This is a genomic window from Acinetobacter sp. SwsAc5 (assembly GCF_013391485.1).
GTDB classification, from domain to species: domain Bacteria; phylum Pseudomonadota; class Gammaproteobacteria; order Pseudomonadales; family Moraxellaceae; genus Acinetobacter; species Acinetobacter towneri.
Genome location: NZ_JACAXD010000001.1, coordinates 1 through 57,549, shown reverse-complemented (window position 1 = coordinate 57,549; position 57,549 = coordinate 1). Strand labels below are relative to the sequence as shown.

Annotated in this window: 56 protein-coding genes, 4 tRNA genes and 4 pseudogenes; 45 read left to right on the top strand and 19 right to left on the bottom strand. The window is 41.7% G+C overall.

Annotated features, from left to right (window positions below):
* Positions 1–57 precede the first annotated feature (57 nt).
* Positions 58–435: a hypothetical protein gene (locus HYG89_RS00320; RefSeq protein ID WP_004971490.1), complete on the bottom strand. Its 378-nt coding sequence runs from the start codon at positions 433–435 to the stop codon at positions 58–60.
* Between the two features lie 380 nt (positions 436–815).
* Here HYG89_RS00320 and HYG89_RS00315 point away from each other — a divergent pair, with 380 nt between their 5' ends.
* The 14 genes from HYG89_RS00315 to HYG89_RS00250 all read left to right on the top strand — a co-directional run bounded on the left by HYG89_RS00315 (position 816) and on the right by HYG89_RS00250 (position 14,261).
* Entirely contained in the window at positions 816–1,391 is a 576-nt protein-coding gene (locus HYG89_RS00315) for a nitroreductase (RefSeq protein ID WP_104851808.1), read from the top strand.
* A 26-nt stretch (positions 1,392–1,417) separates the two neighbouring features.
* Positions 1,418–2,491, top strand: a complete 1,074-nt coding sequence (locus HYG89_RS00310) for an NAD(P)H-dependent glycerol-3-phosphate dehydrogenase (protein ID WP_004971486.1) — start codon at positions 1,418–1,420, stop codon at positions 2,489–2,491.
* A 154-nt stretch (positions 2,492–2,645) separates the two neighbouring features.
* Positions 2,646–3,101 (top strand): histidine phosphatase family protein, encoded by a 456-nt coding sequence (locus tag HYG89_RS00305; RefSeq protein ID WP_178865536.1) that lies wholly within the window; start codon positions 2,646–2,648, stop codon positions 3,099–3,101.
* A 46-nt stretch (positions 3,102–3,147) separates the two neighbouring features.
* Entirely contained in the window at positions 3,148–4,287 is a 1,140-nt protein-coding gene (gene gspL / locus HYG89_RS00300) for a type II secretion system protein GspL (RefSeq protein ID WP_178865534.1), read from the top strand.
* Positions 4,287–4,766 carry a type II secretion system protein GspM gene (gene gspM / locus HYG89_RS00295; RefSeq protein ID WP_178865531.1) on the top strand — a complete coding sequence of 160 codons (480 nt, stop codon included), beginning with the start codon at positions 4,287–4,289 and terminating at the stop codon, positions 4,764–4,766. Before gspL ends, gspM begins: the two co-directional genes overlap by 1 nt.
* A gap of 111 nt (positions 4,767–4,877) precedes the next feature.
* A complete protein-coding gene (locus tag HYG89_RS00290; protein ID WP_004971477.1) occupies positions 4,878–5,879 on the top strand; it encodes a quinone-dependent dihydroorotate dehydrogenase in 1,002 nt (333 codons plus the stop codon).
* Between the two features lie 3 nt (positions 5,880–5,882).
* Complete coding sequence (locus HYG89_RS00285) at positions 5,883–6,464, top strand: CvpA family protein (protein WP_178865528.1); 582 nt, start codon at positions 5,883–5,885, stop codon at positions 6,462–6,464.
* A gap of 25 nt (positions 6,465–6,489) precedes the next feature.
* On the top strand, positions 6,490–8,028 hold the full coding sequence (gene purF, locus HYG89_RS00280; RefSeq protein WP_096902526.1) for an amidophosphoribosyltransferase: 1,539 nt from the start codon (positions 6,490–6,492) through the stop codon (positions 8,026–8,028).
* 95 nt (positions 8,029–8,123) lie between these two features.
* Positions 8,124–10,013 carry a M48 family metalloprotease gene (locus HYG89_RS00275; RefSeq protein WP_004971472.1) on the top strand — a complete coding sequence of 630 codons (1,890 nt, stop codon included), beginning with the start codon at positions 8,124–8,126 and terminating at the stop codon, positions 10,011–10,013.
* Positions 10,014–10,184: 171 nt separating this feature from the next.
* Positions 10,185–10,835: a hypothetical protein gene (locus HYG89_RS00270; RefSeq protein WP_004971470.1), complete on the top strand. Its 651-nt coding sequence runs from the start codon at positions 10,185–10,187 to the stop codon at positions 10,833–10,835.
* Between the two features lie 63 nt (positions 10,836–10,898).
* Complete coding sequence (locus HYG89_RS00265) at positions 10,899–11,873, top strand: D-glycerate dehydrogenase (RefSeq protein ID WP_178865526.1); 975 nt, start codon at positions 10,899–10,901, stop codon at positions 11,871–11,873.
* A gap of 105 nt (positions 11,874–11,978) precedes the next feature.
* Entirely contained in the window at positions 11,979–13,415 is a 1,437-nt protein-coding gene (locus tag HYG89_RS00260; protein ID WP_178865523.1) for a M48 family metalloprotease, read from the top strand.
* Between the two features lie 48 nt (positions 13,416–13,463).
* A complete protein-coding gene (locus HYG89_RS00255; RefSeq protein ID WP_096902524.1) occupies positions 13,464–13,838 on the top strand; it encodes a GFA family protein in 375 nt (124 codons plus the stop codon).
* Between the two features lie 60 nt (positions 13,839–13,898).
* Positions 13,899–14,261, top strand: coding sequence for a hypothetical protein (locus HYG89_RS00250; RefSeq protein WP_004971462.1), 363 nt, complete (start codon positions 13,899–13,901; stop codon positions 14,259–14,261).
* Positions 14,262–14,414: 153 nt separating this feature from the next.
* Here HYG89_RS00250 and HYG89_RS00245 read toward each other — a convergent pair whose 3' ends face one another.
* Positions 14,415–14,861 carry a GatB/YqeY domain-containing protein gene (locus HYG89_RS00245; protein WP_154321276.1) on the bottom strand — a complete coding sequence of 149 codons (447 nt, stop codon included), beginning with the start codon at positions 14,859–14,861 and terminating at the stop codon, positions 14,415–14,417.
* Between the two features lie 31 nt (positions 14,862–14,892).
* Positions 14,893–15,108 (bottom strand): 30S ribosomal protein S21, encoded by a 216-nt coding sequence (gene rpsU, locus HYG89_RS00240; protein ID WP_001136722.1) that lies wholly within the window; start codon positions 15,106–15,108, stop codon positions 14,893–14,895.
* Between the two features lie 146 nt (positions 15,109–15,254).
* On the opposite strand from rpsU, the gene tsaD reads away from it, so the two are divergent.
* The gene (tsaD, locus tag HYG89_RS00235; protein WP_004971458.1) at positions 15,255–16,271 is read left to right on the top strand and encodes a tRNA (adenosine(37)-N6)-threonylcarbamoyltransferase complex transferase subunit TsaD; all 1,017 of its coding nucleotides are present in this window, start codon (positions 15,255–15,257) and stop codon (positions 16,269–16,271) included.
* 95 nt (positions 16,272–16,366) lie between these two features.
* On the opposite strand, the gene HYG89_RS00230 is transcribed toward tsaD, so the two are convergent.
* Together HYG89_RS00230 and HYG89_RS00225 are read right to left on the bottom strand one after the other, a co-directional pair.
* On the bottom strand, positions 16,367–16,624 hold the full coding sequence (locus HYG89_RS00230) for an EexN family lipoprotein (protein WP_178865521.1): 258 nt from the start codon (positions 16,622–16,624) through the stop codon (positions 16,367–16,369).
* Between the two features lie 195 nt (positions 16,625–16,819).
* Positions 16,820–17,634: pseudogene (locus tag HYG89_RS00225) on the bottom strand (IS5 family transposase).
* Between the two features lie 215 nt (positions 17,635–17,849).
* Between HYG89_RS00225 and HYG89_RS00220 the strand changes: the two are divergent.
* Positions 17,850–18,167 (top strand): hypothetical protein, encoded by a 318-nt coding sequence (locus HYG89_RS00220; RefSeq protein ID WP_178865520.1) that lies wholly within the window; start codon positions 17,850–17,852, stop codon positions 18,165–18,167.
* 56 nt (positions 18,168–18,223) lie between these two features.
* Here the strand turns inward: HYG89_RS00220 and HYG89_RS00215 are convergent, their stop codons facing one another.
* On the bottom strand, positions 18,224–19,096 hold the full coding sequence (locus HYG89_RS00215; RefSeq protein WP_178865519.1) for an ATP-binding protein: 873 nt from the start codon (positions 19,094–19,096) through the stop codon (positions 18,224–18,226).
* Between the two features lie 185 nt (positions 19,097–19,281).
* On the opposite strand from HYG89_RS00215, the gene HYG89_RS00210 reads away from it, so the two are divergent.
* The 5 genes from HYG89_RS00210 to HYG89_RS00190 all read left to right on the top strand — a co-directional run bounded on the left by HYG89_RS00210 (position 19,282) and on the right by HYG89_RS00190 (position 22,082).
* Entirely contained in the window at positions 19,282–20,811 is a 1,530-nt protein-coding gene (locus HYG89_RS00210; protein ID WP_131261332.1) for a DUF3336 domain-containing protein, read from the top strand.
* Positions 20,801–21,652: a protein kinase gene (locus HYG89_RS00205; RefSeq protein WP_004971453.1), complete on the top strand. Its 852-nt coding sequence runs from the start codon at positions 20,801–20,803 to the stop codon at positions 21,650–21,652. The genes HYG89_RS00210 and HYG89_RS00205 overlap by 11 nt, the downstream gene beginning before the upstream one ends.
* Positions 21,653–21,769: 117 nt before the next feature.
* A tRNA-Leu gene (locus HYG89_RS00200) sits at positions 21,770–21,854 on the top strand.
* Positions 21,855–21,887: 33 nt separating this feature from the next.
* Positions 21,888–21,961 (top strand) — tRNA-Trp (locus HYG89_RS00195).
* Between the two features lie 36 nt (positions 21,962–21,997).
* Positions 21,998–22,082 (top strand) — tRNA-Leu (locus HYG89_RS00190).
* A 244-nt stretch (positions 22,083–22,326) separates the two neighbouring features.
* Here the strand turns inward: HYG89_RS00190 and HYG89_RS00185 are convergent.
* Positions 22,327–22,530, bottom strand: a complete 204-nt coding sequence (locus HYG89_RS00185) for a hypothetical protein (protein WP_004971452.1) — start codon at positions 22,528–22,530, stop codon at positions 22,327–22,329.
* Positions 22,531–23,073: 543 nt separating this feature from the next.
* Here HYG89_RS00185 and HYG89_RS00180 point away from each other — a divergent pair.
* Positions 23,074–23,346: a hypothetical protein gene (locus tag HYG89_RS00180; RefSeq protein ID WP_104851819.1), complete on the top strand. Its 273-nt coding sequence runs from the start codon at positions 23,074–23,076 to the stop codon at positions 23,344–23,346.
* 41 nt (positions 23,347–23,387) lie between these two features.
* Here the strand turns inward: HYG89_RS00180 and gloB are convergent, their stop codons facing one another.
* Positions 23,388–24,119 (bottom strand): hydroxyacylglutathione hydrolase, encoded by a 732-nt coding sequence (gloB, locus tag HYG89_RS00175; protein ID WP_178865518.1) that lies wholly within the window; start codon positions 24,117–24,119, stop codon positions 23,388–23,390.
* Positions 24,120–24,327: 208 nt separating this feature from the next.
* A complete protein-coding gene (locus HYG89_RS00170) occupies positions 24,328–25,563 on the bottom strand; it encodes a pyridoxal phosphate-dependent aminotransferase (RefSeq protein ID WP_004971448.1) in 1,236 nt (411 codons plus the stop codon).
* 153 nt (positions 25,564–25,716) lie between these two features.
* Here HYG89_RS00170 and msrB point away from each other — a divergent pair, with 153 nt between their 5' ends.
* Both msrB and HYG89_RS00160 read left to right on the top strand, forming a co-directional pair.
* Positions 25,717–26,136, top strand: a complete 420-nt coding sequence (gene msrB, locus HYG89_RS00165) for a peptide-methionine (R)-S-oxide reductase MsrB (RefSeq protein ID WP_154321275.1) — start codon at positions 25,717–25,719, stop codon at positions 26,134–26,136.
* On the top strand, positions 26,133–26,612 hold the full coding sequence (locus HYG89_RS00160) for a glutathione peroxidase (protein WP_096902294.1): 480 nt from the start codon (positions 26,133–26,135) through the stop codon (positions 26,610–26,612). The genes msrB and HYG89_RS00160 overlap by 4 nt, the downstream gene beginning before the upstream one ends.
* A 73-nt stretch (positions 26,613–26,685) precedes the next feature.
* Here the strand turns inward: HYG89_RS00160 and dapC are convergent, their stop codons facing one another.
* The 5 genes from dapC to HYG89_RS00135 form a co-directional block, all read right to left on the bottom strand.
* Positions 26,686–27,855 (bottom strand): succinyldiaminopimelate transaminase, encoded by a 1,170-nt coding sequence (gene dapC / locus HYG89_RS00155; protein WP_178865517.1) that lies wholly within the window; start codon positions 27,853–27,855, stop codon positions 26,686–26,688.
* A gap of 20 nt (positions 27,856–27,875) precedes the next feature.
* The gene (glnD, locus tag HYG89_RS00150; RefSeq protein WP_178865516.1) at positions 27,876–30,542 is read right to left on the bottom strand and encodes a [protein-PII] uridylyltransferase; all 2,667 of its coding nucleotides are present in this window, start codon (positions 30,540–30,542) and stop codon (positions 27,876–27,878) included.
* A gap of 27 nt (positions 30,543–30,569) precedes the next feature.
* Positions 30,570–31,787, bottom strand: coding sequence for a formate-dependent phosphoribosylglycinamide formyltransferase (gene purT / locus HYG89_RS00145; protein WP_104851823.1), 1,218 nt, complete (start codon positions 31,785–31,787; stop codon positions 30,570–30,572).
* Between the two features lie 181 nt (positions 31,788–31,968).
* A complete protein-coding gene (gene ygaH / locus HYG89_RS00140; RefSeq protein ID WP_004971441.1) occupies positions 31,969–32,316 on the bottom strand; it encodes an L-valine transporter subunit YgaH in 348 nt (115 codons plus the stop codon).
* Positions 32,313–33,050, bottom strand: a complete 738-nt coding sequence (locus tag HYG89_RS00135; RefSeq protein WP_171062558.1) for an AzlC family ABC transporter permease — start codon at positions 33,048–33,050, stop codon at positions 32,313–32,315. Before HYG89_RS00135 ends, ygaH begins: the two co-directional genes overlap by 4 nt.
* 119 nt (positions 33,051–33,169) lie before the next feature.
* Between HYG89_RS00135 and HYG89_RS00130 the strand changes: the two genes are divergently transcribed.
* Positions 33,170–33,661: a hypothetical protein gene (locus HYG89_RS00130; protein ID WP_026438320.1), complete on the top strand. Its 492-nt coding sequence runs from the start codon at positions 33,170–33,172 to the stop codon at positions 33,659–33,661.
* Positions 33,662–33,788: 127 nt separating this feature from the next.
* Here the strand turns inward: HYG89_RS00130 and ychF are convergent, their stop codons facing one another.
* A complete protein-coding gene (gene ychF, locus HYG89_RS00125; protein WP_178865515.1) occupies positions 33,789–34,880 on the bottom strand; it encodes a redox-regulated ATPase YchF in 1,092 nt (363 codons plus the stop codon).
* Between the two features lie 268 nt (positions 34,881–35,148).
* Here ychF and HYG89_RS00120 point away from each other — a divergent pair, with 268 nt between their 5' ends.
* Positions 35,149–35,913, top strand: coding sequence for a glutathione S-transferase family protein (locus tag HYG89_RS00120; protein ID WP_178865513.1), 765 nt, complete (start codon positions 35,149–35,151; stop codon positions 35,911–35,913).
* A 79-nt stretch (positions 35,914–35,992) separates the two neighbouring features.
* Here the strand turns inward: HYG89_RS00120 and HYG89_RS00115 are convergent, their stop codons facing one another.
* Positions 35,993–37,051 (bottom strand): hypothetical protein, encoded by a 1,059-nt coding sequence (locus HYG89_RS00115; RefSeq protein ID WP_256733903.1) that lies wholly within the window; start codon positions 37,049–37,051, stop codon positions 35,993–35,995.
* A gap of 488 nt (positions 37,052–37,539) precedes the next feature.
* On the opposite strand from HYG89_RS00115, the gene HYG89_RS00110 reads away from it, so the two are divergent.
* Complete coding sequence (locus HYG89_RS00110; protein ID WP_004971430.1) at positions 37,540–38,010, top strand: Lrp/AsnC family transcriptional regulator; 471 nt, start codon at positions 37,540–37,542, stop codon at positions 38,008–38,010.
* Between the two features lie 85 nt (positions 38,011–38,095).
* On the opposite strand, the gene HYG89_RS00105 is transcribed toward HYG89_RS00110, so the two are convergent.
* Positions 38,096–38,845 carry a YebC/PmpR family DNA-binding transcriptional regulator gene (locus HYG89_RS00105; RefSeq protein ID WP_070155957.1) on the bottom strand — a complete coding sequence of 250 codons (750 nt, stop codon included), beginning with the start codon at positions 38,843–38,845 and terminating at the stop codon, positions 38,096–38,098.
* A 99-nt stretch (positions 38,846–38,944) separates the two neighbouring features.
* A complete protein-coding gene (locus HYG89_RS00100) occupies positions 38,945–39,523 on the bottom strand; it encodes a 1-acyl-sn-glycerol-3-phosphate acyltransferase (RefSeq protein WP_178865510.1) in 579 nt (192 codons plus the stop codon).
* 306 nt (positions 39,524–39,829) lie between these two features.
* Between HYG89_RS00100 and HYG89_RS00095 the strand changes: the two genes are divergently transcribed.
* The 4 genes and pseudogenes from HYG89_RS00095 to HYG89_RS15970 form a co-directional block, all read left to right on the top strand.
* Positions 39,830–39,973 carry a hypothetical protein gene (locus HYG89_RS00095; RefSeq protein ID WP_154320842.1) on the top strand — a complete coding sequence of 48 codons (144 nt, stop codon included), beginning with the start codon at positions 39,830–39,832 and terminating at the stop codon, positions 39,971–39,973.
* Positions 39,974–40,111: 138 nt separating this feature from the next.
* A tRNA-Ile gene (locus tag HYG89_RS00090) sits at positions 40,112–40,188 on the top strand.
* A 188-nt stretch (positions 40,189–40,376) separates the two neighbouring features.
* Positions 40,377–40,532: pseudogene (locus HYG89_RS00085) on the top strand (IS3 family transposase); the annotation flags it as partial.
* A pseudogene (locus HYG89_RS15970) lies at positions 40,529–40,669 on the top strand (integrase core domain-containing protein); the annotation flags it as partial. The pseudogenes HYG89_RS00085 and HYG89_RS15970, both read left to right, overlap by 4 nt.
* 40 nt (positions 40,670–40,709) lie before the next feature.
* On the opposite strand, the gene pcaU reads toward HYG89_RS15970, so the two are convergent.
* Positions 40,710–41,534 carry an IclR family transcriptional regulator PcaU gene (pcaU, locus tag HYG89_RS00075; RefSeq protein WP_178865719.1) on the bottom strand — a complete coding sequence of 275 codons (825 nt, stop codon included), beginning with the start codon at positions 41,532–41,534 and terminating at the stop codon, positions 40,710–40,712.
* 279 nt (positions 41,535–41,813) lie between these two features.
* Between pcaU and HYG89_RS00070 the strand changes: the two genes are divergently transcribed.
* The 14 genes and pseudogenes from HYG89_RS00070 to HYG89_RS00005 form a co-directional block, all read left to right on the top strand.
* A complete protein-coding gene (locus HYG89_RS00070; protein WP_163142127.1) occupies positions 41,814–42,494 on the top strand; it encodes a 3-oxoacid CoA-transferase subunit A in 681 nt (226 codons plus the stop codon).
* Positions 42,495–42,507: 13 nt separating this feature from the next.
* Entirely contained in the window at positions 42,508–43,161 is a 654-nt protein-coding gene (locus tag HYG89_RS00065) for a 3-oxoacid CoA-transferase subunit B (protein WP_178865506.1), read from the top strand.
* A gap of 88 nt (positions 43,162–43,249) precedes the next feature.
* Positions 43,250–44,455, top strand: a complete 1,206-nt coding sequence (gene pcaF / locus HYG89_RS00060; RefSeq protein WP_178865505.1) for a 3-oxoadipyl-CoA thiolase — start codon at positions 43,250–43,252, stop codon at positions 44,453–44,455.
* Between the two features lie 22 nt (positions 44,456–44,477).
* A complete protein-coding gene (pcaB, locus tag HYG89_RS00055; protein WP_178865504.1) occupies positions 44,478–45,833 on the top strand; it encodes a 3-carboxy-cis,cis-muconate cycloisomerase in 1,356 nt (451 codons plus the stop codon).
* 8 nt (positions 45,834–45,841) lie between these two features.
* Positions 45,842–46,618, top strand: a complete 777-nt coding sequence (gene pcaD / locus HYG89_RS00050) for a 3-oxoadipate enol-lactonase (RefSeq protein WP_058952535.1) — start codon at positions 45,842–45,844, stop codon at positions 46,616–46,618.
* 41 nt (positions 46,619–46,659) lie between these two features.
* Complete coding sequence (locus HYG89_RS00045) at positions 46,660–48,015, top strand: MFS transporter (protein ID WP_178865503.1); 1,356 nt, start codon at positions 46,660–46,662, stop codon at positions 48,013–48,015.
* Between the two features lie 14 nt (positions 48,016–48,029).
* The gene (pcaC, locus tag HYG89_RS00040; RefSeq protein WP_058952217.1) at positions 48,030–48,464 is read left to right on the top strand and encodes a 4-carboxymuconolactone decarboxylase; all 435 of its coding nucleotides are present in this window, start codon (positions 48,030–48,032) and stop codon (positions 48,462–48,464) included.
* A gap of 26 nt (positions 48,465–48,490) precedes the next feature.
* Complete coding sequence (gene pcaH, locus HYG89_RS00035; RefSeq protein WP_058952216.1) at positions 48,491–49,216, top strand: protocatechuate 3,4-dioxygenase subunit beta; 726 nt, start codon at positions 48,491–48,493, stop codon at positions 49,214–49,216.
* A 15-nt stretch (positions 49,217–49,231) separates the two neighbouring features.
* Entirely contained in the window at positions 49,232–49,861 is a 630-nt protein-coding gene (gene pcaG / locus HYG89_RS00030) for a protocatechuate 3,4-dioxygenase subunit alpha (RefSeq protein ID WP_131273766.1), read from the top strand.
* 149 nt (positions 49,862–50,010) lie between these two features.
* Complete coding sequence (aroD, locus tag HYG89_RS00025; RefSeq protein WP_178865502.1) at positions 50,011–50,868, top strand: type I 3-dehydroquinate dehydratase; 858 nt, start codon at positions 50,011–50,013, stop codon at positions 50,866–50,868.
* A gap of 44 nt (positions 50,869–50,912) precedes the next feature.
* Positions 50,913–52,373, top strand: a complete 1,461-nt coding sequence (locus tag HYG89_RS00020) for a right-handed parallel beta-helix repeat-containing protein (protein ID WP_178865501.1) — start codon at positions 50,913–50,915, stop codon at positions 52,371–52,373.
* A gap of 60 nt (positions 52,374–52,433) precedes the next feature.
* Positions 52,434–53,753 carry a carbohydrate porin gene (locus HYG89_RS00015; RefSeq protein ID WP_178865500.1) on the top strand — a complete coding sequence of 440 codons (1,320 nt, stop codon included), beginning with the start codon at positions 52,434–52,436 and terminating at the stop codon, positions 53,751–53,753.
* Between the two features lie 108 nt (positions 53,754–53,861).
* On the top strand, positions 53,862–56,285 hold the full coding sequence (locus HYG89_RS00010; protein ID WP_178865498.1) for a glucose/quinate/shikimate family membrane-bound PQQ-dependent dehydrogenase: 2,424 nt from the start codon (positions 53,862–53,864) through the stop codon (positions 56,283–56,285).
* A gap of 93 nt (positions 56,286–56,378) precedes the next feature.
* Positions 56,379–57,422: pseudogene (locus HYG89_RS00005) on the top strand (TonB-dependent receptor plug domain-containing protein); the annotation flags it as partial.
* Positions 57,423–57,549: the final 127 nt, after the last annotated feature.

The following is a 57,549-nucleotide window of genomic DNA, read 5'->3' as shown; positions in this document are numbered from 1 at the left end:
GTCGCTCTCAGTGGAGCGACTTTTTTGTATTTGCTTCTTATGTCGTGCTGTAATAATTTACTTTGCCTGACATCTAAAGGTCAGCACAGTTTGATAATCATCATCACGGGCAATATCAGTATTACGTCCCGCAATTGTACCTAAAACAGTTGCTGCCGCCTGAATCATTTGTCCCGTTTGCTCATCGACTACACCTTTGAGTGCGCCGTTATAAGATGTTTTTTCATCAACCAAGACTGGAGCGGCACGAGTACCACAGGTTTTATTGGCAGCTGTAATTGCATTATTTTTGGCAATAATATTACTTTTACCTAAGCCTGTGACTTCATATAGGTTGTTTTCTTTTTGAATGGCAAGAGAATTATTTGGCGTGGTGGCACATGCGGTTAAAAGTGCAAAAACGGCAAGGCTAGAAAAGGCGACTATTTTTTTCATATCTACCTCGGGGCTAAAACGCTGTAGCGCGTATTGTTTGTTGATGATATTTCAATTCAAATGTGTAGAGATTGAAAATAACAATTTGATCTAGTTGAACATAATCTGGATGGTTTTAGATGTAGACACTGTATAGGCTGTGTTGATAATTCGTCATTCATTTATACACATCAAACCCAATCCATAATGTATTTTCATGCTCTTAAACTATAGATGAATGCGTCAAAGCATCATTGTTTAGATGTGCTGAGCAGGTTCATCTTAAAAGTGCAGACATATAGACCCTAATCAGAATCTTGCAAATAAGCATACGGAAATAGCGCAATTTTTTGAGTTTATGCTAATCTTAACCGAGCTTTTTGAAATAGTTATATAAGTCAATGACGGATACAGCGGTAGAAATCGTTCATCAAAATATTCATCAACGTCAGTCTACGGGGCAGTTAGTTGAACCTGCACCAAATACTGAGCAGCTAGAAATGGCTTTTCAGGCAGCTTTAACCGCGCCAGATCATCATCGTTTAAAACCTACGCGCTTTGTGGTGATTACTGCCGAGCAACGTGCAGCATTTGGTGAGTTACTTTCTCAAGCCTTGGCAGACATGGGCGAAACCGATGCGGTTCAGTTGGAGCGAGTGAAACAGCATCCATTTCGTGCGCCACTTTTAGTGTTGGCGTTAACACAATTTCAGGATCATCCAAAAGTGCCATGTTTTGAGCAGACTTTAAGTACAGGTGCTGCGGTACAGAACTTTTTATTGTCTTTGCAGGCGCAGGGTTTTGCCAGTATGTGGCGCAGTGGTGCAGTCGTTGAGTCAAACTTGCTGAAACAAGCTTTAAACTTAAATGCAGATGATTTAATTTCAGGCATTATTTATGTGGGAACAGCAGCCAAAGCCATTCCTGCCCGCACTGAGTTGAATACGCAAGCTTATGTTCGTTATTGGAACGCATAAGTCTTTATTTTTAGGATATAACAATAATGTCAGAGTTAAATTTTGCCGATTTGGTTGAACCTGTTGCAATAGATCGAAAAACTGCGTTACGCATTACAGTGCTAGGTGGTGGCAGTTTTGGTACAGCAATGGCCAATACAGCAGTGCGTAATGGCTGCGACACGATGATTTGGATTCGTGATGAAGCGACTGCCAAAGAAATTAATGAAACGCATATTAATCGACGTTATTTGCCAGATTTTCAGTTGGAGCAGGGTTTAAGAGCCGTTTCAGATTTGGAAACTGCAGTTCGTGACCGTGACATTATTTTAGTGGCTATTCCAAGTCATTCTTTCCGTGATGTGTTGCGCCAAATTAAACCTTTTATTAGCGCACAAGCAGTGGTGTCTTTAACCAAGGGTATTGAAGCCAAAACCTTTAGTTTTATGAGCGATATTATCCGTGAAGAATTGCCAGAAGTGCCGTATGGTGTATTGTCTGGCCCGAACCTTGCCAAAGAAATTGTGGCGGGGCAGCCTGCAGGTACGGTCATTGCCAGTCATTCTGAATTGGTGCGTTATGCAGTGCAGCAAGCTTTACACAGTGCATTATTCCGTGTTTTTGCCAGCGATGATGTGAATGGTGTGGAATTAGGCGGTGCGCTAAAAAATATTTATGCTGTGGCAATGGGCATGGCAGCCGCTTATAACGTGGGTGAAAATACTAAGAGTATGATTTTAACCCGCGCTTTGGCAGAAATGAGTCGTTTTGCGGTTAAGCTTGGTGCAAATCCATTGACCTTCTTAGGGTTGTCTGGTGTCGGTGACTTATTTGCAACGTGTAGCAGTCCATTGAGTCGTAACTATCAAGTGGGTTATGCATTGGGCAAAGGCAAAACTTTGGAACAAGCCACAGAAGAATTGGGGCAAACAGCCGAAGGGATTAATACCATCGTGCAAGTGCGGGCGCGCTCGAATGAATTAGATGTGTATATGCCAATCACTTGTGCGCTTTATGAAGTGATTTTTGAAGGTGCGCCGCCTATGAATATTGCACTGTCTTTAATGAAAAATGGACATCGCAGTGATGTGGAATTTGTCTTGCCGCATCATCAAGTTTAGTTTTACATCCATAAAACTGCGCCACAGTAGGTAAAAACTTGCGTGGAATATGACAGTTTGGTGAACTGAATTGTCATATTCTCAGGTTATACTGAGCGCATAATTTGAGTTAAATTGACACAACTTAATGTGTATCATCCTATAAGGAAATTCTATGCAACTGACTCTTGTTCGTCATGGTGAAGCCGCTCCTGCGATTATGGGCAATGATCATCAGCGTCCATTGACTGAGCGTGGTCATATACAAGCACAAGAAACGGCAGATTATTTAAAAAATATCATTCAGCCCGATGTGTTTGTAGTCAGTCCTTTACTGCGTGCACAAGAAACTTTGGTACATTTGCAGCAATATTTTAAAGATGTGCCTGTGGTGGTCTGCAATACCATTAAACCTGAAGATGATGCAAAAGTTGCTGTGGAATGGTTGTCACAATTGCCGTATGAGTCAATTGCAGTGGTGTGTCACATGAATGTAGTGGCGCACATGGCAGAGATTTTGACTTCAGAATCATTCCATCCCTATCATTTGGCAGAAGCACGGATTTATGAGCAGGCAGTAATTGCTGCGGGGCTTTCAACCCAAATCAAAAGTTTTATTCCAAACGCATAAAATAAATGTATAAAGTTAAATATAATTCAACGGTAGAACGATAATAATGCTGTATTTATGGATGCCAGAAGCCAATGGGGTTTGGCAATGGTCAAATGGGGAATACTGGACAGAGGCAGATAGTCTTGATGCCTTGATTCAGGCATTGCAGGCTTTTCAAGGAAAAGATGCTGTGGTGTTTTTCCCAAGCCGTGATGTGCAAATCATGCAACAAACTTTGCCTAAAGCTCAATATAAACAATTGGGTACCGATGGCGTGAAGTATTTATTAGAAGAATATACCGTATTGCCAATTGATGCGATGCAGGTGGTTCATCATTTTCAGCCACCTGAGCAAATAACCGTGCTGGGAGTTGCCAAGCATAGTATTGAAACCTATTTGCATGTATTCAGTTTGTTGCCAGTTAAAATCAGTGCATTGTTACCTGATTTTTTAATTTTGCCGCAACCTGAACCAGGGCAAACGGTGATTGGAAATATTTGCGGACGCTTGTTGGTACGTGAAAGTGAATTTTTAGGTTATTCAGTTGATGATCTGGCACTTTATCTAGATTATCAAACTGCAGAACGAAACTATAAAATCACCAACTTTAGTGCAGAACAAATGCAAAGTATTGAAGCATTTGCAACACAAGAACAATTAGAAAGCTTTCATTATGTAGTACCTGCATTAGTGAAAGCCAAACAGCATCCATTCAACATGCTGCCAAAATCCAAGCAAGACACGGGTGTTTCAGGTTATTGGAAAGCCTGTGCAGCAGTATTTCTTGGGATTTTAATTGTACAGTTTAGCTATGATGCACTGCGTTGGAGCAAACTTAAAAAAGTAGCAGATCAAACAGCGGTTCAAGCCATAGAACAATATCAATATTGGTTTGGTGCAAATAGTCGTATTACCGAACAAAATATTCAAAGCCAGTTTGAAAGTCAGGTACGCATGAGTAAAAATGCAGATACTCAAGCGCTGCAATTGCTCAGTCGTGTTGGCCCTGTGTTGATGCAAAATCAAATTGTGGCTAATCGTGTGAGTTTTGATGCCAATATGTTGAACATGGAATTGAATGCCAACTCGGCAGCGACCTTGCAAGCGCTCACTCAGCAATTGAATCAGCAGGGTTTTAAGGTCGAGCTGGGTAATATTCAGCCGAGCGCGTCAGGTGCAGTAGGATTGGTGAAAATACAATAATGAAAGCCATGGAAAAAATGTCGACTTGGTTCGATCAACGTATTGAACTGGTGCAAGATTATTTAGATCGTTTAAATACACGTGAGCGTGTTTTGGTGGTGTTTACCACAATCTTTGTGATCGTTGCTGCGGTGGGTTCTGCATTGTGGTATATGCATGCCGCAGCCGAAAAACAGCAAAAACGGGTGAATGATCTTAAAGATTTGGTGGTGGTGATGCAAAGTCATGCAGTCACAATGAAACCTGCCAATGATGCACAACTCAGTGCAGCCGATAAAATTCAGCGTGTGGCTCAGCAACAGGGTTTATCGGTTGCTTCGCAGCAAAGTGGTGACAAGATGCTACTGGTGGCGAGTCATGCCAATTATGCTGTGTTGGCAAATTTTTTAACCCAATTGGCGCAAATGGGTTTAAGTATCGAAAAAATGGAATTAATTTCTGAAGCAGGGCAGATTAAATTAACAGCGACAGTCCAGTAAAGGTTAAAAATAAAGTCCGAAACTCGGAAAATAAACCCATGTCAAGCATAGCGTTTTGACTGGGCTAAGCCTATAATATGGCGACTTAGAAAGCAGTAGACTTTTGCAGATATGTTGTATTCTCTAGCCCGCCCGTTGTTATTTTCTTTAGCACCAGAGCGTGCACATGAGCTGACACTATCACTATTGAAATCGAGCCATAAAATGGGCTTGATGCGTCAAAAGACTGTAGCGAAACCTGTGACGTGTATGGGAATTGAATTCCCTAATCCAGTAGGTTTGGCAGCAGGTCTAGACAAAAATGGTGCGTATATTGATGCCTTGGCTGGTTTAGGCTTTGGGTTTATTGAAATTGGTACCATTACGCCACGTCCTCAAGCGGGCAATCCGCATCCACGTTTATTCCGTATTCCACAGGCCAAAGCCATTATTAACCGTATGGGTTTTAATAATGATGGGGTCGATCAGCTGATTGAAAACGTCAAAGCGGCAAAATTTAAAGGTATTTTAGGGATTAATATTGGTAAAAATGCCGATACGCCAGTTGAAAATGCAGTAGATGATTATCTGATTTGTTTAGAAAAAGTCTATAACTATGCCTCTTATATCACCGTAAACATTTCATCACCGAATACCAAAAACTTGCGCAGTTTGCAAAGTGGTGATGCGCTGACTGAGTTATTGCAAACCCTCAAACAGCGTCAGTTGGAGTTAGCCGAAGAACATCAACATTATGTGCCGTTGGTATTAAAAGTTGCTCCAGATCTAGACCCTGAAGATATTCAGTTTATTGCCAAACAATTATTGCAATTCAAAATTGATGGTCTGATTGTGACCAATACCACTTTGTCGCGCGAAGGTGTAGAAAACTTGCCGCATGGCGATGAAGCAGGTGGTTTATCGGGTGCGCCTGTGTTTGAAAAAAGTACTGCATGTTTGGCAGCATTTTCAGCAGCACTGAAAGGTGAAATTCCTTTAATTGGTGTAGGTGGCATTTTGTCGGGCGAACAAGCGGTTGCCAAAAAAAATGCAGGTGCAAGCTTGGTTCAGGTGTATAGTGGTTTAATCTATGCAGGTCCTGAGCTGGTTCAAGATTGTGTGAACGCCTTATAACTTATGAATACCATTGATATCGTTATTCTGATTCTCTTGCTTATTGGAGGGTTGAACGGTTTGCGACAAGGATTTATTAAAGCCTTTGCGAACTTGGTAGGATGGATTTTTGCCCTAATTGTTGCGGCAAAATATGCAGTTGTCCTAGCACCTTCGATGACAGCACTCAGTAGCGATCCTGTGGTACAAAAAATTGCAGCCTTTGCATTTATTGTCTTGGTGATTGTGGTACTGACCTGGATTGTAACCGCTGTTTTAAATGGTGTTTTAAAGAGCTTGAAACTTGGCCCATTAAATCGTTTGGCAGGCGGTGCATTTGGTACCTTGAAAGGCTTACTCATTGTCCTTATTACCATTCAAGGCATTGGTCCTTGGGTCGAAAGCTCGCCTTATTGGAAACAGTCTAAATTTGTGCAAACTTTATTGCCGTATGCACCGTGGGCAACAGAACTCTCCAAAGACGCTGCCAATGAGGCTTTACAGCACATCAAGTCGAAAGATGCCGCGTCATCTTCCGACATCGCATCTGACGCAAAAGAAAACCGCTCTGGCGCAGATGGCTCAACGAATAATCCTTTTTATTAATCCCTAGCTGGTCTGCGAGGTTGCTATGTGTGGAGTTGTTGGTATAGCTGGTAAATCACCTGTTAACCAAATGTTGTTTGATGCATTAACGATGTTACAACATCGTGGACAGGATGCAGCTGGGATCGTAACTTGCCACAATGGACGTTTGTTCTTGCGTAAAGATAACGGTATGGTGCGTGATGTATTCCATACGCGTCACATGCGTGCGTTGCAAGGTAATTATGGTATTGGGCACGTGCGTTATCCAACTGCAGGTTCATCTAGCAGTGCCGAAGCGCAGCCATTTTATGTGAACTCGCCGTACGGGATTACTTTGGCACACAATGGTAATTTGACCAATGCCGAAGAAATTCACGAAGATCTGTTTAAAACAGATTTACGTCACATGAACACCGATTCTGACTCAGAAGTGTTATTGAACGTATTTGCACATGAATTGCAAAAACGTGGCAAATTAAACCCAACTTCAGAAGATATTTTTCATGTGATCAGCCGTGTGCATGAGCGTTGTAAGGGTGCTTATGGCGTTGTTGCTATGATTACAGGTCAAGGCTTGGTTGGCTTCCGTGATCCAAATGGTATCCGTCCATTGATTTACGGTTCACGTGAAACTGAACAGGGCATGGAATATATTATTGCATCAGAATCTGTGGCAATTACTGCACTTGGCTTTAAAGTTGAACGTGATATTGCGCCGGGTGAAGCGATCTTTATTAATGACGCAGGTGAATTATTTACCCAGCAATGTGCCGCTAAACCTGAATATCGCCCATGTATTTTTGAGTATGTATATTTTGCTCGTCCAGATGCGACCATTGATGGTATTTCAGTGTATAAAGCGCGTTTGAAAATGGGTGAAAAACTGGCGCATAAAATTACCCAAGAGTGGGGCGAGCAACACGATATTGATGTCGTTATTCCAATTCCAGATACATCACGTACATCAGCTTTAGAATTGGCAAATACTTTAGGGGTTAAATTCCGTGAAGGTTTTATGAAAAACCGCTATATCGGACGTACCTTTATTATGCCAGGTCAGCAATTGCGTAAAAAATCAGTGCGCCAAAAACTGAACCCTGTAGAGCTTGAGTTTAAAGGCAAAAATGTACTGTTGGTGGATGACTCGATTGTCCGTGGTACGACCTGTAACGAAATTATTCAAATGGCACGTGATGCTGGGGCGAAAAAAGTATTCTTTGCTTCTGCAGCGCCAATGGTGAAATATCCAAACGTGTATGGTATTGATATGCCAGCCAAAGATGAATTAATCGCGTCTAACCGTAATGTCGAAGAAATTCGTGAAATTATTGGTGCAGACCGTTTAATTTTCCAAGATTTAGAAGATTTAAAACAAGCCGTTCGTACCCATAAAGTACCGCATTTAACTGAATTCGATTGTTCAGTATTTGATGGCGTGTATGTAGCTGGCGGAATTGACGAAGCTTATCTGAATGATCTTGAGCAAAAGCGCAACGACTTGGCTAAAAAAGGCAAAGATGGTTATATTGATGTCAATATTGATGCCGCGTCAGTAGACTTAACTGGTGTAAAAGAGAGTTAATTTTTTTCTGATCAGCTCAGTGAGAAAAGCGGGAAATTCCCGCTTTTTTCATTTATGATGGTGGCTCAAATACAATGTAATTCAGGATGTTTACATTGAGGTCTGTGAGTAGTTACTTGATTAAAAACAAAAATATGATTTGGTCTGCAATTTTATGTTTGGTTGCAGTCGCTTTGACCCTGTTTATCTTAAACACAGTTTTGGGTCTGTTGGTCTATTATGTCGATTCAAGCCAATCCATCTATTGGCACAGTCTAAGCCCATACTGGATTACGGTCTTGGTGCTGATTATGACGGTATCCGTCATTTTGGAATTTTACGTTTTTCGCTCAGGTGGTCATTCTTTGGCAAAACAATTGGGTGCGCGTCGTTTAACCCAGTTCGAAAGTACCCCAGAAGAAAGTACCGCACTTAAACTGACCGAACAATTGGCCGATACCTTTCAAATCCCAGCGCCTACTGTATATGTATTGCCCGATGAAATTGGGGTAAATGCCCTCACTGCAGGCTTTAGTCATAAAGATATTGTGATTATTTTGACTTGGGGTGCTTTGCAAAACTTGGATGAGCAAGAGCTTTATGGACTACTCAGCCATGAGTTTAACCATATTTTAAGTGGTGAAACCATTGATAATACCAAGCTTAAAATCCTCTACAGTAGCCTAACCACGTTTAGTAAGTGGGGCAGTAGCATCGCCAAACTTGGCTTTGGACAACATCGTGATGCACCGCCACATAAGTTAGCGACTTTTTTTGTTGCTGTAGGTGGTGGTATCTGGTTGTTTGGTAGCTTGGGCGTGTTGATTACCCGCTTAATTAAATATATTAGTCTAAGCGGACGTACCTTTAAAAATGATTTAAAAACCAAACGTTTGATTCAAAATAATGCCAATATTCAAACTTTGCTGCGAATTTATGTGCATCATGCAGGGTCGCAAATTCATAGTGAATATTCAGAATCTATTTCCCACATGTGCTTTGCTAACTCGCTCAGTCCGCAAAGCTGGATGAATATTCATCCAAGTATTGAAGCCCGTATTTTTGAGCTTGATCCAACCTTGGTGCAAGACTTACAACTCGAAAATTTGAAGCGTTTACGCAATCAGCCTTTGTTTAGCCTATTTCGCTCGTTAGAAGAAATGAATGCTGAATATTATGCGCCGTGGAGTTCACCACAACCTTTGCCTTTGCTGCGCTTATCGCCAATTAGCTTTGCAATTAATGATGCAATTAAGCCCCTCAAGCCTGAAATTCGTAATAACATGCCGCGCCCAGAGTTGATTCAGCGTGCCTTACAAACGGCAACGGGTTCGCGTGAGGTGATTGTTGCTATTTTAATGATTCGCCAATATCGTGAATTTATTCCTGCTGAAGCAGAAGTCAGCCGTGCAATTGTAGATGCTTTATTACATTTGGATGGGCGAGTACATATCTCGATTTTCCATGAAGCGTGTAAAAATATTGGTGGTATGCCGCTGAGTATCGCACGGCAGTTTCTAACCAAATTGGCAAAAATCATTCAGGAAGATGGCGAGATTGGTTTGTTGGATGCCTTGCTGCTTGAACGTATTAAGTTTGAATTGAACTTGCTGCCTTTACATACACCTGCAGCGTTACACGAAGTTAAACCGCAAATTGTACGTTTAATCGATGCTTTATTGCATGTGCAGCAAATTAATAGTGTTAATCAGTTAGATGTACGTGAACGTATTTTAGAACGTGTTTTAACTGCAGATGAATTGATTGATTATGAAGAAATTTCAGATGAACCGATTGATTTATCAGAAATTTTAAATGATATGGCAGGTTTGCTGCTGCGTGATCGACTGATGGTGTTAGGCATTGCTGAAATTTGTTTGTGGAATGACCGTATTATCACCCAAGATGAATTGGATGTTTTGGAGTTGCTCTATTGGCGTTTAGGTTTTAAAACCGAAGAAATTGTCGAGCAAATGCAAAAACAAAACAGTTTGATGATTGTGTGACACTGATTGACTAGGTGTGTTTAAAGCAAGTTTTCTGGATCATCTAAATAGGTCAGATTGGGTGAAAGAAAGCACAGCATTGTGCAGCCTTTCTAGGTAGAATAGGTGCTATCTTGCATGTTGTTCTGTGATAAATACGTGCAGCGAAAAATTAGATGGGTGATGATAAACATGATGGGGCATCAGCGTGACATTTTAGCCAGTTTGGGAATCGATATTTGGGTTTCCAGAATGGCTGTGTCTCAAACTTTGCCACAATCATCGGTTTGGCGCGACCAAGCTGCACCTGAAATACACAGCGAAATTATTGTTCCTGCTGCAGTACCTCAACAATTAAAACAACAACAGCCGATTATTCACGAAAAGCCTAAGCAAGAACCATCTCCGCAACATACGACAGTTGAAGCGGCCGCGCCAGAAGTTGTTCCTGAAGCGCGTGTCATGCTGCAAATTGAAGCATTTAGTATTGAAGCTTTGCAGTTGCCACATTGTGTCATTTTGGTAGAAAGCACTACCTTGAGTCAGGAACAGCAACAATTGTGGCGTAATATTCAACATGCGCTACAGGCCGAATATCACGTATTGCAATGGCCTTTTGCTTTAGAAGTATTACAAGACGGCATCGGGGTAGAAAATTATGTGCAAGGTTTTGTTGATGTCTTGAGCACAGATAAAAACATGCTGATTTTAGGTCAATTACCACATTTTAAATCTGAACAATGTTTGCATTTAGCCAGCTTGCAAGAGATGTTAGATCAACCGCTGTTGAAAAAAAGTCTGTGGGATGCGATACAAATCACATCGTTACAGCCTAAAGCCTAAGTCAATTCAGATATTTAAAACTCTCCATATACAAGCAATTGTAGACACGAAACAGGGATAATCATGCGTAAAAAAGTGGTAGTGTTTAGTCAAATTGATGCAGAAATTTTAAGTAAGCTAGAGCAAGATTATCAGGTGGTGCAGGTCAGCCCGAAGTTGGGTGACGTGAATCAACAGTTGCTTGAGCATGTGCAAGATGCGGATGGCATGATTGGTGCAGGGCGCTTGCTTAATCAAAGTAACTTATATACTGCGACTAAACTCAAAGTGATTTCGAGTGTAAGTGTCGGTTACGACAACTATGATGTAGATTATTTAACCCAACAAAAGATTAGTCTTTGCCATACACCGCATGTCTTGACTGAAACCACAGCAGATTTAGCCTTTACTTTATTGATGAGTGCAGCACGACAAGTGCCATATTTAGATCGGTGGACTAAACAAGGGCAATGGAAACGTACCGTGGGTGCAGCGCAGTTTGGACAGGATATTTATGGTAAAACCATTGGTATTGTAGGTTTGGGGCATATTGGTGCGGCTATCGCACGGCGTGCATTTCATGGTTTTAATATGAATGTGGTGTACCACAATCGTCGTGAAAAAATGGAAGTGGCGAAGGCATTTAATGCAGAATATTTAAGTCTGGATGAATTGCTGCAACAGTCTGATTTTGTGGTACTGGCAGTCGATTTAAATGCAGACTCTAAAGCCTTAATTGGTCAGTGTGAACTTGATTTAATGCAGTCACATGCAATTTTGGTCAATATTTCGCGTGGTTCAGTCATTGATGAGCAGGCACTTATTCAGACCTTACAAGCAGGCAAAATTTTTGCCGCAGCTTTGGATGTCTATGACAAAGAACCACTGCAAGAATCACCATTATTTGAGTTAGATAATGTCGTGACTTTGCCGCACATTGGTTCAGCAACTGCAGCAACTCGTCGACAAATGGCAAACTTAGCCTATAAAAATTTAGTTGATGCGCTGGAAGGACGTCGCCCGCAATATGTTGTTAATCCTGCTTGTTATACGTCTTAAAGTTAAAGATGATTTGGTAAAAATTGATAACACATCATTGCAAATGCGTTCATTTTTCAATGTTATAGTGAATCATTATGCAAAATATGTATTTGAGATCATCCATTGAAACATCTATTACTGATCTGCGGTTTGAGTTTTGCCAGTATTGCGACAACCCAAAGTGCCAATCTAACCACCACACCACAATTTAATGTGCCTGAAATAGGCAGTGGTGTGGGATTAATTGATCAGCAAAAAGAACGCAGTATTGGTGAAAAAGTCTATCGGGAAGTGCAGCGTAAAATGCCTGTCACGCAAAACCCGTGGCTGGAAGATCAATTAATCAATACGTTTTCGCATCTACTCAGCCAAACTCAATTGGGGCAACCCATTGGGCTACTCATTATCAATGATCCACAAATTAATGCTTTTGCTGTGCCGGGTGGTTTATTTGCGTTAAACACAGGTCTTATTAATTCTGCCCGTAATATGGATGAAGTTGCGGGCGTGATGGCGCATGAAATTGCGCATGTGTCGCAACGTCATTACAGTCGCTCTCAAGAGGCATTTAAAGGACAGGGTTTGTTGGCACTCGCTGGGGTTGTGGTTGGGGCATTGGTTGCCTCACAAGCCGATGGTGATGCAGGCGCAGCGGTGATGATAGGTTCTCAAGCCGCTTTAATGGATCAGCAATTGACTTATAGCCGTAATCAGGAGCGTGAAGCAGACCGCATTGGCATGCAATATATGTATAGCGCGGGCTACAATCCACAAAGTATGGCAGATTTTTTTGAGGTGATGCACCGTACTACGAGTCGAGTGAGCTTCTTACCTGACTTCTGGTTTACCCATCCCTTAACCACAGAGCGGATGAGTGAGGCGCGTTTACGTGCCAATCAATTGCCACCAGTGCCAACCTCGCTGCGTGATGAAGACTTTGAGATTTTAAAGTTATATAGTTTGGTGGTTTCGCAGCAGGCGACAGAACAGCAGCTTAAAGCATTTGCAACCCGTAACCATTTTGCGGCGAATTTGGCTTTGGCTTATTTTTATAGCCAGCAAGGCGATTTTGTTTTGGCGCAACAAAGTATAGATCAGGCCAAAAGTCACAATCGTTTACATAATTTATTGACACTTATTCAAACTGACATTTATTTAGGGCAAAATAAAATTGATTTAGCGCTCAAAACAATTGGTTCACCTGCGCGAATTATGCCTGAAAATCGTGCGCTGAATTATAAATGGGCCGAGGTTTTGATTCGTCAAAATCAAACTACGCAAGCAGAAAGTATTTTGAAGGATTTCTTGCAAAAAAATCCACGTGATTTATCGGCATGGAATTTAATGCAGCAAGCGGCAAATGTAGACCGAAGCTCTGCATTACGCACGGTAAATGTGTTACGGTATCGTGCAGAAGTACAGTATTGGTCAGGTTGGGAAGAAGAGGCAATTAAATCATTACTGCACGCGCAGCGTTTAGCCAAAGACAATCAGGCGATGTCGGCAAATATAAAAAACCGTGTGACTGAAATGCAAAGAGAACGACAGTTAAAAATATAAGTCGGGCGTACATACGGTGGCATAACAATAAAGAAAAGGAGTTTAAGAATGATTGAGGGACAATGTTTATGTGGTGCGGTGTATTACCGTTACCATGCCGAAATTGAAAAAACAATATTATGTTTTTGCCAGCATTGCCGTCGTGCGCAAGGCGGTATTATGGGATGGAATAGTCCAGTGGCACGCGAACATTTTGAAGTGGTGCGTGGCTTAAAATATCTAAAAGAATATTTTCATAGTCCCAATAAAGCACGGGTATTTTGTCAGGAGTGTGGCAGCCCGATTTATTCTTATCGGCTAGATTTACCCGATATTATTCGCTTACGCTTAGGGACAGTGACTCAAGGCAAAGTTCCCGAACCATGTGAGCAAGCATTTGCGCAATACAAACCCAACTTTTTGGCAATTGAGTCGTGTGAATAGTTATTCACCGAATATACAATGCTAAAATAGAACTTGAGTTGAAACGACCCTGACTTGAAAATGAAAAAATATATTTATTTATGCCTTACTTTGGGGATGACCTTGCAAAATGTCTATGCTGCGAGTGCAGAGCAGTATGTGTTGGCTGTTGAAGAAATTAATGCGCAATATAAACAAGATACCCGACAGTTTTTACGAGGCTTAAACCCACAACAGCAGGGTTTTAATCCGCAGCAACAGCAGCAGTTTTGCGGCATTGTTAGTCGTTATGTTGATCGTTTATATCAGGCAGCAGATGAAAACCGTGCCTATTTGGATCGTCGTTATCAGAATATTAATAAACAGGACGTGATTCAGCAGGTCAGCACATCTAAAGAAATGCAATTACTGAAAAAATATCAAGTGAACTGCGATTTAAAGTAAAAAGTTAAAGCAGAAGTGTCTAAGGGTGAATAGATAATCTATCTCATCCTAGGTTTAGCATTTTACTTAATAGCATTAGATAGAAAGATTAAAGCGGGCTTAATCTGACATTTAAATCAGTGTTCGGAGAAGCACAAATTTGGGGTGAGCTAATTAGCTTAATTTGGCTTTAATTTTGGCAGATACTTGAGCAGGATCGGCGCGCCCGGCTATGAGCGGACGCAGAGAGTTCATCACCTTACCCATATCTTTCATGCTAGTAGCTTGTTGCGCTTCAATGGTTTGCGCAATCATGGAATCAAGTTCTTCCTCAGTCATAGCTTCTGGTAGAAACTGAGATAACACCTCAATTTCGGCTTGTTCCTTACTAGCTAAATCTTCTCGGCCAGCGCCTTCAAAGGCTTTAACCGATTCTTTACGTTGTTTAATTTGCTTTTCAATGACCGCAAGAACCTGAGCATCGTCAAGCTCTTTGCGCTCATCGACTTCGATTTGCTTAATTGCCGCCTGTAGACTACGAATTACCGTTAACTTATGCATTTCTTTGGCGCGCATTGTCGCTTTCAAAACGTCAGTAATTTGGTTTTTCAAAGTCGTCATCATTTAATCCAGACAGGCAATCACAAATTAATTAGTAAAGGCGAGTAGTACGTACTGATTCACGCGCCAATTTCTTTTGGTAGCGTTTAACAGCAGCAGCTTTTTTGCGCTTACGTTCTTGAGTTGGTTTTTCGTAGAATTCACGCTTACGTACGTCAGCTAAAACACCTGCTTTTTCGCAAGAACGTTTGAAACGACGGATAGCTACGTCTACTGGTTCGCCTTCTTTCAATTTAACTTGTGGCATGAAGAATCCTCATTAAGTTATGGATAAGATCTGGGCGAAATTGCCCACGATCACAAGTGAAGGTCAGTATTTTACTCATTTACATCTCATATCACAAGTCTATAATAGGTTTCGCAATAGAATTGATACAGGTTATAGGCAATTTAATGATCGTTTTAGGCTTAGAAACATCTTGTGATGAAACAGGACTTGCACTGTATGACAGCGAGTTAGGTTTGCGCGGGCAAGTACTGTATAGCCAAATTAAATTGCATGCAGAGTATGGTGGTGTGGTACCCGAACTGGCTTCACGTGACCATGTGCGCAAACTTATTCCTTTAATCAATCAATTGCTTGAGCAGAGCCAAGTCAAAAAATCTGAAATTGATGCAGTGGCTTATACCCGTGGGCCGGGGCTAATGGGCGCACTCATGACAGGCGCATTATTTGGACGAACTTTAGCTTTTGCCTTAAATAAACCTGCAATTGGGGTGCATCACATGGAAGGGCACATGCTTGCACCATTATTGTCTGCGACACCGCCAGAATTTCCGTTTGTCGCTTTATTGGTTTCGGGTGGACATACACAGCTCATGGCAGCTTATGGCATTGGCCAATATGAATTGTTAGGCGAGTCGATTGATGATGCTGCAGGCGAGGCTTTTGACAAAGTTGCCAAAATGATGGGTTTACCGTATCCGGGTGGGCCAAATATCGCCAAACTAGCTGAACAAGGCGATGCCAAAGCTTTTGAATTTCCACGTCCAATGTTGCACCAAGGCTTAGAATTTTCATTTAGCGGTTTAAAAACTGCGGTTTCAGTACAAATGAAAAAGTTAGGTGATGAAAACCGTGATGCCGATATTGCGGCAAGTTTCCAAGAAGCGATTGTTGATACTTTGGTGAAAAAATCGGTAAAAGCTTTAAAACAAACAGGTTTAAAACGCTTGGTGATCGCGGGTGGGGTGAGTGCAAATACTCGGTTACGTGAGCGTTTAGAAGCAGATTTAGCTAAAATTCGTGCAACGGTTTATTATGCAGAACCTGCATTGTGCACCGACAATGGTGCAATGATTGCTTTTGCGGGCTATCAGCGTTTAAAAGCAGGGCAGCAAGATGGTTTATCGGTTACGACTACACCACGTTGGCCGATGACGGAGCTTACCAATCCAACTGCGGGTTAAGTTGTTCGTAGCATAAAATCAATCAGAGGCAATAATCTGCCTCTGACTTTATATGCTAAATTTTTACATTAATATTAGAAACGAATACTTAAAACTTAGCGAATTGCGTCCATTAAACCTTTGGTAAGATCTTTCATCATGCCTTGCATCACAGCATTCCCCGCATTTGTACAGTTTTCTAATTTTTTACCTTCTAGTGATTTACCTTGATTGGCCATTTCTTCGCACTTCTGCAAAACTTTTTTAGCCTCATCTAAGTTCTCAGCATAATATTCTTGAGTTTTCACTTGTGTACATGCTGTAAGCGTTGTAATTAAACTTACTGTAATTAACAAATTTTTAAATTTAAACATTATTTTTAACCGTTGTTTGTTTTAAAGAGATTGCATCTTAAGCGAATAATGGGTTCATAAAATAATACAATGGACTAAAGTTGATCTTATTAAGTAAAATTAAATAATTGCAATATAAATATTTTTAATTTTTTGAAGTTTTATAGTCATATTTTATCCTAGTCTTTATTGCTGGTATTAGATCTCTTGCGAAAGTTAATTTAAGAGCATCCAATTCACCATTCCAGCAATTAAATTCATTCTTAGACCAAATCGTTTCCGTCTATTTCTATAGCGTTCTGTTAATATCCGAAAATGTTTTAAGTTTGCCGTTGATATGTTCAATTGTGATCCTACGCCGACTGATTTCTTGGTTGATCTGTTTTGCTATTTGGGGTAATGATAAATTGTTAGGTTTCTTGATTGGAATGAGTAACTTACTCTTAATCTGATGAAATCCTTTATAGGCTAAATCTGTCATGATATAAGGATAAATAATCATCTCCTTCAAATGCTTACGCGCAATGTTCAGATCGTGTTTTCTGCCATCTTCAATCTGTATACTTACAATTTGCTTTAATTGGGGGTTAAAAATGACCTGTGTTTTTAGCGTATGTTTCTTCTTTTCACCACTATAGAATTTTCTTTGTTTTTTTGGGACGCTCAATCTGTGACTCAGTAACATCAACGATTACATAATCCCCCTCATTAAACTTTTGATTCCTTTTCGGCAATGCGAAAATCCGTGATTGAATCAGAGCATTTTCAACTTTCTGAATCGTACGATTCACATTACTTTCAGCTAGGTTATAGTCGGCGGATAACTCAATTTGAGTTCTATAACAGCGTAAGTAATTTAAAGTTAACAACAATTGATCCTCTAAACACAACGAATGAGGTCTTCCAGATTTTTTCTTGGCAAGTTCAGCATGTTGTAACACTGATACCATTTTTAAGAATAATGGACGAGGAACTCCAACAAGTCGTTTAAATTCTTCATCATTAAATCTTGTTAAATTTTCATATTTCATGAGATGAGTATAAACAATTTTTTACTTTCGCAAGAGGTCTATTGGTTTTAAATCGAACTTATTTATTTTTTTCTCTGCACTCATCCTACAATTTATAGAAATCCATAAAGTTGCTGACAGCAGTGCTAAATTCTGTGAATCCTGTCCAATTGTGGTGTTTTAAATTATAAATTATGATTTTAAGTCTATGTTTAATAAAAAATTAATGAGATAAAATGCGATTTAAAAATACATTTTGCATCACTTGTGTGATGGGGGCAATGTTATTAACCGCTTGTGAACAGGCGGAGTCCATTCATCAAAATACCTCATCGGTGAGTCATTCAAATTTAGAAATGTCATCCAACACTGATAGTTGTTCAACTTCAAGTCATACGGTCATCACCCACGATTCAGGTGTATCTTCCGATATTGCTGTAACTGCCCCAGAAGAAGTCTATGTAGGTGAACAAACTGTGGAAGCTATGCAAGCGCATGGCGAAGAGTTTTATGCAGAAACTTTGGCACGTATTGCTGCTGAACAAGGTCAATAACGGTGGGTTTTAATTCAAGGGTTACTGCCTAAAGAAATGCAGCAACCCATAAATTTTTACATAGATTTTAGTTGCTGTGAACCAATCCAGTGTTTAGAAAATTGATAAGCGGCACGACCTGAACGCTGTCCACGTGCCTGACACCATCTTAATGCTTCTGCACGTACTTCGGCGGTCATTGGCATTGCTGCTTTTTGTAAATAGTGTTCTACAATTTCCAAATACAGATTTTGATCCATTGGATAAAAGGACAACCACATACCGAAACGGTCAGACAGCGAAATTTTTTCCTCAATCGCTTCTTGTGGATGCAATTCGGTATATTGCGGTACATCAACACGGGTGACAGGTGTATTTTCATGCATAAATTCAGGTAATAGATGACGTCTGTTACTGGTTGCATAAATAATAAAATTACTGGAACCTGATTGTAATGAACCATCTAAAACACTTTTTAAACTACGATAATTTTCATCTTCTGCGTTAAAAGCTAAATCATCACAGTAGACAATAAATTTTTCAGGACGATGCTGAATGATTTTTTGAATTTCTGGCAATTCAGACAAATCATCGCGTTCAATTTCAATTAAACGTAATCCTTGATTGGCATACTCGGTCAATAGGGCACGTACAATAGATGATTTTCCCGTACCGCGTGAGCCTGTAAGTAACACATCATTGGCAGGTAAGCCATTTAAAAACTGCAAGGTGTTTTGAATGACTTTTTCTTTTTGCTTTTCGATGCCTTTTAAATCATCTAAATCAATTTTTCTTGGTTGTTGAATCGCTATCAATTGTCGATCTTGCCATTTGAATGCGATGGCGGAAAAGTCGGTTTCTTGTTTTAAAGCAGGTAAGCTTTGCTGTAGTTGTTGGAGTACATGAGAAAGTGATAATAAGATGTTGTCGGGTAAATCTAGGTTTGCCATGATAATTCAGCTTAAAAAATGCAGATCAGATTGCTACACTTTAAGACTAGCGCAATTGACCTAGATTTGACAATCAAAGTGTGAATCGAGTCATTGACGCGTATTACAATTTTTTAGATATTGTTGTGTATAGTAGGCATAGGCAAGCGTAGTGCTGCGAATAAACCAACGGATTGAGGAATGCTATGTTATTTAAAGATTTCACCGAAGATGTTAATCCGCATCAAGCCTATCGCATAAAAAAACTCAAGCGCCAAATTCAAAATGCCGAATCGTATGAAGAATGGAAAAGTATTGCCATTCGTATAGATGAAGAAACTGGTGCGCAAGAATGGAAATATGACAACAGTTCGCCATATTTTGATGCGGAAATTATCTCGCATCGTTTAAATTTATTACGCCGTTATCGCACCACCGAACGCAGTCACGATTTAATTTATATTTTGCGTGAAGGTTTAACTTTTGACATCGCCAATATTGCCCATCCGATGTTGTTTACTGCAACCTATGTGGGTACTAAAAAAATTATTGAAGATTATGTGGATGAAGTCAGTAAAAGTTTGGCTTTTGTCGCTTCAGATGAATGTCAGGCTTTAACCAAAGTAGAAAAAATAGAGTTTTTTCAGCAATGCCAAACTGCATACGGACAACCTGCCTTGATGTTCTCTGGTGGGGCAACGCTAGGTTTGTTTCATACAGGTGTTTGTAAGGCCTTACTTGAACAGGATTTAATGCCTAAAGTGCTGTCGGGTTCGAGCGCGGGTGCAATAATGACTGCAATGCTAGGCATCGCAAAACCTGAAGAAGTACAGCATATTTTGGGTGGTGAGTCATTTTTCCACGAAGCATTTCAGTTTAGACAAATGCGCGAAATTCTTAAAGGCAATGGTGGAATTGCCGATGTGCATTATTTAAAAAAATTCCTGATCAAAAACTTGGGCGATACCACGTTTGAAGAAGCTTTTCAAAAATCAGGTTTGCATATTAATGTGGCGGTTGCGCCTTATGATGCATCGCAAGACTCACGCATTATGAACAGCTTCACTGCGCCAGATTTGTTGGTTTGGAGTGCGGTGTTGGCCTCGTGTGCTGTGCCAATTTTATTTCCACCAGTACGTTTAACCAACAAGCGTTATGATGGCGAACACACTCCATATATGGGTAAAACCCGTTGGGTGGATGGCAGTGTGCGTAGTGATTTCCCACAGGAAAAAATGGCACGTTTGTATAATATTAACTACACCATCGCCAGTCAGGTCAATCCGCATGTAGTGCCTTTTATGCAGGATGATATTAAGCGTTATCGTAAAGATATGCTGAGTTGGCCAGAACGGATTATTCGTCGTCAGGGCAAAGTCATTAGTCGTGGGGTAATGGATTTTGTACGTGAGCGCGCAGGAGCTGTACCGCCAGTGCGTCGTTTGCTAGATCATGGCTATGGTATTGTCGATCAACGCTATTATGGTGATGTGAATATTGTAGGAAGCTATAACCTGCGTCATTACAGCTATATGTTGCAAAACCCGAAACCACATTTATTTAAAATTTTACAGCGTGAAGGCGAGCGTGCGACTTGGCCGAAAATTTCATCAATTGAAACGCATGCACGTGTCGGTAAAACTTTGCAACATTGCTTAGAGTTATTAAATGTACCACAAATAGAGGTATCCACCGAAGTCGCAGCAGAAATGCGCACTGGCGCAAGTGTTGTTTAATGTTTTAAATTTGGATGTTCAACAGTTAGATACTGCGCAGTTCGAGCTGCGCAGTAAAGCGCAAAGTTTGCAATATGGTCGGCATATCTATCGTTTTGAACATCAAGGGCAGTTTTATTGGCTGAAAGCCCAACAACAAGGTGTTCATGCGACAGTAGAGCAGGGTTTTGCACAAGAATGGAACTTTTATAAACAGTACGCGCAATCATCATATTTATCTTTTTTATTGCCATGTGAATTGATGGATGCTGCACCCATTCATATTCAGTCGCAGGGTAATTCACATGACATTTCATCGCATTATTCACAGGTCTATTCACGTGCTTTAATTTTACCTGAAGCGCAAGCTGTTTTTGTGATGGGTAATTTACCTGAATATACAGAAGCGATTAAACACATATTTTTGCGTGTCTTTGAAGCAGTGGAAGCATTACATCAATTAGGTTGGATTCATGCTGACTTAAAAGCTGAACATATTGTGCAGTTGGATGGGCAAATCAAACTGTTAGATTTTGAGCAAGTACAGCAAATTGCAGATATTCAATGTCAGGGGATGACTGCAACGCCACGTTATATGGCACCAGAATTATTTCACGGACAGCTCAAAACTGCACAAAGTGATATTTATGCTTTAGGCATTATTTTTTATGAATGGTTAACGCAACAACGCTTGCAGGCAAATAGTTACCACGATTGGGCGTATTTACATTGTCAAAGATTGCATATCCAACTTTCTACGCATCTACAAGCATTTTTACCACTGCTGAATCACATGTTGGCAAAGTCCTATTCGCAGCGTGCAACGAGTATTGCAGAGTTGAAATTATGGCTTAGTGGCTGAATATGCTTAAGAAAAAATCAAAAAATAGTTTTTTGTTTTTTATTTAAACAGTCATTGTGCTTTTTTATAAAAAAGGCTTGTCATCAGGAAGTGATCTCTATAATATACACAGCCATCGGGGACGTGGCGAAATTGGTAGACGCACTGGATTTAGGTTCCAGCGCCGCGAGGTGTGAGAGTTCGAGTCTCTCCGTCCCCACCACTTAAATATCAAGTCAGCTTGATTTTAAGTTACAGAGGATTGGTGTAATGGTAGCATGACGGTCTCCAAAACCGTTCGTCAAGGTTCGAATCCTTGATCCTCTGCCAAATTAAAATCCAACAACTCAGTTGGTACCCGATGTTGGGGACGTGGCGAAATTGGTAGACGCACTGGATTTAGGTTCCAGCGCCGCGAGGTGTGAGAGTTCGAGTCTCTCCGTCCCCACCATACATTAAAGAGCAAGGCAATGACCTTGCTTTTTTATTGCCTGTTATTTTAGCTTTAAATCATTGCATCTCTTTGACAAGGCTTAGATGTATTTTAAGATTTAAAGTTCAGTATAAAAAAAAGCCCATAAACAGGTTATGGGCAAGATCATCTTTAAGTGTTGATGAAATACGATTTGAATTTTTATTTTTGCATCCTATCAAGTTCAACCGTTATCGCATACTTATCTATATTGTATAAGTACTTATGCTTTTAAATGGTCTTCAAATTCCTCGCCTAATTTCATTGCTAAAGCATTACCAGAAAGCTCGCAAGTGACCAAACCATATTCTTTTTGAAAGCTAAATGTGAAACCGTGACCATCCGCCAAATTTTTGACTGAATAACCTAATTTTTCTAACCAAATACGAAACGCAATTAAATTTTTTGCTTTAACAACTTTTTTCACGAGAGAACTCCTATCCATTTATTTAATTATTAATAGGGATATTTCTTGAATTTTTAAAGGGCAGAAATGTATTTCTTTGACATTTTTTTCACTGATTTTTAGAAATCTAAAGTCCTTTTAAGCAATTAGAATATTTTAAAAGAATTATTTATTTGTAAATTATTGATATTTATTATTTTAACTGAGGTGGCGTAATTAATTTTAAGGTCTTAGATATATTGCCAAAAGATGACTTGGAAATAATTTGTTAATGATTTTTGGTTTTAGACTGTATTTATTTGGGGTAAACTTCAGCATGAACTTGCATAAATATGTAAGCATCTGATTTAAATAAATTTAATTTTGGATCAAAAAATAATCAAAACTTTTAAAATCATATAGTTATGAAATCTTTGTGCAACAAAGCCCATGAACACATGAAGATTTTCCATTGTTTTCATGCAAAGCTTTAATTTAGCGCAATGCATATCAGTGTGGAGCATGTCGGCACCAAATGGACATTAGCTTATACTATGGTTGAGTTTGAAGATTTGGAAAATAAACATGACTGCACAAACAATCCAACAGCAGGCTGAGTACATAGTGAAGCAGATGCAAAATCAAGGGCTAGAGCCTTTTGCTGTGATGCTTGGGCATGAAGATTGGTTACTGTTTTCCTCGCAATCCAAAGTGGCTTATACGCCTTTTGGCAGCGCACGCCGTTATCAGCCTGCATTGTCCAATTTACTTTTGGTGCGGGTCGATGAAATGAATGCTGTGCGTGTGGTGACGCAAACTCAATTAGATGAGTTTGCTGCCAGTAATCAGATTTTATAATCCGAGAGAAATATCAGATGCTTTATGATCAAAGCATCAATTTAAAAGTTGTCTTTGAGTTCACGTAATTTCTGAAATTCTTCGACACTTTCGGCCCTTAAAAATGGATTGGTTTCCAGTTCTAGTTCGATGCTGCTTGGCAAAGTGGGTTGATTAAGCATGCGTAAACTTTCAATTTGTTGATAACGCTCTTGAATGGCAACATTGTCGGGTTCTACATGCAGTGCAAATTGTGCATTCGCCAATGTATATTCATGGGTGCAATATACTTGGGTACGCGGAGGCAGCGCTGCCAAGCGGTTTAAAGATTGATACATTTGCAAATATGTACCTTCAAAAACACGCCCACAGCCCATCGCAAATAAAGTGTCGCCACAGAACAATACATCCAACGCATCTATAAAATAAACAATATGCCCCAAGGTATGTCCCGGAACGGCAATAACATCGACCTGTAAATCATGAAAATTGATATGGTCTTGGTTTTGTAAAGGATGCGTGATAAACGGAATTTTGCTCAATTCTTCACGTGGCCCATAAACAGGTAAATTACGTTCTGCAATGAGTTCAGGCACACCGCCAATATGGTCTTGATGCCAATGTGTCAACCAAATTTGCGCGATCTCTAAACCATGATTTTGGCAAAAATCTTCAACAGGTTTGGCATCGGTTGGGTCGATCACCACCACTTGTTTGCTAGCACAATGTTCAAGCAACCAAATATAGTTTTGTGATGGTTTTTGCGCATCAATAAGATGAACTTGGTAGTGCATGCTCAGTTCCTGAAACTTAATCGCTTGTGGCTATTACAGCATGCTTTTGCGGGCGTGTAAAAGTGTATCCCCAAGTGTCTGAGTATCGCTTTGCTGTGTTACTGCTTGGTGATGAACAATAGGTGAAAGATAAAATAGAAATAAAAATCAAATCCATAAAAAATGCCGTGATCAACACGGCATTTTAAAACAGAGATTCGGTTTGATCTTAGCGGATTTTTGCCAAGAAACGGCCTAAACGTGTCATTGCTTCACGTAATTCATTTTCTGCAGGCAAGAATACTACGCGGAAATGATCAGGCGTTGGCCAGTTAAAACCTGTACCTTGAACCAATAAAACTTTTTCTGCTTTGAGTAAATCGAGCATTAACTTTTCGTCATCTTCAATTGGATAGACGTTTGGATCAAGTTTCGGGAAGCAATACATTGCACCCTCAGGTTTGACACAAGACACGCCAGGAATGTCGTTCAGCATTTCCCATGCAATGTTACGTTGTTCGTATAAACGACCACCCGGACGAATCAAGTCATTGATAGACTGATAACCACCCAATGCTGTTTGAATCGCGTACTGCGCCTGATGGTTGGCACACAAGCGCATAGACGCCAACATGTCTAAACCTTCAATGTAGTCTGCAGCGCGTGATTTATCGCCTGTAATCGCCATCCAGCCTGAACGGAAGCCCGCAATGCGATACGATTTAGACAAGCCATTAAATGAGATACAGAGTTGATCACCCGCTAAAGCTGCAACCGCAACATGCTCAATGCCGTCATAAATAATTTTGTCGTAAATCTCATCGGCAAATAAAATTAAGTCATATTTTTTTGCCAATGCTACAATTTGTTCCAACACATGACGTGGATAAACCGCACCCGTTGGGTTATTCGGGTTAATAATGACAATACCGCGCGTATTTGGCGTGATTTTGCTTTCCATATCGGCAATGTCTGGATACCAAAAGTTTTCTTCATCACATTTGTAGTGAATAGCAGTACCGCCCGATAAATTCACTGCCGCAGTCCAAAGCGGGTAGTCAGGCATTGGTACCAGCATTTCATCGCCATCGTCCAACAAGCCTTGCATCGCCATAACAATCAGTTCAGACACGCCGTTGCCAATATACACATCATTGACATGCATATCGAAAATGCCTTTTTGCTGATAGTACTGACAAATCGCTTTACGCGCAGGGAAAATCCCTTTGGAGTCGGTATAACCAATCGCATTAGGCAAATTCAATGCGACATCATTAATAATTTCCTGTGGCGCTTCAAAACCGAATGGGGCAGGGTTGCCAATATTCAGTTTAATAATTTTATGACCGGCCTCTTCCATTTCATTGGCCGCTCGTAACACAGGTCCGCGAATGTCGTAGCATACATGCTCAAGTTTTGATGATTTTTTTATTTCGCGGGGAGTCGTGTTACCTAGTACGGACATAGTTCCATCCAATGATTAGAAGATAAATAAATTATAGATTACTGAAATATCACAATCTATGCTGAAATTTAGCTAGATATTTTGCAAGGTCTAGCGTAAAAATGGAAGTACTGAAGCATGACACTGAATGTCAAAGATTTAAAGGAGTTAGTGATGGGAAAACTCAATAAAACAGACCGAGAATGGCAAAGAGAGTTATCACCAGAGGAATTTCGGATTACACGTCAAAAAGGCACGGAGCCTGCTTTTACGGGGAGATATTGGAATACTAAACAAGAGGGGATTTATACCTGTCGTTGTTGCGGTACAGCGCTATTCTCATCTGAAACAAAATATGACAGCGGTAGCGGTTGGCCAAGTTTCTATCGTCCAATCCAGCCTGGGGTGATTGAAGAACATCAGGATGGTTCGCATGGCATGCAGCGTACTGAGATTGTTTGTCATCATTGTGACGCACATTTAGGGCATGTTTTTGATGATGGTCCACAGCCAACAGGATTGCGCTATTGTGTCAATTCGGCTTCTTTAGAAATCAAAACACAAGAAAAAAATGATGAGGGAAATTATCCATGACCAACATTTATCAGTTTGAAGCTGAGTTGTTAGATGGACAAAATAAAGCCTTTAGCGATTATGAAGGGAAGGTTTTGTTGATTGTAAATACAGCCAGCAAGTGTGGTTTTACGCCTCAATTTGCGGGTTTGGAAAAGTTATACCAACAATATAAAGACCAAGGTCTGGAAGTTTTGGGCTTTCCGTGCAATCAGTTTGGTGGGCAAGATCCAGGCTCCAATGAGCAAATTGGGAGCTTCTGCCAAAAAAACTATGGTGTCAGTTTTCCAATGTTTAGCAAAATTGATGTGAAAGGTCCTGAAGCACATGCGATTTTCCGTTACCTGACCAATAACAGTAAAGGTATTTTGGGCAACGGAATTAAATGGAATTTCACCAAGTTTTTAATTGGCAAAGATGGCAAGGTGTTGAACCGTTTTGCTCCGACCACAAAACCTGAAGATTTGCAGGCGGAAATTGAAAAGGCTTTACGATAAAGGCTTGCGCTTGTGCAAGTAAGATAATTAAGGCGATCAGATGATCGCCTTAAATTTAATTGAAATCATTAACTTATAAAATCGCTTTAAGACGTTGAATTACTTGTTCACATTGCGCCAAATCTGCAACCAAAGCCAAGCGAACATGGTTTTCACCCGGGTTACCTTGTGCGGTTTCACGAGATAAATACCGACCTGGCAGCACTTTAATATGGGCTTTTTCCATCAATATTTTGGCAAAATTTTCATCATGGTCGACTTTGAGCCAGTAATAAAAACCTGCATCTGGTTTTTTTAATGGCAGTAAATACCCAAGTTCCGTTTGGAATAATTCAAACTTGGCGCGATATTGTTGACGATTATCTTCAACGTGCTGTTCATCATCCCAAGCTGCAATAGATGCCAATTGATGTTGTACAGGCATTGCCGCACCATGATAGGTACGATATTGCAAATAAGGTTTTAATAAGTTGGCATCGCCCGCAACAAAGCCTGAACGCATGCCGGGTAAGTTTGAGCGTTTAGACAAAGAATGGAATACGATGCAGTTTTTGTAGTCATCGCGTCCAAGTTCGGCACAGACTTCCAGTAAACCTGTAGGAGCTTGGTCAAACCATAATTCCGAATAACATTCATCAGATGCAATGACAAAATTATATTGATCTGACAAAGCTATTAGCTTTTTAAATTGTTCTTTTGAAAGGACAGCACCCGTTGGATTTCCTGGTGTGCAGACAAATAATAAAGCGGTTTTTTCCCAGACTTCTGCAGGTACGGCATCAAAATCACCCAAGTAATTATTGTCTTCGGTGCAATTGATGAAATAAGGTTGGGCACCTGCCAATAAAGTTGCCCCTTCATAAATTTGATAAAACGGATTGGGCATCACTACATAGGTTGCATCTTCACGTCGAATCAATGCTTGTACGAAGGAAAAAATCGCTTCACGTGTACCTGAAACGGGGAGAACTTGAGTGTCTGGGTTAACTTGTTTTAAATGAAAGCGTTGTGTCAGCCAATGGGCAATGCTGTGACGTAATTCAGGCAGACCTTTGCTGTTCGGATAAGTCGATAAATGCTGAAAATTATCAATAATGGCTTGTTTGACAAATTCAGGTGCAGGATGTTTAGGTTCGCCAATAGACAGTGGAATTAACGGCAAATTTGCAGGTTGTACGTCCTGAAATAGTTTGTTTAGCTTTTCAAAAGGGTAAGGATGTAATAAGGACAAACTTGAGTTCATGGATGTTCCGTAAATTGAAGTTAATGTTGACCACAGACCTGATTAGAGGCCTCATCTAAAGCAGCTTTGAGCTGGATGGCAAAGGTATCTGCTTCAGACTTTGTCATTGGGTTGCCATCTTTTTTGGTGACGAAGAAAATATCTTCGGCACGTTCGCCCAGGGTGGCAATTTTGGCGGAGTGAATATCTAAGCCTTGCATCATAAACAAGCCGCCAATTTTGGCGAGTAACCCGGGATGATCTAGTGTGGCAATTTCGACCATGTTTTGATTCAGCGCTGCATTGAAAGTCACTTCTACTGTATTTTCAATGTCAAAATGACGTAATTGACGCGGAATGCGGCGTTGCATCAGACCCGGATATTTATCTGACTGGCTCAAGGCATTCACTAAAGCCTCAATCACCATTTCTTCACGTTCAGGGTCTGTTAAGAGTGTGCCAAAACGGTCTAAGACCACGTAAGTATCCAAACTAAAGGCTTTGGTCGCAGTAATAATTCGTGCATCCTGAACGTCAAGGTTCATGCGGTCTAAAATAGCGACAGTTGTGGCAAATAGGTTGGGTTGGTCTTGCGTGTAAATAAAGATTTGTACTGCGTCTTGTGCTGATTTTCGGTGCGCGCGCATGAGCACTAATGGTGCAGGATTATCGCCATGCTCCAAAATCGCGCGGGTATGCCATGCAATTTCATCGGCAGATTCTTTAATAAAGTATTCATCGCCCAGTTCTTGCCAGACTTTTTCAACAGCACTGAGTTCAAAATCTTTAACCAGTAACTCGCTTGCCGCAAATTTGGTGTCTTCAATCAGCATTTGATAATCGACGGGACGCCCAAGTCCTGAGCGAATGACATCACGCGCTTGCGTATAAAGTTGGCGCATTAAGGATGCACGCCATGAGTTCCAGAGTGTTGGATTAGTCGCATTAATATCAGCAACCGTTAAGGTATAGAGATAATCTAAATGCTCCATATCTCCCATTTTTTCGGCAAATTCCTTGACCACATCGGGGTCAGAAATATCTTTTTTCTGTGCTGTGACTGACATCAACAAGTGATTTTTGACTAACCATGCCACAAGGTTACATTCACGTTCAGTAAATCCGTGTTTACGGCAAAACTCAATCGCATCTACCGCACCAAGTTCACTGTGATCACCACGACGACCTTTAGCAATATCATGGAAAATCGCAGCCAAATAAATAATGTCACGACGGGCTAAACGCTGAAATACCGAACTGACCACAGGAAAATCTTTCGCGAATTCAGGTTCTTTGAAGCGGCTTAAATTGCGGAGTAATAGTAAAATGTGCGCATCGACTGTATAAATATGGAATAAGTCGTATTGCATTAAACCTGTAATTTGACCAAAAGCGGGGATGTAATTGCCTAATACACCTAAGCGTTTCATAGTCACCAAGGTATTATACAAGCGGTGCGGTGAGCGCAAAATTGCCATAAACAGCGCTTGATGCGTTGTATCATCACGGAAACTTTGATCAATACGCTTGGCTGCAAGTGTCAGCAGGCGCAGTGTTCGTGCGCGAATTCCTTCAATTTCAGGACGATTGGCCAATAAATAGAAAATTTCTAAAATTGCGCTTGGTTTTTCTGAGAAAATTTTGTGGTGCTGCACGGCAAGTTTGCCATCGACCAGTTTAAAATTTTCATTAATTTCTTCAATGTTACGTTCATAATTAGGCAAACGCGGGGTAATGACCGACTCATTAAAATAGGCCAGCAACATTTCATTTAAAGTGGAAACTTGCTGTGCAGAGCGATAATAACGCTTCATAAATTGTTCAATCGGGTAATTTTGCGGTTTACCTTCTTCTCGAACATAGCCAAAAGTTGCTGCTATATCTCGTTGATAATCAAACAATAAACGGTTTTCATCACGTTTGGTTAAACGGTGGAGATGATGACGAATTTCCCATAAAAAGCTTTCGGCTTCTTCGAGTACACCCAATTCAAACTCTGAAATAAAACCTAAATGCACTAAGTCGTAAATACGATTGACCCGAAAATGGCGTTTGGCAATCCAGCCAATTTGGTTGATGTCACGAATACCGCCCGGAGCATTTTTAATATCGGGTTCTAAATTACTTTCGGTGTCATTGTGCTGCGCATAACGCTTGCTTTGTTCCTCCATTTTGGCATCAAAAAAAGTTTTATCTGTCCAAGTTTGCGAAACAATACGACGCGGCCATTTGGCAAGCTGCTGATTTCCCGTAATTAAACGCGCTTCAATCAAGGCAGTCGCAACAGTTAAATCACTGGTTGCCTGAATCACACAGTCCTGAATAGTCCGCACGCTGGTGGCAGGTTTGAAATTGCCAACATCCCATAAAGATGAAATAAAGGTCGAAATAAGTTGTTCTTGTTCTGCTGTAATTGCATCTTCCGATAACACCATAATATCGACATCGGAATAGGGCAGCATTTCTTTACGCCCATAGCCGCCCACTGCAAATAGGCTCAAATCGGTTTTGTCTAATTCAGCATGTTGCCATAAGAAAGTGAGCGCTTCATCAATCAGGTTAGAACGCGCCAAAATCACTTCACGAATGGATTGTCCATTTTCAAAACATTGTTGTAGCTGATTTTCGACATCGGTGCGCCATTGGTTAATGGCCTGAATGTCATGGTTGCTTTTTACATAATTCAGCAAGGGTAATGTAATGATCATGGACAATTCCGTTATGCAATGACGAGCTTAATTTTGATTTTCGTTTAAATGTACGCGAACAGTGTCCGCAGTATGCTGAGCTAGCTCACGCGCTTGCTCTGTGGTTTCTGCTCGTGCAGTGGCAACGCCCATACGACGACGCTCAAAACCTTCAGGTTTGCCAAATAAACGTAAATCTGTATCGGGATGTGCTAATGCAAGATTCAGGCCAGAAAATGAAAGATTCGTTGCATCGACACCTGCATAAATCACCGCACTGGCTGCAACGCTATGGCGTGTGGTATTGACAGGTAAGCCTAAAATCGCGCGGGCATGTAATTCAAATTCACTTTGGAATTGTGAAGCCAATGTCACCAAACCTGTGTCGTGTGGACGTGGAGATACTTCACTGAACCAGACTTTATCGCCTTTCACAAACAGCTCTACACCAAAAATACCGCAACCACCTAAGGCAGTAGTCACTTTGTGTGCAATTCGTTTGGCTTCAGTCAAGGCAGCATCACTCATGGCTTGAGGTTGCCAGCTTTCTACATAGTCGCCTGCATCTTGACGGTGACCAATTGGGTCGCAATATGAAGTTTCGATCGCACCAGTTTCTGGGTTTTTAGCACGTACGGTTAATAAGGTAATTTCAAAATCGAAGTCAATTTGTGATTCAACAATCACAGTGCCTTGATTGACACGCCCGCCAGTCTGGGCATATTCCCAAGCTGCATCAACTTCATCAAAGCAGGTGACACGCGATTGTCCCTTGCCTGAAGATGACATCACAGGCTTCACAAAGTTTGGATAACCAATGTCATCACATGCAGCGCGGAAAGATTCGAGAGAATTGGCAAAGCGATAAGCGGATGTCGGCAAACCTAATTCTTCTGCAGCCAAACGACGAATGCCTTCACGGTTCATGGTCAAATTTACCGCTTTGGCAGATGGAATCACTGTTGCAATATTTTGCGCTTCAATTTCAAGTAAAACTGATGTCGCAATGGCCTCAATTTCAGGCACAATTAAATTAGGTTTAATTTTTTCAATCAGTTGTTTTAATTCTGTGGCATCTGCCATGTTTAAAGTATAAGCATAATGTGCGACTTGCATGGCTGGCGCATGGTCGTAGCGATCGGCGGCATGTACTTCTACGCCTAAGCGTTGCAGTGAAATTACCACCTCTTTACCGAGTTCCCCTGAACCCAATAGCAAAACCTTGAAAGCAGAAGATTGAAGGGGAGTACCAATGGTCACGCTCATGTGAATCGTCCTTGCTAAAGTGGGCTTTTAGCATAGCAGAACTGTTCCATGAGTTAAGCCCTGTTTGCAATAAAATCATGATTTTGTCATCTCGTTGTATTGCATTCAGTGCTTTATAGTAATTAGGGCTGAATCCTGAAATAGCTCATTTGGGCGATCCAACCTCTAAATTTCAGCAACATTAGAACGAAAATGGCACATAGGTATAAATTAAACCATAGGTGATGGCTGCGGTAAGCGTGGCAGGGACGATTTTCTTAAACTTAAAATACAAACCTGTGAGTACTAAAAAGCCAATTAACATCGCAAAACTTTTATTGGGTGTTTCAAGCAAAGGTGGCAAGGTTGCAACCACAAGCATAGAGCTAATTGCGGCTATACCAATGCTGCCCAAAGCGATTTTAAGCCATAAAGCACCACGTTGCTGTGAGCCTTGTTGAAACTTTTGAATCACAAAAAATGGCCCAAAACGTGAGGCGAAGTTTGCGATACCGACCATAATACCGACCAAAATAATTTCTAAACTCATGATTTTGCTCCTGTATGTTCAGGGTCGGGTTGTTTTAAAACATAGTGTTTAAATAATCCCGCCAAAATACCTGAAGAAATCCCAATAAAAATTGCAGCAGATAAGTCAATAAAATAACAAGCTACGGCAGATACTAGAATGGTGATTCCCACGACAAAGGTGTGTTTCTTTTCAAATGCTGCCAATAAGAAGCTAAGGAATAAAGCGGGCAGTAAAAAGTCGAGCGCCGCTTGCAAAAACTGTGGCATTTTAGTGACTTGATCGGCAAATAATCCGCCTAACAAAGAGCCTAATGCCCAAGACAACCAACTAAATAAACTCAGTCCAAGCATCCATGATTCAGACCATTCCTGACGGCGCTGTGACAGTTTAATCATGCCTGAGGCAAAAACTTCATCGGTCAGACCCCATGACCAAATTGCAGTTTTTTTTAGGTTTAAACGATCTTGAATCAGGTTTTGTAAGGCCGGGCCGTAAAGTAAATGTCGAATATCCAAGGCGATTACCGTTAATGCGGTCATCCAGATTGAAGTTCCACTGCCCAATAAGGCAACGACTAAAAATTGACTCGCCCCTGCATACATCGAGCAAGATAAAAATAAGGCTTCCCATGCGCTAAAGCCGAATTGAGTTGCAGAAACACCAAAAGCAAAAGAAACAGGCAGATAGGTGAAAATAATCGCCTGACTATCTTTTGCACCTTGCCAAAAACTTGCTGCGGGCGCAGTTTGAATATTGTGTACGGACACGACACACCTTGTGGGAGAAAGTTGAACGATGGGTCAAATGAAGATTGTGTATTATACTTGAATTCATTAGCATGATGCCGAATTGTTTGTATGGGCGAACCGATATGTTGAAATTGAAAACACCTGTAATCCTGCTTGCTTCAATGTTATGCAGTAGCCTGTTATTGCAAGCGTGTAGCAATGACAACAACCCGCAAAAAACAGTAGAAATTAAGCCTGCGCCAAAACTCACCAATGATGCGACTGTGTATGCGCAAGCCGCGTGGGAATTAATGAATGAAGTTGAGCCGTACGTGTATCGTAAACAGCGTAACTTAATTGAAGATAAAGTCCGCAAACCTGCCCGTAAATTAAGTACCGACTGGCGTATTAATGTCAAAATGACCGACTCTGTAACGGAAGGGAAATATGCGCTGTGTCGTAAGGCTTTGACCAGTTTGGAAATTTGGGCACGTGCGACGATTGACAGTTCAAGCAGTCTTGCACAAAAACAAGCTGATTATGAACGGGATAAAAAACAATGTGCTGATGCTTTGGCGCATCCTGAATTGGGCAATACTGACCCGAAACAAAAGGGCAATGTGGTGCAGTCTTAATTGAGGTTGTTCTGCATTAATGTGATGCGGAATCGCCCATAAAAAAACCTCGATGTAAGCATCGAGGTTTTTTTATTGAATCAATGCTCGGCTGTAAGCATTGTTCTAAAACTAAACATAAAAACAATTAAACATTAAAACGGAAGTGTAAAACATCACCGTCTTGTAGGATATAAGTTTTACCTTCCAAGCGCCATTTACCTGCTTCTTTTGCACCTGCTTCGCCGTTGTATTGTACGAAATCCTCATAAGCAATACATTCTGCGCGGATAAAGCCTTTTTCAAAGTCAGTGTGAATTACGCCTGCTGCTTGTGGTGCAGTTGCACCTACTTTCACTGTCCACGCGCGGACTTCTTGTACGCCTGCAGTAAAGTAAGTTTGCAGACCTAACAGCGCATAACCTGCACGAATCACTACGTTCAGCCCTGGTTCTTCCATACCAAGAGCTTCTAGGAATTCTGCACGGTCTTCATCTTCAAGTAATGAAATTTCGGCTTCAATTTGGTTGCATAAAGGCACCACAATCGCATTTTCTTCTGCAGCAAGTTTTTTGACTGCATCTAAGTGCGGGTTATTTTCAAAGCCATCTTCTGCCACGTTCGCAATATACATGGTTGGTTTTAAGGTTAATAAACCAAAACCACGAACCAATTTGCGTTCATCGTCATCTAAATTGGCTGCACGTGCAGGCTTGCCATCATCCAGTAAAGGTTGGATTTTTTCTAAAACGGCTTTGGTCGCTACGGCTTCTTTATCGCCACCTTTGGCAGATTTTGCTAAGCGTGTAATGGCTTTACTTACCGTTTCTAAATCGGCCAAAGCAAGTTCGGTATTGATGGTTGCAATGTCATCTAATGGGTCAATTTTACCATTTACGTGAATGACGTTTTCATCTTCAAAGCAACGAACTACATGCGCAATCGCATCGGTTTCACGAATGTTGGCAAGGAATTGGTTACCTAAACCTTCACCTTTAGATGCACCTGCAACCAAACCTGCAATATCCACAAATTCCATCGTGGTGGGTAATACACGTTGCGGATTTACGATTTCCGCCAATTTGTCCAAACGTGAATCTGGCACAGGTACAATGCCTGTATTTGGCTCAATGGTACAGAACGGGAAGTTTTCCGCTGCAATTGCAGCTTTGGTTAAAGCATTAAAAAGCGTAGATTTACCAACGTTTGGCAGGCCCACAATACCACAATTAAAACCCATGAATAACTCACAACGTGTTATTTAAAAATTAGGCACGATTTTACATGAAAGGGCAGATAAAGTCAGGTCATCGGACAGATGTTTCTCCAATCTAGCGTGCTTGATGCTGTACGTTGAATTTCTTTTCGGAATTGATTTTGAATTGCTGGCTGTTTCGCCTGAATTTTGAATAAAAAGTACATTGTAATTATAAGAGGCTATGACTAAAGTATGACAAGCACAGTATTGATACTGCTTTGGATATCAAAATTTTAAATATGGAGATTTTATGCGCATCTTATACCAGTTTCCTTTGTCTCATTTTTGTGAGAAAGCTCGCTGGTTATTGGATCATAAAGAGTTAGATTATGATGCGCAAAACTTAATTCCAGGCGTGCATCGCGCTTTTGCCCAATTAAAAACAGGGCAAAATAAATTACCTATTTTACGTGATCAAGACCGCTTGATAGCAGATTCGACTCAAATTGCTTTATATCTAGATGATATTTACCCCGAACATGCCTTGTTACGCAGTGATGCCGAACAATATAAACATGCGTTGGCCATAAATACTTTGGCTGATGAATTGGGGCAGCATGTGCGTCGATGGGGGTTGGCGCATGCATTATCTGAAAGTGAAGAACCTTTGGAAATTTTAATTGGCGAAAAAGGCTATTTGCGTCAATTTTCTAAATATTCCAAGCCAATTATTAAAGCCTTGGTGTCTAAGGGCTATCAGCTCGATCAAGATAAAGTTGCAGAATCCAAACAGCGGATGGATGAATTAATTGTCATTTTAAATCAGCATTTGATTGATAATTACGGGCGTTATTTTGTGGGTGAGCGTTTAGGTTTAGCCGATATTTCAGTGTGTTCGATGCTTGCACCTATTTTGGAAATTTCTGGAACGCCGTGGGAAAAAGAACATGATGAAGTGATTTCTGAAGAATTTAAAGATTATAAAAAATATTTGCTGGATTTACCTTTAGGGCAATATGTTTCTCGTATTTATCAAACTGAGCGTAATGCACGTGTAGATTGGCGCGGTATTTAAATGTTATCGCCTCAGATAAAATACGCGCAATCTGCGCGTATTTTTTTGGATACTGATGTATAAAATCTAGAACTAAGAGTTAGAACAAAGAATTTAAGTTATTCAAATCAAAATTCTGTACCAAGTTTGGCAGGGTAGCTAAATCAAATTGTGTATCAGATGTTCCACCAGTTAAACCACCAAGCGCATCGCCTAAAGCAGGAACTAAGCTATCAATATTGATCTCTGAACTGGTTGTAGATGACGCACCTTGCAGTAAGTCGCTGATGTTAAAATCTGAACCAAAAATTAAGTTGTCAAAGTCATCACTTAAGTCATCTAAGCTGAAACCGCCAGTTGTATCTCCAGTCAGATTATTTAATAAACCACCTAGATCAAAGTCACTTGCAAGCTGACCTTCAGGATTAAGCAACGCAAGAATTGGTTCTAGGGCAGCGATATCTAGCCCACCTAAATCACCACCGATGTTGCCACCAATTAAGCCGCTTGCCAATTGCGCAATTTCTGCAATATCAAGATCGCCATTACCTTGGATTAAGCCACCTACAAGTTCTGCAATGACCGCGATATCCATGCCGCCTAAACCTCCACCGATGTTGCCGCCAATCAAACCACTAACCAGTTGAGCAATTTGTGCAATATCAAGATCACCATTGCCTTGCATTAACCCGCCTACCAATTCAGCAATCGCTGCGATATCCATGCCGTCTAAATTGCCAGTATTGCCGCGAATTAAACCACCAACCAGTTGTGTGATTGCAGCCATATCGAGGTCACTATTGCCCGAAATCAAACCGCTGACCAATTGAGTAATTTGAGCAATGTCAAGATTACCTGTATTGCCACAGATTAATCCATTCACTAATTGGGTGAGTTTCGTAATATCTAAATCACCTGCATTGCTGCCAATCATGCCGCTGAGTAAGTTGGTGATGGAAGCGATATCGAAACTACCACTATTGGATTGTGTCAGTTTGCTAATTAAACTGGTGATATCTAAGTTGGTATTCGAGCTTGAAAATTGGCCGATTAGATTGGTTAGGCTAGAACTATCTAAGCTGCTGCCAGAGAGTAAACTTTTTAATAAAGAATCTAGGGTAGGTGTGGTCGAGGTCGAACTAGTCAGGCTGCCAAGCAAACCAGAAAAGGTATTGCTTAAAGAGCCACCACTTAAGAGTCCATCGAATAAAGAGCTGGTCTGAGTTTCTACGGTAAATACAGAGCTAATTTTATTTTCAGCAAGCTTAGAGATTTAAAAGCCATGACGATTCCTTGTATTTTTATTGGTTTTGTTGTGCTGCATTGTGCTTATTGTCGAGCGCATCTGTTTTAATACATTTCTATACACTTGTAAAAGATAGACGGTCGGGATTGTGAAAATGTATGAGTAGATTCGTTGTTTTGTTGAGTTTTTTAAATTTAAAAATTTGAAAATCAATAAATTAGAAAGCTGTTCCGTTTGTCTGTTAAGTTGTTCAAAACGATAAGCGGTGATCTGTTGAATCATAAACATTTTGCTTTAATAATGGAAAATAATTTTCGATAAAGATGCTTAGTCTGCAAAATAATTTAAGTATAATGGCAGCATGAGTTTAAATTTTATCAGATTAGATTGAGTGCTTGAAAATGGAATTAGATCGCTACGATAAGCATATTTTAGAAATTTTAAGCAATGAAGATGTCAATTTGAATGAACTTTCCGAGCGGGTTAATCTGTCGGTAAGTTCGGTGCATCGCCGTATTAAAAGTCTGATCGATCATAAAATTATTTCAGGTTTAAAGCGTGAAATTAATTATCAAAAACTGGGCTTTAGTTTGCATGTGTTGTTGCAGGTGTCTTTGAGCAAACACGATACCGATATTTTTGCCAAATTTTTGGATGAATTGGAAAGCATTCCTGAAGTGATACGTGCATTTTTGGTGACAGGACAGACTGCAGATTTTATTGTAGAGGTTGTGGCACGAGATATGGAAAATTACAGCGAAATTTTATTAAAACGGATTGGTAAAATTGAGCATGTGGCAGGTTTGCATTCTAGCTTTGTGATTAAAGAATATGATGTTTTAAACTGTCATGGTTTATTAAATAAAGTTTAATTTATTAGAATCTTAGAATTATTTTGACTGGATCTATAAAAAAACGCACGAGAACGTGCGTTTTTAGGAATTGCAGTTAGACCGATTATGCGTCTAATTGTGCTAAAACTTCATCAGAGAATTCAACATTGGTATATACGTTTTGAACATCATCTAAATCTTCAAGCATATCAATCATTTTCATAATTTTTTTCGCTTGATCGATGTCTGTAATTTCTGCTTTGGTCGATGGACTCATAACCACTTCAGCATTGTCAGATTTCAAACCTGCTGCTGTTAGCGCATCTTGAACTATACCAAAAGCTTCTGGCGTAGTAATAACCAAAATGCCATCTTCAGACACTTCAATATCTTCTGCGCCAGCTTCTAAAGCCACTTCCATCACTTGATCTTCTAAAGATGAATCTTCAAATGAAATTTCACCACGTTTGGTGAATAGGAATGCTACAGAACCATTGGTGCCTAAGTTACCGTCAGTTTTAGAGAAACAGTGACGTACATCTGGCACGGTGCGGTTTAAGTTGTCTGTCATGGTTTCTACAATAACCGCAACACCACCTACACCATAACCTTCATAGGTTACTTCTTTAAGATCGTCGTTATCTTCACCGCCTGCACCACGCTGGATGGCACGGTTAATGACGTCACGTGTCATGTTAACTGAAAGTGCTTTTTCCACAACAGCACGTAAACGAGGGTTACTTGCCGCATCTGGACCGCCGAGCTTTGCAGCAGTTGTTAATTCACGAATAAATTTGGTAAACAACTTACCACGACTAGCATCTTGTTTGGCTTTACGATGCTTAATGTTGGCCCACTTGGAATGACCCGCCATGCGAACTATGCTCCTTACAGATTGGCAGTATGCCTATCAAAATTGCGCCCATTCTAACATAAGCCCTTTTTTTAGATAAAGGGCAGAGTTTTAGGTTTTTTAAGTGTTGCTTTGAGTTGTTTTTGGCTCAGGAATGACAATATCTAAGCCCACTTGTTCTTTATATAATTGTTGGATAATTGCCATATCGTGATCTAAATCTGTCGGATAGATTTTGCCAAAAATCCCACCTTGTTTGGTTTGTGAGTTGGCATACATTAAAACGATAGGCACATTGGCTGCTTTGGCAATATGCCAAAAACCTGTACGAATTGGCTTGCGGGCTTCACCTGTTTTTGCGCGAGTTGCTTCGGGTGCGATGACCAAATTGAAATGTTCATTTTGATCAAAAAGTTCGACCATTTGCGACACAATATCTTTGTTAGATTTACGGTCTACTGGAATACCGCCGACTTTTTCTAAAATAGGTTTAAGTGGCCCTTTAAAAAGCTCTTTTTTGATTAAAGTATGGATTTTAATATCATAAATTTGGAACAGAGCAAGCGAGAGGATTGCATCCATCATTGAGGTGTGTTCAAAACCGACGATCACTTGTTTGTTTTCGAGGACGTTGGGTTCTACCTGATATTGCCATCCTGCAAGTTTGAATGCGGATTCGCCTATAAATTTTTTCAACATAGATGTAACAGCTGATGAATCTGGAAATGCATAATTTCTGCTTGTTTTATATAAGAGTCAACAGAAAATTGTTTGAAATATAGCAATCTCAAGTGATGCAGTTGATATAGCGTTATATCTTTTATTGGTTTTAACTCTAAATACTTTGTTTTTAATATTAAAAATATATGAATTGAGAGAAATTAAGTCTTAAATTGAGCAAAAATGCACTATTCAAATGATTTGTAAATCATTAGACTTTGGTCGTAATTAGCTATGATTCTATTCATCATTTCACTATTCCACGCATCATGGAAGGATACTAAAGTGGCTTATTTGACGACTTTTCTTGTGGCATTGACTGTGTTGTTATTGGTCTTGGTATGGTCAATGTTTGAGTTGTTTTTAGAAGTGCGTAAAGAGAAGCGTTTAAAGTTGCATCGGGCAATGTTTCGGAAAGTGAAGGTGTAGTTTTTATATTTCAATAATAATCAAATTCGTCTGCTGACTATCTATACAGCAATTTCTGAAAATGGCTTGTGTTTTTAAAAAATCTTCGCTAGTATTCTTTGCGCTTGAACTTGTTGAAATATAACAAATTCAATTATAGGGCCTATAGCTCAGTCGGTTAGAGCAGCGGACTCATAATCCGTTGGTCCCCAGTTCGAGTCTGGGTGGGCCCACCAGTTTCAAAACCCCGTAACTATTTGAGTTATGGGGTTTTTTACGTCTATATAGCTGAAAAAAGATACAACCATTTCGGACCGTAATGTGGTCCATCTTCCAGAAAGTCCGTGAACCGTACCGGGTTTGTCGGAGAGTCAATATTCTGAGATGAGAAGCTTTGCTTCGCAAGACGTAGCGAAGCGTCCCGATGACAAAATTAAAATATACCCCTGAAATCAGAGAAAGAGCGGTTCAATTATTGATTGAATCTGAAAAAGATTATCCTTCTACTTGGGCTGCAATCACAGCAATTGCGCCTAAGATTAGTTATACTCCTGAAACACTTCGTGCCTGGCATCAGCGGATGTACAACTTGCGACAATAAACTGGGTAGATTGGTTCAATAAAAAGCGTGTACACAGTGCACTGGGTTATGTATCGCCTTTTGAGTTTGAAGCAATGTACTATGATAAGATTAACCCGTTAGGTCAGGTGGCCTAACTTAAATAAAAAAAGTCTCCGACAAACCCGGTACGGTTCATTATAAAATATTACGTAGTTCGCGTGCGGTTTCTTGTAGTAACGGCAGTATGTGTTGAAACAAATACTCTTTGGTTGTGCGCATGGTAGGGGAAACAATATTTAAGGCGGCAACTACTTTTAACTGTTGCCCATAAATCGGAACGGCAAGGGCATGTACGCCCAATTCATGTTCCTCACATGAATAGCACCAACCTTGCTCTCGAATTTCGTGCAATAAGGCAAGAAACGTTTCATTGTTATAATGGGTGTATTTGGTTAGGCGTTGTAGTGGATACTGATTCAGCCATTCACATTGTTCCTGATCATCGAGATAGGCCAGTAAAATTTTGCCTGCCGATGTTGCATGTGCAGGTAAGCGATTTCCTAAATGCAGGCCATAAGGATTGACACGATCTGTTTGTTGATGTGCGGCGCTACGTGCAATAGTAATGGCTTCATAGCCATCGAGAACCATAACTGAAAAAATGAGTGAGGTTTGATTGGTCAGCAGGTTCAGTAGAGGTTGAGAAATTTTGGGAAGTTGTGCTCCACCTAAATAAGCGCCTGAAAATTTGAGAATTTTAGGGGTTAAATAAAAATAATGACCATCAGATTCTAAATAGCCTAAATATTCAAGAGTGAGTAAATGGCGTCGTGCTGCGGCACGGGTCATGCCTGTACGTTCCGCTGCCATAGTGATATTTAAACGATGTCGGTCAGTACCAAAGCTATCGAGAATAGCCATACCTTTACTGATCCCTGCAACAAAGTCTTCATGTCGAATAGTTTTTTTATTGTCTTTGTGTTGAAGACACTTTTCTTTTGTCTCAGCTGCTTCTTCCATCATGTTCCTTTTATCGATTTTTATTACTTCATTATTTTTACTATAACGTGAAATCAGAGTGAAACAATCAGGTTTTGTTCGATCTATAGATTTTTTGTTCGATGATCGAACAAAACCTATGGTCACTATCTATCCCAAAGCGAAGAAATTATAAAAAATGAACAGATAAGGAAATCGAACTAAAAAACTAGGGAATGTGGTTTTAGCTGAATCATCTTCCAGTATAAGTTAGTTTTCTGCGCCTTTTCAAATTTGCATGATGCACAATGGAGTTATCTAATGATAGATAAAAGCGCGGCATCCCTCGCGGAAGTGCTCTCCCAAATCACCGACGGCTCAACCATCATGATTGGTGGTTTTGGTACCGCAGGACAACCTGCTGAACTGATCGATGGCTTAATTCAACTCGGCATTAAAGACCTTACCATCGTCAGTAATAATGCGGGTAATGGTGACTATGGTTTAGCCAAGCTACTCAAAGCCGGTGCCGTGAAAAAAGTCATCTGTTCGTTTCCACGTCAGTCCGACTCTTGGGTCTTCGATGAACTCTATCGTGCAGGCAAAATTGAGTTGGAACTGGTGCCTCAAGGCAATTTGGCCTGTCGTATTCAAGCTGCAGGTATGGGACTCGGTGCAGTGTTCACCCCTACAGGCTACGGTACCTTATTGGCTGAAGGCAAAGAAACCCGTCACATCGACGGTAAAGATTATGTGTTGGAATATCCCATCAAAGCCGACTTCGCTTTGATTAAAGCCCAACAAGGCGACCGTTGGGGTAACTTGGTCTACCGCAAATCGGCACGTAACTTCGGCCCGATTATGGCCATGGCGGCAAACGTGACCATTGCCCAAGTCTCTGAAGTGGTGGACTTGGGTGCTTTAGACCCTGAACACATCATCACCGCAGGTATTTTTGTTCAACACGTGGTGCAGGTTCAACCTGAACCTGTTGCTGTGTAATTGGGAGAACATCATGAGCTATCAAAAACTCAGCCGTAACCAAATTGCAGAACGTGTGGCACAAGACATTCCCGATGGGGCTTATGTGAATCTTGGGATTGGCTTGCCGACCAAGATTTCCAGTTATCTGCCGTCAGACAAAGATGTGTTCTTACATTCTGAAAATGGACTGTTGGCTTTTGGCCCACCGCCAGTCGCAGGTGAAGAAGACCCAGAACTGATCAACGCAGGGAAAGAGTATGTGACCATGCTGCAAGGCGGTGCTTTTTTCCACCATGGCGATTCTTTTGCAATGATGCGTGGTGGTCACTTGGATATTGCAGTATTAGGTGCCTTCCAAGTGGCAGCCAATGGTGACTTGGCCAATTGGCATACCGGTGGGCCCGATGCGATTCCTGCAGTCGGTGGTGCAATGGACTTAGCGGTGGGTGCCAAGAAAGTCTTTATTACCACCGACCATGTGACCAAACAAGGTGAACCGAAGATCGTAGCTGAACTAAGCTATCCCGCGACAGGTTTGAAGTGTATCGATCGTATTTATACCGATCTATGTGTGATTGATGTCACTGCAGAGGGTTTAAAAGTGATTGAGAAAGTCGACGGTTTAAGCTTTGCAGAATTGCAGGCCATGACGGGTGCTCCGTTGGTGGATGCGACACAGGGATAATTAATTCCTCCCGACCTCCCTTTTAAAAGGCAGGAATTTCCCCCTTGAGTAAAGGGGGATTTAGGGGGATTCCAATGGAAAATAAAATATGAAAAATGCTTACATCATTGATGCCATCCGTACCCCATTCGGCCGTTATGCAGGTGGACTCGCTCCAATCCGTGCCGATGATTTGGGTGCAGTGCCAATTCAAGCCTTAATACAACGCAACCCAAGCGTGGATTGGAAACAGGTGGATGACGTGATCTATGGCTGCGCGAATCAAGCGGGTGAAGACAACCGCAATGTGGGCCGTATGTCTGCACTGCTTGCAGGCTTACCAGTTGAAGTTCCTGCCACTACAGTCAATCGCTTATGTGGCTCATCACTAGATGCCATTGCCATGGCAGCGCGTGCGATTAAAGCGGGTGAAGCCAACCTGATCATTGCAGGTGGTGTGGAAAGTATGTCTCGTGCACCCTTTGTCATGGGTAAATCAGAAACGGCTTATGGTCGTAGCCAAAAGATTGAAGATACCACTATGGGCTGGCGTTTTATCAATCCTAAGCTGAAAGCGATGTATGGTGTAGAGACCATGCCGCAGACTGCGGAGAACGTGGCACAACAATTTAATATTGATCGTGCAGATCAAGACCAGTTTGCCTTGACGAGTCAACAGCGCACCGCAACCGCGCAAGCTCAAGGCTTTTTTAAACATGAAATCATCCCTGTGAATATTGCACAGCGTAAGGGTGATCCAATCGTAGTCGACACGGATGAACATCCACGTGCATCTACCACCTTAGCAGCTTTGGCGAAACTCAAGCCAGTCGTGACAGCAGAAGGCACCGTCACTGCGGGGAATGCTTCAGGCATCAATGACGGTGCAGCTGCTGTACTGATCGCTTCGGAACAAGCGGTTGAACAGTACCAACTTAAACCCCGTGCCAAGATTATTGCGTCTACGACTGTGGGTGTAGAACCACGCATCATGGGCTTTGCACCTGCACCTGCCATCAAGAAACTCCTCCAACAAGTCCATCTGACATTAGAACAGATGGATGTGATTGAACTGAATGAAGCCTTTGCAGCACAAGCACTGGCGGTAACGCGTGATCTTGGTTTAGCAGACGACACCACTCAAGTGAATCCAAACGGTGGTGCAATTGCCATTGGTCATCCACTGGGTGCATCAGGTGCACGTTTAGTTACCACGGCTTTGAACCAGTTAGAACAAACCGGTGGAACCTATGCCTTGTGTTCGATGTGTATTGGTGTCGGTCAAGGCATTGCAATGATTATTCAGCGCGTTTAAAGCAGATTTAAGGATAACGATCATGAGCCAGTTATATGCCAGCTTATTTTACCAAAAAGAGGTGACTGAAATTTTCAGTGATCGCGCGTTGGTGTCATACATGATTGAGGCTGAAGTTGCCTTGGCAAAATCGCAGGCTCAGGTCGGTGTCATTCCAGAATCTGCAGCAACAGCAATTTCCCAAGTTGCCCAGACTGCCCTCGATCAGATTGATTTTGATGCTTTGGCTGTAGCAACAGGCTTAGCGGGCAATATTGCGATTCCATTTGTAAAGCAATTAACCGCAATTGTGAAACAAAGTGATGAAGATACTGCGCGCTATGTGCACTGGGGTGCAACTAGTCAGGACATTTTAGATACCGCCTGTATTTTGCAATGCCGTGCAGCAATGACGCAGGTTGAAGCTTTAATTCAAGAATGTTATCGCGCAGCTTTAGCTCAAGTACAGCAGTATCGTTCACACGTGATGATTGGACGCACATGGTTACAGCAAGGTTTACCGATTACGCTGGGGCATAAATTCGCACGTTGGGCTTCGGCTTTTCATCGTGATTTAGCCCGTATTGAAGCTATGAAATCACGTGTGTTCACTGCGCAATTAGGCGGTGCAGTGGGTTCATTGGCATCTTTGCAAAATCAAGGCACAGCAGTTGTGCAAGCATTTGCAGCACAGTTACAACTTTCAGTTTCAAGCTGTACTTGGCATGGTGAGCGCGACCGTATTGTCGAAGTGGCGGGTGTTCTCGCAATAGTGACAGGTGGTCTGGGCAAAATGGCACGTGACTGGTCGTTGATGATGCAAACTGAAATTGCAGAAGTATTTGAGCCGGCAGCGAAAGGGCGTGGTGGCTCATCAACCATGCCACATAAGCGTAATCCTGTTGCTGCGGCATCCGTTTTGGCAGCAGCCAATCGTGTGCCTGTGCTGATGTCAAGTTTGTACCAAAGCATGGTGCAGGAACATGAGCGTAGTCTAGGTGGATGGCATGCGGAATGGTTGGCATTGCCTGAAATTTTCCAACTCTGTGCAGGTGCTTTAGAGCGGACTTTGGGCGTTCTACAAGGGATGCAAGTTAATGCTGAAAATATGCAACGTAATTTAGCTTGCACACAGGGTTTGATCATGGCAGAAGCGGTCATGATGGCATTGGCGCCACACATCGGACGTTTACAGGCTCATCATTTGGTAGAGGACGCGTGTAAAACAGCTGTTGCAAAAGGCGTGCACTTAAGAGATGTGATTGCTGAATTGGATCAAGTTAAAGACTTATTCAGCGTAGCTCAGATTTCAGAAATTTTTAAACCCGAATCTTATCTTGGCAATATTCAAGACCAGATTGATGCGGTGTTGCAAGAGGCAAAAGGAGAGGCAAAGTGAATATCACGATGACCAATCGTCAAGGCAAGACTTTATCCGTTGCGATCAGTGGCCAAGACAATGCGCCTGTGATTGTATTTTCAAATTCACTCGGTACCGATCAAGGCATGTGGCAGCCACAAGTTGCTACCTTTGAACAGCAGTTTAAAGTAGTGACCTATGACACCCGTGGTCATGGGAAAAGCGATGTGATTGAGCAAACCACTGTACAAAATCTTGCAGAAGATGTGATTGATATTCTTGATGGTTTAAACATTGAAAAAGCGCATTTCTGCGGCATTTCGATGGGCGGCATGACCGCTTTATGGCTCGGTATTCACCATGCAGATCGTTTTCATAGCATTACCGTGGCCAACTCAGCAGCCAAAATCTGGAATGAAGAAGGATGGAATACGCGTGCCGATGCCGTGATTGAAAATGGTTTGGCAGATTTGGTCGCGACAACACATACACGTTGGTTCAGCGAACAGTTTGATTATCAACACGATGCTTTGGCGCAGCGCACCATTCAGTCTTTAGCGACTACGCCAGCATTGGGTTATGCAGAATCTTGCCGTGCATTGGCACAAGCCGATTTGAGCAACGAGATTCAGAATATTCACATTCCAACTTTAGTAATTGCAGGGGCTTTGGATCCTGTAACGACAGTTGATGATGGCATTTTCATGCAACAACAGATTCAAAAGAGTGAACTCGCGGTGATTGATGCATCGCATCTTTCCAATATTGAGCAGCCCGAGTTGTTTAATCAAACCCTCAGTCAGTTTATTGAATCGATTCAATAGTTTAAGGATTTTAAAAGGACTTTCAGCCCAAGGAGGCAGGTATGGCGTCTCAGGAATACGCTACTCAAAAAACGAGTATAGACGCACAAGCACTGATTAATGATGCACCGATTAGCAAATATCAGTGGTTGATCGCAATTGTATGTTTTCTCATTGTTTTTGTTGACGGTATTGATACTGCGGCAATGGGTTTTATTGCTCCAGCTTTGGCACAAGACTGGGGGATAGATCGCTCTCAATTGGGTCCAGTCATGAGTGCAGCTTTAGGTGGCATGATCATTGGTGCTTTGGTGTCTGGTCCAACCGCTGACCGCTTTGGGCGAAAGATTGTTTTAAGTGTTTCGATGCTGATTTTTGGTGGTTTTACTCTGGCATCGGCATATGCAACTGACTTAAACACTTTAGTGGTACTGCGCTTTTTAACGGGTATTGGTTTGGGTGCTGCAATGCCGAATGCAACCACGCTATTTTCTGAATATTGCCCGCAGCGCTCACGCTCGTTACTCGTGACCTGCATGTTCTGTGGTTACAACTTAGGTATGGCGACAGGCGGTTTCATTAGCAGTTGGTTGATCCCAACCTTTGGTTGGCACAGCTTATTCTTATTGGGCGGTTGGTCGCCACTGATCTTGATGATCTTGGTGATTTTCTTCTTACCTGAGTCTTATCGTTTCTTGATTGTGAAAGGTCGTGACAGTGAAAAAGTCCGAAAAATTTTGACGCGTATTGCTCCGACGCAAGTACAGGCTGTTACAGAGTTTCATGTACCTGAAGAAAAAACTGAAGGTGCAGAAAAGAAAGGTGTGTTTAGCATGCTGTTCTCTCAGAAATATGTCAAAGGTACGGTTTTATTGTGGCTGACCTATTTCATGGGTCTGGTCATGATTTATCTACTCACCAGTTGGTTACCAACCTTAATGCGTGAAACTGGCGCAACGATGGAACGAGCTGCATTTATTGGTGGTTTATTCCAGTTTGGCGGTGTCCTCAGTGCTTTATTTATTGGCTGGGCAATGGACCGTTTCAACCCGAACCGCATTATTGCAGGCTTCTACTTGGTCGCTGGGATCTTTGCCTTTGCCGTTGGTCAGAGCTTAGCAAATCCAACCTTACTTGCCATTTTAGTGCTTTGCGCTGGTGTTGCAATTAATGGTGCGCAGTCGGCAATGCCAGCACTGAGTGCGCGTTTTTACCCAACCCAATGCCGTGCAACAGGTGTGGCGTGGATGTCTGGGATTGGTCGTTTCGGTGCAGTATTTGGTGCATGGATCGGCGCAGTTTTACTGGGCAATGACTGGTCGTTTACAGCTATTTTAAGTCTGCTGTTAATTCCAGCAACAGCAGCAGCAGTCGCTATTTTTGTTAAATCACTGGTCGCACATACCGATGCGACCTAATTGAGGTTTCTCCCATGAATGATGAACAACGTTATCAACAAGGAATTACCGTACGCACTGAAGTGCTGGGTGAAAAGCATGTCGGTCGTTCACTTGAGAACTTGAATGATTTCAATGCCGACTTCCAAAATTTTATTAGCCGTTTTGCGTGGGGCGAAGTCTGGTCTAGACCGGGCATGCCGCGTCATACCCGTAGCTTAGTCACCATTGCCGTTTTATTGGCACTGGGCCGTGAAGACGAACTACGTATGCATTTACGTGCTTGTTTTAACAATGGTGTGACCAAGGATGATTTAAAAGAGTTGATTTTGCACTGTTCTCTGTATGCAGGTTTACCCGCAGCCAATGCAGCTATGCATATGGCAGAAGAAGTTTTTGCAGATTTGGGTATTGCCCCGCAAAAGCTCAGCGAACAGCAGCTTAGCCAAGAACAAATGAATCAAGAGTAATGGAACAAGATTAAGAGGGACGTCACATGTCGCAACTTATTTTAGGTGCTTATGCACAACGCAATACCGAAGATCATCCGCCAGCATATGCACCCGGCTATAAAACCAGTGTATTACGCTCGCCTAAAAATGCATTGATCTCAATTGCAGAAACTTTAACTGAAGTGACCGCACCGCATTTCAGTGCAGACCAGTTTGGTCCTAAAGACAATGATTTGATCTTGAACTATGCCAAAGAAGGTTTGCCGATTGGCGAGCGCATTATTGTGCATGGTTATGTCCGTGATCAGTTTGGTCGCCCAGTCAAAAATGCTTTGCTCGAAGTGTGGCAAGCCAATGCTTCAGGGCGCTACCGTCATCCAAATGACCAATTTATTGGTGCAATGGACCCGAACTTTGGCGGCTGTGGTCGCATGATGACCGATGCCAATGGTTATTTTGTATTCCGTACCATTAAACCAGGTCCATATCCTTGGCGTAACCGTATTAATGAATGGCGTCCTGCACACATTCATTTCTCTTTGATTGCTGATGGTTGGGCACAACGTCTTATTTCGCAGTTCTACTTTGAAGGCGATACGCTCATTGATTCGTGTCCAATTATTAAAACCATTCCTTCGGAAGAACAACGTCGTGCATTGATTGCTTTAGAAGACAAGAGCAACTTCATTGAAGCAGACAGCCGTTGTTACCGCTTTGACATCACTTTACGTGGTCGTCGTGCGACTTATTTCGAAAATGATTTGACTTAATTCAGGGAGAACAACATGAACAATTGGAACTTTCAAGAATTGCATGAAACTCCATCTCAAACAGGTGGACCATATGTACACATTGGTTTGTTACCAAAACAAGCCAACATTGAAGTCTTTGAAAATAACTTTAACAACCAACTGGTTAAAGAAAATACTTTAGGCGAACGCATTCGCTTGGAAGGTCAGGTGTTTGACGGCTTAGGTTTGCCATTACGTGATGTTTTAATCGAGATTTGGCAAGCTGATGCCAATGGCGTGTATCCAAGTGCGGCTGACATTCAAGGCAAAGCAGTCGACCCTAATTTCCTTGGTTGGGGACGTACAGGCGCAGACTTCGAAACAGGTTTCTGGAGTTTTAATACCATTAAGCCGGGTGCTGTTCCAGGCCGTAAAGGCACAACTCAAGCTCCGCATATTGCACTGATCATTTTTGCACGTGGCATCAATATTGGCTTAAACACGCGTGTTTACTTTGATGATGAAGCGGAAGCAAATGCACAAGATCCTGTGCTCAAAGGCATTGAATGGGCACCACGTCGTCAGACTTTAATTGCTAAGCGCGAAGAGCGTGATGGTGAAGTGGTTTATCGCTTTGACATTCGCATTCAAGGCGAAGATGAAACGGTGTTTTTAGATATCTAAGTTGATTCAGTTCAATGCAGAACACTTTGCACAGGCTCGATAGATAAAAGTTTATACGTGGTGATGGTATGACCCATTTCATTCATCTCACGTATGTTTACCTTTGATGACAGAAGTCAGGCAATAGTTTGAAAATACAAGGAAATGTAATGATGACAATCAAAAAATTAGCAATGCAACTCTACTTAAGCAGTGCTGTTATCGCAGCAATGCCAGCATTTGGAGCTGAAGTGGCTCAATCAAACGCACAGCACTATATGGTGAAAAACGTCAATATTGGCGACTTACCTGTTAAAACCATCGTACCCATTACCGCAAAAACGGCTGAACAAGCGATTGCACAAGCCAAAGTGATTGCCAGCAATCCAGATGTGGACCTGGCTGAGTTCCGTATCGATTTACTCGAATTTTCTGCCGACACTAAAAAAGTCATCGCATTGGGTCAGCAGCTGAATCAAATTTTAAAAGACAAACCGTTGATCGCGACCATTCGTACCCATAACGAAGGCGGAAAAATGACAGTGTCTGACCAAGACTATGAAAAAATTTATCGTGAATACCTGAAAAAGCCATTTATGCAATTGCTGGATATTGAAATGTTCCGTGATGCAGGCAGTGTGGCGAAATTAATCAAATTGGCGCATGACAAGAAGGTGTTGGTGATCATGTCGAATCATGATTTTGCAAAAACACCTGAGCAACAAGACATCGAAAACCGTCTGCTAAAACAAGATCAGATGGGTGCCGACATTTTGAAAATTGCGGTAATGCCAAAGTCAAAACAAGATGTCTTTATCCTCATGAATGCCACCTTGGCCGTCAGCCAAAAAAGTCAAAAACCACTACTGACCATGTCGATGGGGCAGTTGGGCACCATTTCACGTGTGGCGACTGCCAACATGGGCGGTAGCCTAAGTTTTGGCATGATTGGTGAAGCCTCTGCACCGGGTCAAATTGATGTGACTCAACTCAAACAGTTGCTGAAAATTGTACAACCAACCCCTTAACGCACTGCGTTATTCATGTTCAAGGATAGAAAAGGATTTAAAATATGAAACCATCAACTTTACGTTTGACCACATTGGTTTTGAGTTTAGCGGCATCAGGTTTGGCCAGTGCAGAAACTTATATTGTGGATCGTTATCAGGACGATAGTGCAAAAGGTTCACTGCGTTGGGCGATTGAACAATCGAATGCCAATGCGACGCAAGAAAATGAAATTCACATCCAAGCTGTGGGGCAAGCCCCCTATGCAATTAAACTAAATCAGCCTTTGCCGCCAATTAAGTCTTCAGTGAAGATCATCGGGATGCAATGGGACAAAACAGGCGAGTTTATTGCGATTGATGGTTCAAATTATATTAAAGGTGAGGGTGCGAAAGCGTGTCCGGGGGCAAACCCTGAACAGTATGGCACCAACGTCCGTACCATGAGTTTGCCGGGTCTGGTGCTGCAAGATGTCAATGGCGTGACTTTAAAAGGTCTCGATATCCACCGTTTCTGTATCGGTGTCCTGATTAACCGTTCGAGCAACAACTTAATTCAGCATAACCGTATCAGTAATAACTACGGTGGTTCAGGCGTGATGTTGACGGGTGATGATGGTAAGGGCAATCCAACCTCGACCACCACCAATAACAACAAAGTCTTGAACAACTTGTTTGTCGATAATGGCGATGGTCTTGAGCTTACCCGTGGCGCGGCATTTAACCTTGTGGCCAACAACTTATTTACTTCAACCAAAGCCAATCCAGAGCCGTCTCAGGGTATTGAAATCCTGTGGGGTAATGACAATGCAGTAGTTGGGAATAAATTTGAAAATTACTCTGATGGTTTGCAAATCAACTGGGGTAAGCGCAACTACATCGCTTATAACGAACTGACCAACAACTCAATTGGCTTTAACCTCACTGGTGATGGCAACATTTTTGACAGCAATAAAGTTTATGCTAACCGTCTTGGCATTGCCATTCGTTCAGAAAAAGATGCCAATGCTCGCACAACCTTGACCAAAAACTTAATTTGGGACAATGGCAAAGACATTAAACGCTGTGAAGCAGGTGGTTCATGTGTGCCAGATCAACGTTTGGGTGCCATTGTATTTGCAGTGCCTGCACTAGAACATGCTGGCTTTGTCGGTTCTCGTGGTGGTGGTGTGGTGATTGAAGATGCAAAACTTCAAAAAACTTGCACACAGCCAAATGAGCAAGGCTGTAATGCGATGCCAAACCAAAACATCCAAGCACCGCGTTTAAGCTATAACAAAGGACAAATTACAGCGACAGTTCAAGGGCAACCAAATCAACGCTACCAAGTTGAATTCTTTGCCAACCGTCAAGCGAATAGTCAAGAAGCTGAACAATACTTAGGGGCTCAAGTACTCACAACCAATGCACAAGGTCAAGGTCAAGCCTCTTGGAAAGCACTGAGTGGTGCTGCAAGTGCGACAGCGAATGTAACCGACCATTTGGGTGCAACTTCTGAACTCAGCCCAGCCGTTCGCATTAAATAATAAAAACCGGATGGAAAGCTCACTTTAGTTGAGCTTTCCTCACAACAAAGGATGTTTGGTATGCAACAATTATTAAAATTAGGCACATTATCTTTGGCACTTTTAACTTGCCAATTTGCTTCTGCCAATGAATTTTATTCGGCAGACCGTCAATGGTTATTCGGTGATTGGAACGGTGAACGGAAGCAACTGGAAGATCAAGGTTATAAATTTACCGCTGCAATTATGAGTCAGGCAGCAACCAATTTGGCTGGTGGCTATAACGATGACAATACCTTGGAAAATGCGGGACAACTGACCTTAGGCGCTAATTTCGATTTAAGTAAAATAGCAGGTTGGGAAAACACCACCGCAGGTTTAATGATTACCAAACGTGATGGTAATTCTTTAACTCTAGAACGGATTAAAGATCCGCGTGCCAGCACATTAGGCAATACCCAAGAAATTTACGGGCGTGGAAAAATCTGGCGCCTCACCCAAGCATGGATCAAAACGGGATTTGACGACAATAAAGTCCAATTCAAGATTGGTCGTATGGGGATGTCGGATGACTTTAACAGCTCACAATGTGAATTCCAGAACTTGCTGCTTTGTGGTGGTCAGTTAGGTAAATCCATTGGCTCTATCTGGTACAACTGGCCTGTAGGACTCTGGGGTACCAATCTTAAATACCAATTTGCACCTGCATGGTCACTTGGTCTGGGTGTGTATGAAGTCAACCCAGACAATGTCAAAACAGACTCAGACAGTGATGGCTTTAACCTCGATATGGACAATGTTGAGGGCGCCACCATTCCTTTAGAGTTGGCTTGGAAACCAAAACTTGCCACATTTAATAGTTTACCAGGCGAATATAAACTCGGTGCACTGTATTCCACAGCAGAAGCTAAAGATGTGGGCACATCAGGAGAAATCCACGATGGCAAATATAGTTTTTGGTTGAATGCTCAACAACAACTGACTCAACACGGGGCTGATCCGAAGCGCGGTTTATATATCAGTTTCAATGGGGTCATCAATGACCGAGACACGACCGCTGTAGAAAGTACACAACAACTGGCACTTTGGTATAAAGGCCCTTTTGATAGCCGTCCAAATGATTCTATTGGTTTTGGTTTGGCCAACTATGTGATGAATGATCGTGTGACGGATAAGCAAATAGCCACCAACGAAGGCCGTGGTTATTACAGTTATGACGCGCGTGCCAGTGACTATGTCCCAATTCAACATGACGAACTCAATGTTGAGTTGAACTATACCTATCAGTGGTCACCTGCGGTGATGCTCAGACCCAACCTACAATATATCTATCAACCCTCTGGTGTGAAAGAAGTGGATGATGCTTGGGTGGCGGGTCTTAGCGTTAAGGTGAATTTTTAATCGTTGAAGCAAGTTAATTGTGGATGCTCAAAGTTTGTATGTGGTGTGAATGATGCTCAAAACAAAGTATGCGAGATCTTTTAAAACACAGCATTTGGAGTAAAAAGTATGTCCGAAGCGCAATCTCAACCCATATTTAAAATATGGTGCTTTATATTAGGTTTAGCTTTATTGCTGACTGGCTTATTTTATTTAATCGGTGGTGGAAAACTGATTAGTCTAGGTGGTTCATGGTACTTCCTGATTGCAGGTTTATTGACCACTATTTCCGCAATATTTATTTTTAGAAAAAAAGCACTGGGTGTCTGGATTTTTGCACTGGTTTTTCTTGGAACCGTGGTTTGGGCACTGTTTGATGCAGGTTGGGATTTTTGGGCACTCCATTCACGGTTAATGTTTCCTGCGGGTTTATTTGCCGCACTCTGTTTTACCTTGCCTGCTATTCATAAGTACCAATTTCAAATTACGCCTTCAGCACCCGCTTATGCCTTAGGTGGTTTGACGGTGTTAGGTATGCTCGGTGGTTTGTATGGCATGTTTATTCCACATCCAACGGTAAAAGCCAGTGGTGAAGAGCTACCCCTAGTACCTGTAACGGCTCAAACCCAACAAGTGAATTGGTCGCACTATGGTAATGATGCCGGTGGAAGTCGTTTTGCTGCGTTGGATCAGATCAACCGAAATAATGTATCTCAGTTAAAGGAGGCATGGCGCTTTCAAACAGGCGATATGACCACAGGTACGGGTAATGGTGCAGAAGACCAGCTCACGCCTTTACAGGTGGGTGATAAAGTCTTTTTATGTACACCGCATAACAACATCATTGCTTTAGATGTAGATACAGGTAAACAAGTCTGGAAGGCTGAAGTGAACTCTAAAGCGGATGCTTGGGAGCGTTGCCGTGGTGTGGGTTACTTTGACTCGACTCAAGCCTTGGTACAACCGACTTTAGCCGGTGCAAGTGCGGTGACAGCGGTGGCAAACAATACCGCATGTCCACGTCGTGTTTATACCAATACACCTGATGGTCGTTTAATTGCAGTCAATGCCGATACAGGCGAACGCTGTAAAGACTTTGGTGTCGATGGAACGGTGAACTTACTGGAAGGTCTAGGTGCGGGCACGCAAGCGCCTCGTTTTGAAGTGACCTCGGCGCCAACCATTGCAGGCACCAGTATCATCGTTGGAAGTCGTATTGCTGATAACTTTTCAGCGGATATGCCAGGTGGCGTGATTCGTGCTTATGATGTGATTACTGGGCAACTGCGTTGGGCTTTTGATCCTCGTAACCCAAATCCAAATTATGTCCTGAAACCGGGTGAAATCTATAAACGTAGTTCGGCTAACTCTTGGGCGGCAATGTCCTACGACCCCCAAATGAACACGGTGTTCTTACCGATGGGGAGTTCATCGGTCGATGTTTGGGGCGGAAACCGTCAACCTGTAGATCATAAATACAATTCTTCTGTTTTGGCTTTGGATGCAACCACAGGTAAAGAAAAGTGGGTTTATCAAACCGTTCACAATGATCTTTGGGACTTCGATTTACCCATCCAGCCAAGCTTGGTCGATTTTCCAATGCAAAATGGGCAAACCAAACCTGCTGTCGTCATTGGCACCAAGTCTGGTCAGTTCTTTGTACTCGACCGTGTGACAGGCAAGCCTTTAACTAAAGTGGTTGAACAACCTGTCAAAGCTGCAGATATTCCTGATGAGCAATACAGTGCAACTCAGCCACGTTCAGTTGAAATGCCACAAATTGGCAATCAGACTTTGACTGAATCGGACATGTGGGGCGCAACGCCATTTGACCAGTTGATGTGTCGCATTAACTTTAAATCCATGCGTTATGATGGTCTCTTTACAGCACCGGGTTCTGATATATCTTTGAGTTTTCCGGGTTCTTTGGGTGGGATGAACTGGGGCAGTATCGCATTTGACCCAACGCATCGTTATATGTTTGTCAACGACATGCGCTTAGGTCTGTGGATTCAGCTGATTAAACAAACGCCTGAAGATTTAAAACTTGAAGCCAGTGGTGGAGAGAAGGTCAACACAGGTATGGGCGCAGTGCCAATGAAAGGTACACCGTATAAAGTGAATAAAAACCGCTTTATGTCTGTATTGGGCATTCCATGCCAAAAACCACCATTCGGAACTATGACTGCGATTGATATGAAAACCCGTCAAGTGGCTTGGCAGGTGCCTTTAGGTACGGTTGAAGATACTGGTCCAATGGGCATTAAAATGGGCTTAAAAGCGCCGATTGGTATGCCAACCATTGGTGGCCCAATGGCGACTCAAGGTGGTTTAGTGTTCTTTGCTGCAACACAAGACTTCTACTTGCGCGCCTTCAATTCATCTAATGGTGAAGAGTTATGGAAAGCGCGTTTACCCGTAGGTAGCCAAGGGACACCGATGAGCTACATTTCTCCAAAAACAGGCAAGCAATATGTGGTCATTTCCGCGGGTGGGGCACGTCAGTCGCCTGATCATGGTGATTATGTGGTTGCGTATAGCTTAGCCGATTAAAACGTTTATTGTATGGGAAGCCTGTCGAGATCATACGCTTCCCATTTTTATGGTAATAACAAGCAAGGAAATATTGTGCGATTAACTTATTTGATGCCTGCGCCTTTTAAACAAGCCTTATTGACTGCGGTTATTCTACAATCTATGCATGCTTATGCAGAAATGACAGAATATCAACTTCCTGTGATCACTGTCCAAGCGGTACATACCGAGAGCGAGTTGTTATCGACTTCTGCATCCATTCAAAAAGTCCAAGCGGCTACAGTACAAAATAATGTCAATGTGAACCTATCTGAAGTATTACAAGGGGTTGCAGGCTTACAAATTAATAACCGTGAAAACTATGCGCAAGACTTGCAGATTTCGATGCGTGGCTTTGGCGCTCGTTCGACTTTTGGCGTGCGTGGCATTCGGATGTATGTCGATGGTATTCCTGCGACCATGCCTGATGGTCAAGGGCAAAGTTCCAATATTGACCTCAATAGTTTAGATCACATCGAAGTACTGACAGGGCCATTTTCATCTTTATATGGTAATTCATCAGGTGGAACCATTTTGGCTGAGACCAAAGAAGGACAAGGCAAAGACTCAATCCAAGTGGGGCTAAATGCAGGCAGCCACCATAAGCAACAAACCAATATCCAATTACAAGGGGGTTCTGAACAGGCCAATCAACCCGCTTATGTGATTAGTTCCTCTTATTTTGATACCGATGGTTTTCGAGACCATAGCGCAGCACAAAAAGTACTGAATAATGCCAAACTGACATGGAACTTAGAGGATGGCAGTAAAATCAACTGGGTGATGAATCGTGTCGATATTGATGCCGACGACCCACAAGGCCTCAGTCGTGAGCAGTTGAAAACCAATCCCAAACAAGTGAATGACCGTACCAATACTTATAATGTCCGTAAAGAAATTGAACAAACCCAAACAGGACTAACGTGGACTAAGCCGCTGAATGATCAGCAAGAGCTATATAGCATGTTCTATTTGGGCAACCGAAAGGTCGTACAATATCAGTCGATTCCTAAATGTGGGATAAATAAAGTTACAGGGGAATGTATACCAAACTCTTCACAACTTAATCCTCGCCATGCAGGTGGCGTAATTGACTTTGACCGAGATTATTATGGTTGAACCGTACCAGGTTTGTCGGAGACTTTTTTATTTAAGTTAGGCCACCTGACCTAACGGATTAATCTTATCATAGTACATTGCTTCAAACTCAAAAGGCGATACATAACCCAGTGCGCTGTGTACA

What these genes read in the sequence shown, in the direction of transcription:
- HYG89_RS00320 (WP_004971490.1), bottom strand. Translation starts at nt 435, where the DNA reads ATGAAAAAAATAGTCGCCTTTTCTAGCCTTGCCGTTTTTGCACTTTTA.
- HYG89_RS00315 (WP_104851808.1), top strand. Translation starts at nt 816, where the DNA reads ATGACGGATACAGCGGTAGAAATCGTTCATCAAAATATTCATCAACGT.
- HYG89_RS00310 (WP_004971486.1), top strand. Translation starts at nt 1,418, where the DNA reads ATGTCAGAGTTAAATTTTGCCGATTTGGTTGAACCTGTTGCAATAGAT.
- HYG89_RS00305 (WP_178865536.1), top strand. Translation starts at nt 2,646, where the DNA reads ATGCAACTGACTCTTGTTCGTCATGGTGAAGCCGCTCCTGCGATTATG.
- gspL (WP_178865534.1), top strand. Translation starts at nt 3,148, where the DNA reads ATGCTGTATTTATGGATGCCAGAAGCCAATGGGGTTTGGCAATGGTCA.
- gspM (WP_178865531.1), top strand. Translation starts at nt 4,287, where the DNA reads ATGAAAGCCATGGAAAAAATGTCGACTTGGTTCGATCAACGTATTGAA.
- HYG89_RS00290 (WP_004971477.1), top strand. Translation starts at nt 4,878, where the DNA reads ATGTTGTATTCTCTAGCCCGCCCGTTGTTATTTTCTTTAGCACCAGAG.
- HYG89_RS00285 (WP_178865528.1), top strand. Translation starts at nt 5,883, where the DNA reads ATGAATACCATTGATATCGTTATTCTGATTCTCTTGCTTATTGGAGGG.
- purF (WP_096902526.1), top strand. Translation starts at nt 6,490, where the DNA reads ATGTGTGGAGTTGTTGGTATAGCTGGTAAATCACCTGTTAACCAAATG.
- HYG89_RS00270 (WP_004971470.1), top strand. Translation starts at nt 10,185, where the DNA reads ATGATGGGGCATCAGCGTGACATTTTAGCCAGTTTGGGAATCGATATT.
- HYG89_RS00265 (WP_178865526.1), top strand. Translation starts at nt 10,899, where the DNA reads ATGCGTAAAAAAGTGGTAGTGTTTAGTCAAATTGATGCAGAAATTTTA.
- HYG89_RS00255 (WP_096902524.1), top strand. Translation starts at nt 13,464, where the DNA reads ATGATTGAGGGACAATGTTTATGTGGTGCGGTGTATTACCGTTACCAT.
- HYG89_RS00250 (WP_004971462.1), top strand. Translation starts at nt 13,899, where the DNA reads ATGAAAAAATATATTTATTTATGCCTTACTTTGGGGATGACCTTGCAA.
- HYG89_RS00245 (WP_154321276.1), bottom strand. Translation starts at nt 14,861, where the DNA reads ATGACGACTTTGAAAAACCAAATTACTGACGTTTTGAAAGCGACAATG.
- rpsU (WP_001136722.1), bottom strand. Translation starts at nt 15,108, where the DNA reads ATGCCACAAGTTAAATTGAAAGAAGGCGAACCAGTAGACGTAGCTATC.
- tsaD (WP_004971458.1), top strand. Translation starts at nt 15,255, where the DNA reads ATGATCGTTTTAGGCTTAGAAACATCTTGTGATGAAACAGGACTTGCA.
- HYG89_RS00230 (WP_178865521.1), bottom strand. Translation starts at nt 16,624, where the DNA reads ATGTTTAAATTTAAAAATTTGTTAATTACAGTAAGTTTAATTACAACG.
- HYG89_RS00220 (WP_178865520.1), top strand. Translation starts at nt 17,850, where the DNA reads ATGCGATTTAAAAATACATTTTGCATCACTTGTGTGATGGGGGCAATG.
- HYG89_RS00215 (WP_178865519.1), bottom strand. Translation starts at nt 19,096, where the DNA reads ATGGCAAACCTAGATTTACCCGACAACATCTTATTATCACTTTCTCAT.
- HYG89_RS00210 (WP_131261332.1), top strand. Translation starts at nt 19,282, where the DNA reads ATGTTATTTAAAGATTTCACCGAAGATGTTAATCCGCATCAAGCCTAT.
- HYG89_RS00180 (WP_104851819.1), top strand. Translation starts at nt 23,074, where the DNA reads ATGACTGCACAAACAATCCAACAGCAGGCTGAGTACATAGTGAAGCAG.
- gloB (WP_178865518.1), bottom strand. Translation starts at nt 24,119, where the DNA reads ATGCACTACCAAGTTCATCTTATTGATGCGCAAAAACCATCACAAAAC.
- HYG89_RS00170 (WP_004971448.1), bottom strand. Translation starts at nt 25,563, where the DNA reads ATGTCCGTACTAGGTAACACGACTCCCCGCGAAATAAAAAAATCATCA.
- msrB (WP_154321275.1), top strand. Translation starts at nt 25,717, where the DNA reads ATGGGAAAACTCAATAAAACAGACCGAGAATGGCAAAGAGAGTTATCA.
- HYG89_RS00160 (WP_096902294.1), top strand. Translation starts at nt 26,133, where the DNA reads ATGACCAACATTTATCAGTTTGAAGCTGAGTTGTTAGATGGACAAAAT.
- dapC (WP_178865517.1), bottom strand. Translation starts at nt 27,855, where the DNA reads ATGAACTCAAGTTTGTCCTTATTACATCCTTACCCTTTTGAAAAGCTA.
- glnD (WP_178865516.1), bottom strand. Translation starts at nt 30,542, where the DNA reads ATGATCATTACATTACCCTTGCTGAATTATGTAAAAAGCAACCATGAC.
- purT (WP_104851823.1), bottom strand. Translation starts at nt 31,787, where the DNA reads ATGAGCGTGACCATTGGTACTCCCCTTCAATCTTCTGCTTTCAAGGTT.
- ygaH (WP_004971441.1), bottom strand. Translation starts at nt 32,316, where the DNA reads ATGAGTTTAGAAATTATTTTGGTCGGTATTATGGTCGGTATCGCAAAC.
- HYG89_RS00130 (WP_026438320.1), top strand. Translation starts at nt 33,170, where the DNA reads ATGTTGAAATTGAAAACACCTGTAATCCTGCTTGCTTCAATGTTATGC.
- ychF (WP_178865515.1), bottom strand. Translation starts at nt 34,880, where the DNA reads ATGGGTTTTAATTGTGGTATTGTGGGCCTGCCAAACGTTGGTAAATCT.
- HYG89_RS00120 (WP_178865513.1), top strand. Translation starts at nt 35,149, where the DNA reads ATGCGCATCTTATACCAGTTTCCTTTGTCTCATTTTTGTGAGAAAGCT.
- HYG89_RS00110 (WP_004971430.1), top strand. Translation starts at nt 37,540, where the DNA reads ATGGAATTAGATCGCTACGATAAGCATATTTTAGAAATTTTAAGCAAT.
- HYG89_RS00105 (WP_070155957.1), bottom strand. Translation starts at nt 38,845, where the DNA reads ATGGCGGGTCATTCCAAGTGGGCCAACATTAAGCATCGTAAAGCCAAA.
- HYG89_RS00100 (WP_178865510.1), bottom strand. Translation starts at nt 39,523, where the DNA reads ATGTTGAAAAAATTTATAGGCGAATCCGCATTCAAACTTGCAGGATGG.
- pcaU (WP_178865719.1), bottom strand. Translation starts at nt 41,534, where the DNA reads ATGGAAGAAGCAGCTGAGACAAAAGAAAAGTGTCTTCAACACAAAGAC.
- HYG89_RS00070 (WP_163142127.1), top strand. Translation starts at nt 41,814, where the DNA reads ATGATAGATAAAAGCGCGGCATCCCTCGCGGAAGTGCTCTCCCAAATC.
- HYG89_RS00065 (WP_178865506.1), top strand. Translation starts at nt 42,508, where the DNA reads ATGAGCTATCAAAAACTCAGCCGTAACCAAATTGCAGAACGTGTGGCA.
- pcaF (WP_178865505.1), top strand. Translation starts at nt 43,250, where the DNA reads ATGAAAAATGCTTACATCATTGATGCCATCCGTACCCCATTCGGCCGT.
- pcaB (WP_178865504.1), top strand. Translation starts at nt 44,478, where the DNA reads ATGAGCCAGTTATATGCCAGCTTATTTTACCAAAAAGAGGTGACTGAA.
- pcaD (WP_058952535.1), top strand. Translation starts at nt 45,842, where the DNA reads ATGACCAATCGTCAAGGCAAGACTTTATCCGTTGCGATCAGTGGCCAA.
- HYG89_RS00045 (WP_178865503.1), top strand. Translation starts at nt 46,660, where the DNA reads ATGGCGTCTCAGGAATACGCTACTCAAAAAACGAGTATAGACGCACAA.
- pcaC (WP_058952217.1), top strand. Translation starts at nt 48,030, where the DNA reads ATGAATGATGAACAACGTTATCAACAAGGAATTACCGTACGCACTGAA.
- pcaH (WP_058952216.1), top strand. Translation starts at nt 48,491, where the DNA reads ATGTCGCAACTTATTTTAGGTGCTTATGCACAACGCAATACCGAAGAT.
- pcaG (WP_131273766.1), top strand. Translation starts at nt 49,232, where the DNA reads ATGAACAATTGGAACTTTCAAGAATTGCATGAAACTCCATCTCAAACA.
- aroD (WP_178865502.1), top strand. Translation starts at nt 50,011, where the DNA reads ATGATGACAATCAAAAAATTAGCAATGCAACTCTACTTAAGCAGTGCT.
- HYG89_RS00020 (WP_178865501.1), top strand. Translation starts at nt 50,913, where the DNA reads ATGAAACCATCAACTTTACGTTTGACCACATTGGTTTTGAGTTTAGCG.
- HYG89_RS00015 (WP_178865500.1), top strand. Translation starts at nt 52,434, where the DNA reads ATGCAACAATTATTAAAATTAGGCACATTATCTTTGGCACTTTTAACT.
- HYG89_RS00010 (WP_178865498.1), top strand. Translation starts at nt 53,862, where the DNA reads ATGTCCGAAGCGCAATCTCAACCCATATTTAAAATATGGTGCTTTATA.